We start from the raw sequence: 57,671 nt of genomic DNA, 5'->3' as shown, positions 1-57,671 counted from the left end.
GCTCCGTCAAAGATTGGCGTAGCAAACTTCAATCCTAATTTTCTACCTGCCCATCCAAGAACGGTTTCGTAGATCTGACCAATGTTCATACGAGAAGGTACCCCAAGTGGATTCAATACGATATCTACCGGTGTTCCGTCTTCTAGGAATGGCATATCTTCTTCACGAACGATTCTCGAAACGATACCTTTGTTACCGTGACGACCTGCCATTTTATCTCCAACGTTTAGTTTACGTTTTTTAGCGATATAAACTTTAGCCAACTTCATGATACCTGCCGGAAGCTCATCTCCGATAGAAATTGCGAATTTCTCACGGTTTTTAACTCCCTGAATATCGTTGAATTTGATTTTATAGTTGTGAATTAATTGTTTGATCAATTCATTCTTATCGTTGTCAACAGTCCAATCTGCACCGCTTACGTTAACGTAATCTTCAACTGATGTCAATAATTTATGAGTAAATTTCATACCCTTACCGATGATTTCTTCATCTAAGTCGTTGGTAACTCCCTGAGAAGTTTTACCGCTAACAAGAGTATTTAATTTTTCAATTAAACTATTTCTTAACTCGTCAAACTTAGCCTTGTAAGTGTTTTCAATCTCTTCAAGTTTAAGTTTTTCTTCAGTTCTTTTCTTTTTATCTTTAATGTTTCTAGAGAACAATTTTTTGTTGATAACAACACCTCTTAATGAAGAATCTGCTTTCAATGAAGCATCTTTTACATCACCAGCTTTATCACCAAAGATTGCTCTAAGAAGTTTTTCTTCAGGAGTTGGGTCAGATTCACCTTTTGGAGTAATCTTACCAATCATGATATCACCAGGCTTCACTTCAGCACCGATTCTGATCATTCCGTTCTCATCAAGATCTTTTGTAGCTTCTTCAGAAACGTTAGGAATATCTGCTGTCAATTCTTCCATACCTAATTTGGTATCACGAACTTCAAGAGAATACTCATCTACGTGGATTGAAGTAAACCAGTCTTCACGTACAACTTTTTCGTTGATTACGATCGCATCCTCAAAGTTGTAACCCTTCCAAGGCATGAACGCAACTACTAAGTTTCTACCAAGAGCCAATTCTCCTTTTTCAGTAGCATAACCGTCGCAAAGTACTTGTCCTTTTTCCACTACATCACCTACTCTTACGTTTGGTCTTAGGGTAATTGTTGTACTCTGGTTAGTTTTTCTAAACTTCGTAAGGTTATATGTTTTCGTAGCAGATTCGAATGATACTAAATCTTCGTCTTCGCTTCTTTCATATTTAATTGTAATCTTGTCTGCATCAACATACTCAACAGTACCTGTACCTTCAGCGTTGATCAAAATTCTAGAATCTTTTGCAACTTGCTGTTCCAGACCTGTACCTACGATTGGAGCTTGTGGCTTCAACAAAGGAACTGCCTGACGCATCATGTTTGATCCCATCAATGCACGGTTCGCATCATCATGCTCTAAGAATGGAATTAATGAGGCTGAAATACCAGAAATCTGGTTTGGTGCAACGTCGATCAAGTTAACTTCAGAAGGCTCAACTACAGGATAATCACCATCTAGACGAGCAATAATTCTGTCTGTGATAAATGTACCATTGTCATTCAACTCAACGTTTGCCTGAGCAATTACTTTATCTTCTTCGTCTTCCGCGTTTAAGTAGATAGGATCTGCATTTAAATCTACAGTACCTTCGCTTACTTTTCTATATGGAGTTTCGATGAAACCTAAAGTATTGATTTTAGCATAAATACCTAAAGATGAAATCAAACCAATGTTTGGTCCTTCAGGAGTTTCGATAGGACAAATTCTACCATAGTGAGTATGGTGAACGTCACGTACCTCGAAACCTGCTCTTTCTCTTGATAAACCACCAGGTCCTAGAGCAGAAAGTCTACGCTTGTGCGTGATTTCTGACAATGGGTTGGTTTGGTCCATGAACTGAGAAAGCTGGTTGGTACCAAAGAATGAGTTAATTACTGATGTTAAAGTTTTAGCATTAACAAGATCAAGAGGAGTAAAGATTTCGTTATCTCTAACGTTCATTCTTTCCTTGATTGTTCTTGCAATTCTAGAAAGACCTACACCGAACTGTCCTGCCAATTGCTCACCAACAGTTTTAATTCTTCTGTTTGATAAGTGGTCGATATCATCAACCTCAGCTTTAGAGTTTACCAATTCGATTAAGTGTCTTACAATCGCAATAATATCTTCTTTTGTAAGAACCTCAGTTGTAGTAGGGATATTAAGACCTAACTTTTTGTTTAGTCTGTAACGTCCTACTTCTCCTAATGAATATCTTTGCTCAGAGAAGAATAATTTTTCGATAATTCCTCTTGCAGTTTCCTCATCTGGTGGATCTGCATTTCTTAACTGACGATAAATATATTCTACCGCTTCTTTTTCAGAGTTGGTAGGGTCTTTTTGTAATGTATTCTGGATGATAGAGAATTCATTTGCATTTTCTTTGTGAATCAAGATAGATTTCACACCTGCATCCAAAATAAGATCTAAATGTTCTTTTTCAAGAATCGTTTCTCTATCTAAGATGATTTCGTTTCTTTCAATAGAAACAACCTCACCAGTGTCTTCGTCTACGAAATCTTCGAACCAAGTGTTCAATACTCTCGCAGCCAAAGTTCTACCTTCTACTTTTTTAAGGGCAGCTTTAGAAACTTTCACTTCTTCAGCAAGGTCAAAGATCTGAAGAATGTCTTTATCAGATTCAAAACCGATTGCTCTTAATAGAGTTGTTAAAGGTAATTTTTTCTTACGGTCGATATACGCGTACATTACGCTGTTGATATCGGTAGTAAATTCCATCCAAGATCCTTTGAAAGGGATAATTCTTGAATAATACAATTTTGTTCCGTTTGCGTGGTAAGTCTGTCCGAAGAATACACCCGGAGATCTGTGTAACTGAGTTACAATAACACGCTCTGCTCCATTGATAATGAAAGAACCACTATCTGTCATGTAAGGAACCGGACCTAAATATACATCTTGTACAACTGTTTGAAAATCTTCATGTTCAGGATCTGTACAATACAATTTAAGTCTCGCTTTTAGAGGAACTGAATACGTTAAACCTCTTTCCACACATTCATTGATTGAATAACGTGGAGAATCTACCAAATAATCTAAGAATTCCAATACAAATTGGTTTCTAGAATCGGTAATTGGAAAGTTTTCTTGGAAGGTTTTGTGCAAACCTTCTTTCTTTCTGTCCTCAGGAAGTGTGTCTAGCTGGAAAAAATCTTTAAATGACTCTAACTGGATATCTAAGAAATCCGGAGTAATGATTTTTCCTTTAGCCGAAGAGAAATTAATTCTCTCAACTCCCCTAGTTGTTGATGTTGTTTTACTCATAAAACTTTTAAGAAAGGGTTAAAAAATATTTTGTTTTTATTCAAAAATATCAGAAAAAAGAAAGGTAAAAGGCAAAAGTGAAAAGGAAGAAGTGTTTTTGGCGCTCACGAAAGACCTTGGCTCTTACTACTTTATACATATCTCTTTCTAACTGCAACACTGGTATATCTTTTCACAGTGTAATGCAAAATATTTTTATTTTTATCTAACGACGAAAAAACCGTAATTACAGCAAAAACACAGAAGACCCTTTCAAATTAACGAAAGAGCTGATTTTCAATATTTTACCGTAATATGTTTAATTTTTAGCGCCAAAAGAGACTGCAAATATACAAAATTTATTTTTTTTCACGCAACAAAAAACCACTTCTAAATGAAGTGGTTAAATATTCAAAAATTAATTTTCTTGATTTATGGCTTCCAAAAAGTCCAAACTTTTCCATTGAATACAGCCAGCTGTTTTTTGACAGTATCATAAACCATCAAACCCGGAGCAGGATTCACAATATTAAGATGTGGGCTAGCGGCCTTTGGCAGCACCATAGCTTTATCAGCATCCTCCAAAACCAAGATTCCAGAAACCTGAGAAGGAACTCCCGTTCCGATACTCACTCTCGCACCAGGATCTTCAGCAAAAGCATTCTGGATAACCATTCCATCCACGCTCGTTAAAGGATCTACCGTCGTTCCGGAGGTATCAACCGACAAATCTCTCCAACCTGCCACATACTTTACTTTTACTTTATGATCTGAAACATCATAAATCATTGTTCCCTCCACCGGGCTCAATACCCCTGTATAACTTGCATTAGGCGTTCCTACAACAGTCGACACCCAAGGAAGGAGTAATCCTTTATGTCCATTCGTTGGATCACTAATTCCAAATTCCAGAGAAATTTTTCCATTTGCAACACTGGGTTTACCAATTGCTACCTGCGAGAAAACTGGAATTGAAAAAACAAAAGCTATGATAAATGCTATATTTTTATTCATTCTATTAATATTTAGAGTTAATAGTCAGGGCAAGTCTGTGTAAGAAAACACTTCCAACCAGATGCTGTACCATCGATATTAATCTGCAAACAGTCTAAGTCTTTATTGTAAACCATCATTCCTTCAACAAGATCAGCAACAGGTATTTGCGCAACCTGAAGAGATGTCAACCTGTTCGGAACAAACCCTTTTGTTTTAGACTCCAAAGCTAGCCATGCTCCTTTTCTTACCGTAGGCCAGCCGTTCGCACTAGCTCTATTCAAAGAAGTAATACCAGTTGCAGTGCCCAGCTCTATTAGTGTTCCACCTGCTACCGCAGGTTTATAACATGCACAAGGACCTACAGCCACTATCACAGGGGAAGATACAGGACTGTAACAATTATTTAGCGTATCATGAAAAACCGCCCAATATATGCCGTTACCTACAGCATTGGGAGCAGCTACCAAATTAGCATTAGAAGGTGTACTACTTGTATGCCACTCTAATACACTACCCGAAGGGGCTGCTGAGCCTGCATATTGGGTAAGGTCGACAGTTAATACGGGGCAGGTATTGGTCACTACTTTTACTTTTATACTCGGGCTATAACAGTTGCTTACACTATCATAAAAAACGCCATAATAATTCCCAGGAATCACAGCACCAGCCTGTGCCGTTGTCAGCAGATTACTCCCCGAAACCGGCAGTCCACTATGCCATTCAAATACAGTTCCGGAAGGCGGAGTACCTGAATAGTGAGTATTTAAATTTACTACAGTCTGTGACCAGCCACTACTGTAGAGCACTAATGTAAAAAGCGCAGTCAACAGATTCTTATATGAAAATATCTTAATCATTTGATTTCACTTTTTAGTTAATTACTGGAGCCACGGTACCCGCCAAACAGCAGGCCGTTTTTGTAAATGTAACCGCTACAGATGCAGGACTATAACAAGCTCCGGCTGTATTATTCAGAAACGCATAATACGTTCCGGCAGCAGCAACTGCCGTAGGGGTAGCAACGGGTGATCCTGCATGAGTATTATTGGTATACCATTCTAAAGTAACCCCTGCAGGCAGTGTTCCGGAATATAAACTGTTCAGATTAACGGTTTGTGACGGGCAGACATTTGTAATAGTAGTTGCCGTTAAAGTAGGCGCTGTTGCACAGCAGTTTGCAGCCGTTACCGTCAACGTTGTAGCAGGCGAAGTACATCCTGCATTATTAGCATCAGAATAATAAGCAACATATGTACCCGGAGTGGAAACTGCTGTAGGGTTTGTAATTTTATTACCCAGAGAGTCATAGAAATCTAGTGTTACGCCGGCAGGAAGAGAAGCTTCAGCCGTTCCTGTATAATTGCTTTTTAAATTGATAGTGGAACCACATGCTATAACAGCGCTAGCAGAACTAAATGCCGGAGCTACCACTGGAGCATTACATCTGAATATAACATCATTAGTCGTAGAAAAAGCACCAGAAGCAGAGCCATAGTTTATTGAAATACCAATACCATTATCAGTATTAGCATTGGTATCTATTGTTTTATTGAATATATAAGAATTACTACTCAAATTGGAATTCAAATTTGATTAGCTCGCCGAATAATAACCATCCCAGGCTTTCCCGCTTTTATATTTAAACGCCTCATAAACAACCTGCCCGCTTACTGTTTTTTGTGTCCCCATTGTAAGGTTAGCACCCATTCCGCTGACAAAACCAGGACCTCTATCTCCGCCATCGAGATAAGTATCCCAACCTTGTGATAATTTTACAAGTTCAGAATTTCCGGCAGGAATAATAACATCATATTTCACTGTAAAAAATGCATTAGGATAGGTATATGAGTAAGTAAGTCTAAGACCATACACCAAACCGCTTTTAGTAATGGAAAAATTAATTACATGCTCATAGTTATTTCCCGTATTATTACATGTGCTTGATATCGGTGTTAAACTAGTTCCTGAGCCTAATGACCCTGTTGTATACACGGTAGTTCCAATTACAAAGATTAATCCATTTGTAGTACTAGTTGTAGTATTCGGAGTAGAAAAGAATGTTGAAAGAGCACTATTATAAATCTGAAATTTTCCTTCTCTGGAAATCTGCAAATTCCCAGCACCTGAAATTTCTATCTTAAGTCCATCGGTTGTATTCGTCCCCCCAGTTGTATTCATGATTGTAATATCATTATAATTGGTGGGTGTACACGTCATTTGGGCATTCGTTTTAATAACACTAAAAAATGTTAATAAAAACACTATTTTTAAAAGTAATTTTATTTTCATAATACTGAATTTGGTTATTTTAATTGGGTAATATTTTATTATTATAGCCTAATTGTACCATATTATTGTAATTTAGTACAAATACCTACTTGCTCTTTGTGTTTTTCAAAAATACTAAAAAAAACAAACATCAATTATATTTATTTAACATTTTCACATAAAAAAACCGTTCAAAATGAACGGTTTTTTATTATGTTAATAAAGCTGTTTAAAAAAGAATTACTTTACAATAACTTTATAAGATTTAACAGCGGAGCCAGTCTCTATTTTAATAATATAAATTCCTGCAGGCAGTGAAGAAGTATTCACCTAAGTATTCCCTTTGAACTTATCTGTTTTAATCAGTTGCCCCTGTAAAGAGAATAACGTGTAAGTACCTTCTTCTTTAGTCTGAATATTGAGATTTTCGCCAGATTTTACAGGATTAGGATAAATTTTGGCATCAACAGCAACATTTTCAATTTCTGAAATACCTGATCCTTTTGCAGCATTTTTCAATGATGAAGCATATGGAGAAAGTGGAGAGCCAGGAGCTCCTCTTTTTAAAAGAGCCGTATCTACAAGAGCCTGAATACCGTCTTTATCTGCATCATTAATTCTAGAAATAAATCCAAAACCTAGATTATCTAGATCTTCTTTTCCAATAGCATATAAATCAAAATCAACACCATTAGAAGTCAAATCAACAAAATCAAGTCTACCATCTCCGTCTGTATCTTTGGCTCTGTATTCAGGTTTTAAAATCCCAGAATCTATTGAAGTTTCTAAAATATCTGCAATACCATTTTTTCCTACAGGAACAGTGCTGTCAATTATTCCGTTATGATCTGCATCAATCTGATTAATTATAGATATTGGAATACCTGATTCAAATAAATCTAAAATCCCATCATTATCTGAATCTAAATCTAGGTAGTTAGAAATCCCATCTCCTAAATTAGGCGTAACAAGAATATTGCCTTCTGCATCATCATCAGTAAACTCACCATTACCATTAATATCTTCAGTATTATCAGGTATACCGTCATTATCAGCATCTAAATCACATGCATCCATAATACCATCTCCGTCTGTATCTATAGTATTTGATTTATCATTTACTGCTGTACATCCTTCTGCACAATCCGGAATACCATTTCCGTTATTATCGATATTATCATTACCATTCGCACATTTATCATTACAATTAGGCACACCATCACCATCATCATCTAGCTGCACGAAAGCATTGTATATCATATATGATTGAAGAAGGCCTGCGCCAAGGGGATTACTTATTTCAATCTTCATTCTATCGAATGGCTTAGTAGAGTTAAATCCAACATAGAATCTATTAGAAGAGCTCACAAGAAGATCTCCGCTCAGAAGCTGTCCTCCTGATTTTCTTTCAGTTTCAGTTGTTCCGTTATAGAAAATTACATTAATAGTCTTTAAAATATCTACAGAAATAAAACTTGCTGTTTTTTCTAATGTAAATCCTCCAAATGTATTAGCCGGATATAGTCCAGTATTGCTTTTTACAGTCAATCTCGCTCCAGTCAAAATAGATACTAAAGGCATACCAATTGTAGCAAAATTTGTCTGATTAGCATCCGTAACATTGTATGGATTAGAAAGGGTAGCTTTAAGCAGGCCTCCGAAAATAAGTCCTCCATAAGCACCTGTCCAAGAGGTACCAGATACAATCTCTCCTACTCTTGAAGAACCAGAAGTCTGAATATATTCATTACAGTCACAACTTTGAAGTTCCTCGAAAGCATAATACACTTTTAGGCTTCCTAAATTAAAACCTAAAGTCTGAGTTATTTTAAGTCTTATTTCGTTAAAAGGCTTAGTAGATGTTAAGGTAACTTTTTGTTTCCCTGACCCATAGCTAAGAACTTTAATATTTATTAAACCTCCGCCATCAGATAAACTCTTCGAATCCTGAAGCTGTCCAAATAAATAAGTTTCTATTGTAATATTTTTTAAAAATTCAGCACTTAATATTTTGCCCTGATCATCAGGCTCAATAACAAACCCTGCTCTGTTACCAGCCGGATAAACCTGATTTTTATCTAATAAGCCTACAGAGTAAGACCCTAACAGACCTACAGGTAAAACAATAGATCCATAAGAAGACTTATCTCCATCGCCAATCTTCTCTCTATTCTGAACATAAGAAAGCGGGGCTAAAAAGCTGCTGCTACCTGATATATTTCCGTCTACACCGCTTCCTGCAATAATATCATCACAGACAGCATTGTTATCAACTGGTATTTTAGCAGCATCAAATGCAAATGCATAATATATATTCATTGCACTGAATACAGACAACACATTAGTCTGATACAATCTTACTTCATTAAATTCTTTTGTAGTCTTAAAGTGAAGGAAAACTCTGTTTTTATTTCCGCCAAATGCGGGTACTGATAATAATGTACTGCTTGTAGTAGACTCCTGCAATATTCCATTTTTATAAGTACTGATTCTTAATGAGCTTAATAAATCTATAGTAATAAAACTTGCTCCAAGATCAACATTAAATCCTGTAATATATCCTGCCGGATATGTAGTGTTTGTATTTTTAACAGATATACCGTTTCCACTTAACAGTGAAGCAAAGTTCCCCATGCTTACACTATTGCTTAAACTGGCATCTATTACCGGGTTCATACTTCCGTTATAGCATGCCAAGCAGATCCCTGAATTATTTACAGGTTTTGCCTCTACACCCATCCCTCGGATAGGTTCATAGCCCTGTTGGGCAAATGTCATTATTGACATTATGAATACCAGAAGCATAGACGACATTTTCTCGAATAATTTTTTTGCCATTTTTTTATTTGTTTTTTATTTTTAAGGATTGTGTTTATTTTTAAGGATTAGTATAAAAAGCTTTCCAAATTGTTCCATTACACCCTTCATGCACTTTTGCTGTAGAATTATAACGAATTGCGCCTTCATCAGCTGGAGTACATGAATCACCTAAAGTTGCCCCAAAACCTTTTATCTGAATAGCTGCCCCTTTGGTTGCATCTGCTGTAGGCGCCATATTAATACCCACAATCGTAGTTGTGGCATTTGCTTGCCCATAAAAAGCATGTGATTTGTTTGCATAAACTGATTGATCTCCAGCCGCAGTACCATTAACACCAAACACCATAAATTTGGAACCTACAATTGCTGTGTTAGAAATACCAAAAGCAAAATTATTAGGACCTACGGTGTTAGCAGTACCTAAGGCAAATCCATCTGTAGAATTCTGATTACCTATCGCAATACCACTACCGTAGTTATCATTACCAAATGCTAAAGCACTCGACCCACTCAAATTTAGTATGGCACCATCGCTAATCCTTATTCCATTATTATTCCCGATAGCTTTAGCTCCATTGATTGCATAATTGTTATAACCTACAGCTGCTCCAGGAAAAGCTCCTCCTTGAGCCGAAACACTATTATTTCTTCCTAATGCAACATTAGAGGATGTATTATTTACCAGATTATTATTAGATCCCCATGCAAAAGAAGCATAAGGGGCTGATGTATTGGAATTTCCTCCTTTCATGTTTCCATTGGTATCTAAAATAGCTTTCACTTTGTTAAAAGTGGCAAAAACCAAACTTTGGTCTTCTATTGTTCCTAAAAAATTCCCAGATGAAATTGTAGCACCTAACAGAGCACCCGTTGCCGTAATTCCTGTATTTCCTGTTGTCGCCCAAGCGCTAGACAGTGCAGGCAATGCTGCAGGTGCCCATGTGGTTCCGTTATACGTTAAAACCTGTGTAGTTGTTGGAGCCGTGTTACTTAAAGGAATCCCCTGCAATTGATTTGCATTCCAAAGTGGGGCTGTATTATTAATTGTTAAATTAACATTACTCCCTCCCACTATAGAATTAGCAATTCCTCCTGATAAAACGAAAGCATCACCTGTATTAGCTACACTTGTTCCCTCTGTAATGCTATTTCTATTTATTCCAACAGTGGTTACACCAGAAGCTGTAGAAGCAGTTATTGGCTCAGTCCCTGTAATACTTGCAGCTCCAGAAGAAACTGTCTTCCATGTACCGACACCATTATCATCAGAGGTCAGAACTTTATTGGCAGCCTGCGAACCGTCGACTAATTGAAAACCTGCTCCAGCCGTCGACACGATATGAAGTTTAACTGCAGGATTAGGAACATTAATTCCTACATTTCCGTTATTAAGTACAGTAACCATCTCAATATCAGAAGAGTTATTAATTTCTAAAGCTTTAGTTGCAGATGTATTTCCTTTGGAAACCACATCTAACATAGCAGTTGGAGATGTTGTATTAATACTAACCTGTGCATGCGCAAAGTATCCTGTAAAAGATAAAACCGTAAGTGTTAATAATTTGTTTTTCATTAATGATATATTTGTTGTTTTTTGTGTGTTTTAAAGTGCAGAAGAATTCATCTTTTACTTACGAATAAGCAAAAGGATTATCTTTTTTTGTATAAAAATTTGATTATATAAAAGTATTTATTATAGTAAAATTCACTAAAATTCAGTCGATCACATTAGTTCAAATCCCAACTTGTGCTTTGTAATATGTATTGAAAGTAGTAAATCATAAGTAATAGATAATTTATTTTTCATTTATAGCGATATTTGTGTATTTTATTAAAATAATTAATCTTCTATCATCCTCCTACTTCATAAACAAGCAGAATAGTAGCTATCCTTTATTATAAAACTTGATTTTTAACATCTATCCGTAATATCTCACACAACCATAATTGTTGAAGGATTATGTTATTCTTCCTGTAATTAGTTAATCAAAAGACTGCTTAATAAAGAGCTAAAATAACTATGGAAAAGAAGGTAGTTTTATTTTCATAATTTTCGTGTTTTTTTCGTATGCAAATATAACAATTTTTCAAATTAAATAAGTTTTTTTCACAAATAAAACTAAAATAAATCAAAAAAACACAATTATTATTCAATGAATACATTTTAATTTTAGATATTTATCAATCATACACATATATGATCATAAAAAATACAATTATATTTAATTACTGTTATACAATACATTAATTATTTATGAATGATAAAAACAAAAAAAGGCCTGAGCAAATGCTCAGGCCTTTCTATTTTATAGAATAAGATGAATTACTTCAATTCTACTTCAGCACCAGCTTCTTCTAATTGCTTCTTAAGAGCTTCAGCTTCGTCTTTAGAGATACCTTCTTTAATAGCAGAAGGAGCTCCGTCTACGATGTCTTTAGCTTCTTTAAGACCTGCACCAGTTAAATCTTTTACCAATTTAACGATAGCTAATTTAGAAGCACCTGCAGACTTAAGAATTACGTCGAATTCAGTCTTTTCTTCAGCAGCTTCAGCACCACCTGCAGCAACTACTACAGCAGCAGCAGCTGGCTCGATTCCGTACTCATCCTTAAGGATAGTAGCTAATTCATTTACGTCTTTTACTGTTAAGTTTACTAGCGTTTCAGCTAAATTTTTTAAATCTGACATTGTTGTAATGTTTTTGTTGATTATTGATTGATTTTTTTGAGAGTCTAATTATTCTGCAGCTGGAGCTTCTCCTTCTGCAGCAGCTTCTGGAGTTTCAGTAGCTGGAGTTTCTTCCACAGCAGGTGCAGCAACTTCTTCAGTTGCAGCTTCTACAGCTTCAGATTTGTTTTGAAGAGCAGAAACAACTCTTTGAATTGGAGACTGAAGTAATCCGATGATTTCACCGATCATTTCTTCTCTAGACTTAATGCTTACTAAAGCATCAAGGTTGTTGTCACCAACATAGAAAGTTTCTTGAACGAAAGCTGATTTTAAAGCCGGCTTCTCTTCTTTTTTTCTAAAGTCTTTGATTAATTTTGCTGGAGCGTTAGCTGTTTCAGCAATCATTAATGCAGAGTTACCTTTGAAAGTTTGGAACATTTCAGAGAAATCTACTCCGTCAATTTGTTCCATTGCTTTTTGCAAAAGTGTATTTTTTACAACTTTTACTTTGATGTTTTGCTTGAAAGCCTGTCTTCTGAAATCAGAAGATTTAGCAGCATTCAAACCGTCTAGATCTGCTACATAAACTACTTTAGCATCCTGAAGCAAATCTTTGATCTCTTGTATCGCTACAACTTTTTGGTCTTTTGTCATTGTCTTAAGGATTATATTTAGTTAACAGATTTAGTATCGATTGCAATACCAGGGCTCATTGTAGAAGACAAATAAATGCTTTTTACATAAACTCCTTTTGCAGCAGTTGGCTTCATTTTGATCAAAGTAGAGATCAATTCCTGAGCATTTTCCTTGATTTTAGCAGCATCAAAAGATACTTTACCAATACCAGCGTGGATAATACCGTATTTGTCTACTTTAAAGTCAATTTTACCAGCTTTTACTTCAGTTACTGCTTTACCAATTTCCATAGTTACAGTACCTGATTTAGGGTTAGGCATCAAACCTCTTGGTCCTAATACTCTACCCAAAGGTCCTAATTTACCCATAACAGCTGGCATAGTAACGATAACATCAACGTCAGTCCAACCTTCTTTTATTTTTTGTAAATATTCGTCAAGACCTACATAGTCAGCACCCGCTTCTTTAGCTTCAGCTTCTTTATCTGGAGTTACTAAAGCCAAAACTTTAACATCTTTACCAGTACCGTGAGGAAGAGATACAACACCTCTTACCATTTGGTTTGCTTTTCTTGGATCTACACCCAATCTAACAGCGATATCTACAGAAGCATCAAATTTTGCAGTGTTCACCTCTTTTACAAGAGCAGAACCTTCTTCAAGGTTATAGATTCTTCCTTTTTCTACTTTGCTTAAAGCTTCCTTTTGCTTTTTAGTCAATTTTGCCATTTCTCTAAGTATTAAGCGTTAAAAGTTGGTTTAGTTCCTGTTACTCTTAATCCCATAGATCTAGCAGTACCTGCAACCATAGAAACTGCAGAATCCATTGTAAAGCAGTTAAGGTCAGTCATCTTGTCTTCAGCGATCTTTTGAACCTGAGCCCAAGATACAGCACCTACTTTGTTTCTGTTTGGTTCTCCGGAACCACCTTTGATTTTAGCCGCATCCATCAACTGGATTGCTGCAGGAGGAGTTTTGATTACGAATTCAAAAGATTTGTCTTCGTACACTGTAATTACTACAGGTAAAACTTGCCCTGGCTTATCTTGGGTTCTTCCGTTAAATTGCTTACAAAACTCCATGATGTTCACACCTGCAGAACCCAAAGCTGGACCTACTGGTGGAGATGGGTTTGCTGCTCCTCCTTTTACTTGGAGCTTAACCATTTTAAAGACTTTTTTAGCCATTTTTTGTTTTTTAAATTTGAATAATTAATGAGTTTGGAAGCATTTATTATTCAGCAGGTTACCGCACTCACATAAAGTAAACCTACTTTTCGGACTGCAAAATTATGAAATATTTTTTAATTAGCAAATTAATTGTTTGAGTTTTAATCAGATAATTAAAATATTTACATTATTTTTTTAAGCACTCGAAAATATCATAACCAAAATGGGCAAGACATTGTGATGAAGTTTATAAAAACTTAGAGAAATAATATTCCTTTACATTTTGTAATGAAAAACCTCTTCCATCGTATTGTATATGAATGAAAAAAAAGATAAAAAAAAGTATATTAAATATAAAAAATCTCTTTAAAAAAGGATTTTGATTAAACGAAATTTTATTACCCTCATTATCAGGTAACATAGATACAACAATGATAAATAAAAGCATAGAATATATATGATCCCAACGATACCAATCAATTCCCAAAAAATACAAAGGAATTACCCAAATTAAACTTATTAGAACAAACTTCACCAGTGTATAAAATTTATTTCTATAAAATAAAAATACATAATATAAAAACATTAAGGTTTCGATAACAAGCTCAAATATGAATATGATATAGGAAATAATTTCATTTTTAACAATCTCTATGCTATCCCAAAATTTAAAAAAGAAAATATTATTCTCACCAAAAACAACGCCTCTTTCTTTAATAATTTCCAAGCTGTGACCGCAATTAAGATCTTTCCCGAAAAAATATAGTATCCCCATAACAAGAGTAGGCCAAATGAAGACCATTATCCAAAATGAATATTTCTTTTTTTCTGTTTTAAGAATATGTATAAAAATAAAAAAAGGCAAAAAGAAATAAAACATTTCATGGATGAGCAATCCTATGCAGAACAAAACTAAAAAGGCTCTTTCTTTGAGAATAGTCATTCTACCTAATGCAAAATATGCTGCAAGCGCAAAAAGAATAATTTCTCTTTTCCCTGAATAAGACAAATTAATTGGAAAATACATAAAACATAATGGCGAGCATAGCAATACTAAAATGTTCCAATCAATTTTTTTCGAGATTAACAGCTTAAAATAGGAGAAAAAAACAAGAATATAAAAAACAACCTGAACAATAAAAATCTGAATAGGCAATGATATTCCAAATAGATCCTGTATTGCAAAAAAAATAGTCCCGCTAATTCCTCTACGTTTAAAACCACCGTCTTGGTAGTTAACAAGCCAGTCAGACATGGTCCATTCATGAACAGGCAATATTGCCTTTCCGTATAATTTTAGGATTATATATAAGAAGATTGCAGTTAAAAAAAAACAATACAATAAAAAAATGTTATTCTTCTTCGCAAATGAAATCATACCATGTATTATAATGAACAAAAAAAGGTTACCTTTTAAAGTAACCTTCACATATTTTAGAATAATATTTTAAACTTTTTCTACCTGCATATAGCTCAACTCCATTGGAGTTTTTCTTCCGAAGATCAAAACAGATACTTCTACTTTCTTCTTATCTTCAAGAATTTTTTCTACTGTACCATTGAATCCGTTGAAAGGACCATCGATTACTTTTACATTCTCTCCAACAATGAAAGGAACTTCTGCATCAGTAGCAAATTCTGAAAGTTCATCCATTCTACCAAGCATTCTGTTAACCTCAGATTTTCTCATCGGTACAGGATCTCCTCCTTTTGTTAAACTTAAGAAAGAAATTACCCCCGGAATATTTTTGATAACGTGAGGAATTTCCCCCATCAGATCTGCTTCTACCATTAGGTAACCTGGATAGTAAGGTCTTTCTTTAGGAACTTTTTTTCCGTTTCTAAGCTGAATCACCTTTTCCATAGGAATAACCACCTGAGTAACATACTGCTCAAACCCTAAACGTTTGATTTCTGTCTCAATATAGTTTTTCACTTTATTTTCCTGTCCGCTAATTGCTTTCAGTACATACCATTTTAATTCGCTCATTATTTAGAAAATAGTTTTTATTAGTTGAAGCTGTTAATTAGTATTCCTAAGATGTTGCTGATTGATTTTGAAAACAATTCATCAACACCGAAAGTAAATAATGCTAAAATGACAGTAGCAACAGTAACTACAATTGTAGAAGACTGTAAGTCTGACCATTTTGGCCATTCAACTTTATGTCTGAATTCGTTATAAGAACCTTTTAAAAAATCGACAAATGAACTCATAATTTATATTTGCACGGGCACAAGGATTCGAACCCTGATCAACGGTGTTGGAGACCGGTATCCTACCATTGGACGATGCCCGTAGATAAAAAGGCTTCCGAGAGTTTCCTTTCGGAAGCCTTTTTTGTATTATTTAGATAATTATTCTAAGATTTCAGTAACCTGACCAGAACCTACTGTTCTACCTCCTTCTCTGATCGCAAATCTAAGACCTACGTTAAGAGCGATTGGCTGTAACAATTCTACAGTGATCTCTAAGTTATCACCAGGCATTACCATTTCTACACCTTCTGGTAAGAAGATCTCACCTGTAACGTCAGTAGTTCTTACGTAGAACTGAGGACGGTACTTGTTGTGGAATGGAGTGTGACGTCCACCTTCTTCCTTAGAAAGGATATAAACAGAAGCTTTGAATTTTTTATGTGGCTTAACAGAATCTTTCTTAGCGATTACCATACCTCTCTTGATGTCAGTTTTTTCAATACCTCTCAACAATAGACCTACGTTATCACCAGCTTCACCTCTGTCTAGGATTTTTCTGAACATCTCAACTCCTGTAATAGTAGAAGTTAATTTCTCATCACCCATACCTACGATATCAACTGGATCTCCAGTGTTGATAACACCAGCCTCGATTCTACCAGTTGCTACAGTACCTCTACCTGTAATAGAGAATACGTCTTCGATTGGCATCAAGAATGGCTTTTCAGTATCTCTTGGTGGTTGCTCGATCCAAGTATCAACAGCGTCCATCAATTCTTCAACTGATTTGAACCATTTATCTTCAGTATCAGGAGTAGCAGCAGTAGCAGCAGTAAGAGCTCCTAATGCAGAACCTTGAATTACTGGAGAGTTATCTCCGTCAAATTCGTAAGTAGACAATAAGTCTCTAAGTTCCATTTCAACTAGCTCTAATAATTCAGCATCGTCTACCATGTCAACTTTGTTCATGAAAACAACAATTCTAGGTACGTTTACCTGACGACAAAGCAAGATGTGCTCTCTAGTCTGAGGCATTGGTCCGTCAGTTGCAGCACATACTACGATAGCTCCATCCATCTGAGCAGCACCAGTTACCATGTTCTTTACGTAATCCGCGTGACCTGGACAGTCAACGTGAGCATAGTGTCTTTTTTCAGTTTCGTACTCGATGTGAGCAGTATTGATAGTAATCCCTCTTTCTTTTTCTTCTGGAGCAGAGTCAATAGCAGAGAAATCTTTTTTCTCAGCAAGACCTTTGCTCGCTAATACAGCAGAAATAGCTGCAGTAAGTGTAGTTTTACCATGGTCAACGTGACCAATAGTACCAATGTTCAAGTGTGGTTTGTTACGATTAAACGTTTCCTTTGCCATGATTTAAATTATTTATTTTATTGTTATTCAAATTTTCGGTGTGCAAATATAATGAATTTTTATATACCAAAATCTTTTTATCAAAAAAAGTTTCATACTAAACCCAGAAAGTCACAAACCAGATTGTTTTTTCTAAACAGAATGCAAATTTAAGCAAAAAAAATCAAAAAAAAAAAGGGTTTGCAAAAATCCATGGCTAATTTTCTTTCGTAAATGATCTTAGAAACCCACTTAAAATAAATTATTATGAAAAAACTATTCAATTTTTGCATGGCAACATTTGCTTTTGTCACGGTAATTTCTTGTGATGATGACGAAAATATGATGCCTGAAGAACCTGTTGCAACTACTTTACCCAATGCGATGGTTTATGGTTTAACAGAAAACAATCAACTGGTCTATTTTAACACCAACAATTCCTCAACATTTACTTCTACAAAACCCATTATGGGAATTCCATCCGGAGAAAAATTGATGAGCATTGATTTCAGACCGGCTACCGGAGAATTGTATGCTGTGTCTAATGCAAGCAAGTTTTATATTATTAATACTTCTACCGCTTCTACGAGAGCTGTAAGTACAACAGCTTTTTCACCTGTAATTTCCGGAACTGTAGCATCCATTGATTTTAATCCAACCGTAGACAGAATAAGATTGGTGACCAATACCGGGCAAAACCTACGTTTACATCCTGAAACTGGTGCTATTGCAGCAACTGACACGAATATTGCAACCACGTCTTCCATTATGGGAATTGCTTACACCAACAGTTTTTCGGGAGCAACTTCTACCATTTTATATGACCTTGATGCTACTGCAGGAAAACTTTTTAAACAAGATCCGCCCAATAACGGAACTTTAGTAGAAGTAGGAAGTTTAGGAATTACTTTTACTGGACAAGCTGCCTTCGATATCAATACTGATAATACTTTAGCCATAATGGCGGCAACAACTGGTACACAAAATACTTTGTACACCGTAAATTTAACGAACGGAAAAGCTACAAACATCGGAAATCTTTCACAGAAAGTAATCGATCTGGCAATTCCTACAAATCCTGTTGCGTATGCAGTTGACAATACTAATTCATTACAAATCTTTAATCCTAATAATCCTCAACCTGTAACGAAAGCAATCACAGGTCTTCAATCTGGAGAAAACATTTTGGGTATTGATTTCAGGCCTTTAAACGGACAATTATATGCATTAGGAAGCTCGAGCAGAATTTATACCATCAATTTAGGAAATGGAGCTGCAACAGCAGTCGGTGCACAACTTCCGACTTTATTGGCAGGAACTGAGTTTGGCTTTGATTTTAACCCAACCGTTGATAAAATAAGAGTGGTAAGCAATACCGGACAAAATTTAAGATTAGATCCTGTTACGGGAGGAATTACCGCAACTGATGGCACTATTAATCCGGGAACACCAACTTTAAGCGCTGCAGCTTACACCAGCAATTTTGCAGGTGCAACGAGTACTTCCCTATTTGTAATTGATCATTCTACCGACAAAATTTACCTGCAAAATCCTCCTAATAACGGAACTTTAGTAGAAAGAGGATCTTTAGGGATCAACATTGATGGAGCCAATGGTTTTGACATCGGAAGTACAAGCGACAAAGCGTATTTAATAGCTACTGTTGCAGGAGCTACAAAAATTTACACCGTAAATACAACCAATGGTTCTGCCACATCATTAGCTAATTATCCCAATTCTGTAAGAGGTTTTACAATTGGTTTAGGATTTTAATGACACAAATTTTACATAGTTTTAATATTTACAAGAAGCGCTGAAAAATTAATTTTTCAGCGCTTCAAACTATATAATGTAAATGAAAGATAATTCTAAATAATTTCTTCGGTTTTCTTTGTTCTGTTAAAAATCCAGAAGATAATTGGGAAGATTAATAAAGTAAGAATCGTTGCCGTAATTAAACCACCAATAATTACGATCGCCAAAGGTTTTTGAGATTCAGAACCTATTCCAGTGGATAATGCAGCAGGTAATAATCCAATGGATGCCATTAAAGCCGTCATAATTACAGGTCTTGTTCTGGATTTTACTCCGTTAAATACAGCTTCATCCAACGGCAATCCGTCTTTTACATTCTGATGAAATTCCGTAATCAAAATCACTCCATTCTGAATACAAATTCCCAATAAAGCAATCATCCCAACTCCGGCAGAAATTCCGAAATTCATTCGGGTTAAATGAAGAGCGATAATTCCACCTATCAAAGCAAAAGGTACATTCGCCAAAACCAAAAGGGAATCTTTCATGTTTCCAAAAAGGATAAACAACAGGAAGAATATTCCTAAAATACTTATCGGCACCACTTCTGTAAGTCTTGATGTTGCTCTTTGCTGGTTTTCAAATTGACCAGTCCACCCCACTTTATATCCTTCGGGAAGATCAATTTTTGCCACTTCTTTCTGTGCATCTGCAATCGTTCCTCCTAAATCACGGTCACGAATTGAGAATTTAATTCCGATATAACGTTTAATGTCATCACGGTAAATAAACGCAGCTCCGTTATTTTTTTCAATATTTCCGACCTCTTTCAGCGGAATCATTGTTCCATCCTGCGTAGGAATCATCAGTGAAGCAATATCATTTTCATCTTTTCTGTATTCGTGAGAATATCTTAAACGAATCGGGAATTTCCTTTCACCATCATACATTTCAGAAGCCGTTTTTCCACCAAAAGCCATTTCCAGAACTGTTTGTGCATCTTCCGGCATTACACCATAAGCTGCCATTTTATTTCTGTCCCAAACCACATTTACTTCCGGCTGACCGATATTTTTAATAATTCCTGCATCACGAACTCCATCGACATCTTTTATTGATTTTAAAACTTTATCCGCCAATTCATCCAAAGTCTGAAGATTATCCCCGTAGATTTTAATTCCATTTTCAGCTTTAAATCCGGCAACCGCTTCAGCAACGTTATCAGAAATAGGTTGAGAATAATTAAATGTTATTCCTTGATAATTCCTTAGTTTTTTGTCAATTTCTTCTGTTAATTCTTCATAGCTGATCTTTCTTTTCCATTCATCTTTAGGTTTAAGATTGACCGCAAACTGCACAAATCCAAATCCATTCGGATCAGTTCCGTCGTTGCTTCGTCCGGTTTGCGCCAAAACATCGGTTACTTCAGGAACACTCATTATGTCTTTCTTTAAAATATCAGCTGTCTTCAAAGATTCTTTTAAAGAGGAGCTCATCGGCATTTCTGCAGTGATCCAAAGTGAACCTTCATTTAATTGAGGTAAAAATTCTGTTCCTAAAAATTTCCCAGAAAATAAAGCAACCGCCATAAACGAAATCGCTGTAATTAAACTTAATTTTTTATGTTTAAATGTAAAGCTGAAACCTTTCAGTACAATTCTGTCCCAAAAATTCACAAACGGATTGTTTTTCTCTTTTACATTTTTATTTAACAATAAATGCGTTAAAACAGGAACTAAAGTCAAGGTAAAAATCAAAGCACCTAACAATGCAAAACCAAGGGTAAATGCCAAAGGCGAGAACATTTTACCTTCCACTTTCTGGAATGAGAAAATTGGAATTAATGAAGTGATGATAATTAATTTTGAAAAGAAAATGGCTTTTCCTAAACCGGTTCCGGTTTGTTTGATCCAACCTGCTTTTGCGAGTTTATTAAATCTTTCATTACCATATTTTTTGGCTTTATGGTCGAGCATTACAAAAATCCCTTCGACCATGACGACGGCTCCGTCAATGATAATTCCGAAATCTACGGCTCCCAATGATAATAAATTGGCACTCATTCCTGCCATTTTTAAACATAAAAACGCAAAAAGCAACGACAAAGGAATGATGATGGAAACAATTAAAGTCGTTCGCCAATCTGCCATAAAGATCAAAACAATCACCGTAACAAGGATGATTCCTTCCATCAGATTGTGCATCACCGTTTCTGTCGTAAAATCCATCAGATTATCACGGTCGTAGAAAGTGACCATTTTTACATCTTTGGGAAGAATTTTTTCGTTAAGCTCTTTAATTTTAGCTTTTACGCCTACCAAAACTTCACGCGGATTTTCACCTTTTCGCATCACCACAATTCCTTCTACCGTATCATCCTGATTGTTTAATCCAGCCTGCCCTACTCTCGGTCGCGAACTTTCATGAACCTCAGCAACATATTTTACCAAAATTGGGTTTCCGCTATCATTATGAATAGTAATATTGCCGATATCGTCTATCGACTGTACCAAACCAATTCCTCGTACAACATAGGCTTGTCCGTTTTTTTCGATAACGTCTCCACCGACATTTAAATTACTTTTCGTCACCGCTTCATAAACCTGTAACGGCGTTAAATTATATTTATCTAAAGCTCTCGGATCAATACTCAACTCAAAAACTTTATCCTGACCTCCAAAAACATTGATATCTGCAACTCCTGGAACACCACGAAGCGCTCTGTCGATCACCCAATTCTGTAAAGTAAGAAGCTCACGGGAATCTTTTTTCTTACTTTCTAAAGTATATCTGAAAATTTCTCCGGTCGGTCCGTAAGGAGGCTGTACTTCGGGATCAATACCTTCAGGAAGACTTACATTTCGAAGCTGATTGTTGACCATATTTCGGGCAAACATATCATCAACTCCGTCATCAAACAGAATTTTAACAATAGAAAGACCAAACATGGTGGTACTTCGAACACTAGTTTTTTTCTGAACCGGGCTCATCGCTAGTTCAATCGGCGTCGTGACAAAACGCTCGACTTCTTCGGCACTTCTACCATCCCATTGCGTAATGATCACAATTTGAGTATTGGTAACATCGGGAAAAGCTTCGATCGGCATGTTTTTGAAACTTATAAACCCTGCAACCGCCAAAATCGCCACCCAAATAAAGGTAAAAGCCTTATTTTTAAGTGAAAACGATATTATATTTTTTATGAATTTATTCATGATAGAAATTAGATGTTAGACTTTAGATATTAGACTAATAACTAAGTGTTTAATTTTATCTAATGATTTAAAAACCATCAAGAAAATGAATGGTAAAGCTGACTTAAGGCATATCAAAAGATTCCTTAGTTTGGTTAAATAATAGGTTAATGATAATCGCTTACTATTTCAAAATATCTTAATGGTTTAGATCAATTAATTTTTTAGAGAACGATAGATCAACAACTGATTATTGGTAATTACATTTTCACCTTCTTTAAGACCTTCTGAAATGTATGTGACGTCACCCAGCTGTTTTAAAACCTGAATTTCTTTAATCTTCACATCAGTTCTCGATTTAAAAACGACAACATAACTTCTGTCATCATCAAATATCACAGCTTTTGAAGGAATAGAAAGCGCCATTTTATTTTCAGATTTTGAAACTTTAATTGTTGCTTTACTATCGGGAATCAACAATCCATTGGCGTTATCCAGAACAACTCTTGCCTGCATTGCATTGGTTTCAGGATCGATAATTTTGAATATTTTATCAATTTTTCCGTCAAAAACTTTATCCGGATAAGATAATGTGGAAACCTGAGCGGGCATTCCAAGACTTATTTTATCGATATCTGCTTCATTGATGTTCATAATTGCCCAAACATTTGTGGTATTCGCAACATCAAAAATATTTTCACTTCTGTCACTTCTCAGCTGCATATCTTTATTAATGTCCTTATGAACGATGTATCCGCTGATTGGTGCTAAAACACTATAAATATTTCCGTTTTTCACATTGTAAACCGTACTTACTGCAGATGCTCTCTGCATTTGGTCTTCGGCTTTCTGAAGCTGGCTTTTTGCTTCCAAAACATCTCTTTCCGTATTCAGTTTTCCTTCGTACATTTCTCTTGCAACCCGAAGATTATTTTTAGCAACCTGCAGATCTGTTCTTGCATCGCTTACATCTTTTTGTACTTCTGCCAGTTCGGTACTTCTTATCGTCGCTAAAACCTGACCTTTTCTTACATAATCTCCCAGTTCCACATTCACACTCATTACATTTCCTCCGACCAACGGAAATACGTCGATATAAGAATTTCTGTCGGCAGAGATTTTACCGTAAAAACTATATGAATCTTCTATATTTCTATTCTCAACTTTCGCTGTGGAAATTGATTCGAGCATTGTATTGCTCAGTTCAAAACCTTTTGGCTCGGGAGTTTTTGCAATTTCAGGTTTTGAGCATGACCATAAAAGCAAAGCTGAAAACAAGGGTATAATTATTTTTTTCATTGTAGATTATTATTAAAACGCAAAGGGCGCAAAGATTTTTTTAAATAACATGCCGTTTTTAAGTTCGCAAAGGCGTTTGACTTACGTCGAATCTTCGATTTCACTTAGCAAAGACTGTAGAAATTTTATATTTAATAGAAAATTTTGGTTTGTACTAATTGATTAAGCTTAATGGCAGACTCCATCAAATCGTTTTTCATATCATAGATCTGCAGTGCGGTTTGACGATAGCTTTCCATGAAATCTGTAAATTCAATTAAACTGATGTTTCCGTTTCTGAAATTTTTAAGCATTCCGTCATAGACAAGATCAAGATTACTTAAGTCGGTAGATTTTATTTCGGCTAACTGATCGTATTGGGTTTTCCAGATTTGAAAGGCAGACTGCACTTTTGTTTCTAAATTGAGTTTCTGAAATTCTGCGTTTTTCTGATTCTGCTTAATGGCGTAATTGGCTTTTTCTACATTTCCTTTATTGCTTTTCCATAATGGAATAGGAATTCCGACCTTCAAATTAATTTCATTATTAAAAGTTCCGGAAGCCTGATCATATTCTGCACCAACATTCAAATCAGGAACATTCAATGATTTTTGCCATTGCGCGTATAATTTAGAATTATCAATCAGTTTTAAAATGAATAAATAATCGGCGTTGTTTTCTAGTGCTTTTCTTTTCAACTCATCATCATCACCGAAAGGCTGTGCCGTTAAGACCAACTTCGCTTCTTCATCAGAAATCTTAGGCTCTATATTTTCAGTAATTCCGGTAAGAACTTTAAGGCTCTGCTCAAACTCTAAAAGATTTTTATTGATATTTACTTTATCATTATTCAACTGAATAACGATGCTTTGAAGCCTAACCTCATCTTTCAGCGAAACATTTCCTTTTGCAGACTGCACTTTGTACGCTTTCAAAAGATCGTTCATATACCCTAATTGCTTATTGGTATTTTCAAGCTTGAGTTTTTCGTAGTAAAGATTGTAATAATTGGTGTGAAGCTGAGTTCTCAACTCTACCAAAAGCTGTGAAAACTGTAATTGAGCCAGTTCTTTATTAGATTTTGCAAAAGCGATTTCGTTTTTCTTTTTTCCGCCCATATAAATCAGTTGGGTTACTTCGAAACCTTTTGCTCTTCCTGCATCCAAAACTCTTTTGTCTTGGGGATTGTAAGCATTGATATAGCCACTCATCTGCGGAAGCTCCCAGATTTTCGCCTGCAAAATATCTGCATCTGCCATATTGATGCTGTATTGCTCGGCAAGAAGCTGAAGATTGTTTTGCTGAAAGGCATTTTCGCACTCCAAAAGCGACATTTGCTGCTGCGCCGATATCACTGAAGAAATCACCACGAACAGTCCTGCAATTTTGTTCATTCTCTCAATTTTGATGACAAAAGTGCGGTTGCTCGATTAAAACGAACTTAAAGGAGGCTTAAAAAAAAATTAAATTTGGTTTTGGGAGGGAATGAAAATATTTTCTGAACTATTAATTTGGAACCATTAAGGGAATTTAAGAAGTTAAGTTTTATTAAGAAAAATCAAATAGATTTTAAAATGATAAGTACTTAAAGCAAGCTCAGCTTAATATTCTTAACTCCTTAATAAATCTTAATGGTTTATAATTTTTTCCACAGATCTCACAGAATTTATTTTAAAATTGAATGATAAAATACTCTCGCAGATTGACCAAATTAAGCAGATTTTTTTTTAACATCTCTTATCTGCGAAATCTGTTTAATCTGCGAGAAAATAAAAATAAAAAGATTTAAACCTTAAAAGATACTTTCAATACTTCTAAAATCTTATTTATTAAAAATCACACTAAACTTGTTCATATTTTCAGAAGGAGAATTGTATTGAATATTTGCATTATGATATTCTAAAATTCTTTTTGCAATTCGCAGTCCAAGACCGGAACCGGAAATATTCTGAGAATTGTTTCCGCGCATGAAAGCTTCAAAAAGTTTTGGTTGCTCTTCTTCAGAAATGGTATTACCTTCTGAAAAAACATCTACAGAAAGATGAGTTTCATTTTCGGTTATCAGAATTTTCACATCAGCATTGTCAGAGTAGACTGCTGCATTTTTCAGTAAATTAATAAATACAATATCTAAAAGCGACTGAACTCCATTGATGGTTAAGAAAGCATTCTCCTGCGTTTCTTCAGAAATAAGGAAATCCATTTTTAGATTGGGATAGCTTTTCTGCACTCGGTCGAAAGATTCAAAGATCACTTCATCTATTCTTACTTCTTCATAAATACTCTGAATATTCTCCTTATCGAATTTTGTGAGAAGTAAAAGTGAATTTGTAAGATCAGATAATTGATAAACATCTTTCAACATCTGTTTCAAAGCGGAAAGAGTTTCTGGAGAATGCTGCTCTAATTTAATTAAATTTTCCAGCTGAAAAGCCATTCTTGTAATCGGAGTCCTGATTTCGTGGGATGCACTTGCCGTAAAGTCTTTTTGGGACTGAAAAACATCATTCAATCGTACAATCATTGTATTAAATGAATTTGCTAAAATGCTGATTTCGTCATTAGACTGCTCCACCGGAATTTGCGTTGTCAGTTTATGAGCCGTAACTTCTGAAATTTCTTTATTCAAATCTTCCAAAGGCTGAAGAAATTTTCCCATAAAATAATAACTGAAAAATCCGATCAGCAAAGTACAGGTAATAAAAGCGGTAATTAAAAGATATTTCAAGTACTCAAGCTTCGATTTTCCGTTGGTGTCGTAAGCACTGGTGAGAATGTAATAATTTTCTCCGTTGATATTTTTTAAAGCGGCATATACTTCAGGAACGGTTTCTTCGTTGTAAATGTCTTTTTTCTTGTCGAGTTCAATAAGAAGTTCTTTGCTCCAGGTTACTTTTTGATCTTTTATTGTGCTATAAATAAGCTCTTTTTGACCGTTGAAAATTAAAATTGTTTCATTTAAGAGGAAATTATCTGAATTTTCATTAAAAAAGATAGGCGCTTCGTTCTCAAAATTTTTAGATTTTGAAATAAAATTGGTGGTAAATCCTAATCGCCTTACAAATCGGTCTTTAAATTCTTCCCTGCGGAAATCATTAAAAGAAATATAAATAATGATTAAAACAACCCCAAAAAGCAGCGAAAACGAAACACTTAACGTAAGCGCAATCTTCCTTTTTAAAGACATTCAGATGGTTTTTAGTTGCGTTGTTAGTTACATTATAAAGGATTTAGGTAATAACCAAAACCAGATCTGGTGTGAATCAACTTTACTTTATATTCTTTGTCGATCTTTTTTCTTAAAAAATTGATGTAAACTTCTACCGTATTGGTATTGGTGTTAAAATTATGTTCCCAGACATTTTCGGTGATCTGTTGTTTAGAAACCGTTCTTCCCTGCGCTTCTGCAAGATAAACAAGAAGCTGGAATTCTTTTAAAGTCAACGCAATTTCGTTTCCTGCACGGAAAACTTTTTGTTCGGTTTTATTTATAATTAAATCATCAATCCTTATAATATCTAAATCTATATTGTCAGAAGGAACTTTTCTTCTCAAAAGTGAGTTCATTCTAAGCAATAATTCTTCAAACTGAAAAGGCTTTACCAAATAATCATCTGCCAATCTCGTAAACGCATCTTTCTTATCTGAAATATCTCCATAAGCCGAAATAATAATGATCGGGGTATTTTTATCAAAAGAGCGAATGGTCTGACAAACATCCAAACCATTAACTTTTGGAACATTAATGTCTAAAAGATATAAATCGTACACATTATTCTTTATCTGGCGGAGAAAAGTTTCGCCGTCATAAATTTTATCACATGTAAATTGATTTGATTCTAAAAATTTACTCAACTCAGCTGAGAGAATAAGGTCGTCTTCTAATAAGAGAATGTTCATCAAGAAATATTTATAACGAATTTAATGAAAATTTCAGGATTATTTGGTGGAATTGATTTGATAGAACCTTTAAGTTTAATTTTCAGATTTCCTAAAGACTTCTTTCTAAAGTCTTTTAAACCTTATATTATGATTGATTAAAATAATATTAAACTTTAATTTGAAAAAGGTTTTGCTTATTTTAAAAGAATATTAGAAATTGGAATGCTTTTATATCTAAAGTTTAAGGCAAAAAAAATCCCGAAGAAATCGGGATAAAAAGTGAGCCAACTACGGGACTTGAACCCGTGACCTCTTCCTTACCAAGGAAGCACTCTACCGCTGAGCTAAGTCGGCCTAAACAAAAAAATCACACTATAGAGTATGATTTTTGTTGAGCGGAAGACGAGGGTCGAACTCGCGACATTCAGCTTGGAAGGCTGACGCTCTACCAACTGAGCTACTTCCGCAATTTTGTTTCCAAAACTATTGGTAAACGCTGTGCAAACTTAAGGAAAACCCTTTAAATATGCAAGTTTTTTTGTAATATAAAATGTGGGGAGAGCAGGATTCGAACCTACGAAGCCGAAGCAACTGAGTTACAGTCAGTCCCATTTAGCCACTCTGGAATCTCCCCAGATATTTTATATTAAATTGAGCCTCCAGAGGGACTCGAACCCACGACCTGCTGATTACAAATCAGCTGCTCTAGCCAACTGAGCTATGGAGGCAATTTAATAAAAACTGAAAGCTTTCAGAGAAACTCTACTCTGTGCTGCATCAGCAGTTAAAAAAAATCACGCCTAATGCGGTGTGAAATTGAGCGGAAGACGAGGGTCGAACTCGCGACATTCAGCTTGGAAGGCTGACGCTCTACCAACTGAGCTACTTCCGCAATTTTGTTTCCAAAATCATTGGTACCGGTTTGCAAATCTAGAAAATTTATTTCGAACCTGCAAGACTTTTTTCTAATTATTTTTTAACATAAAATGTGGGGAGAGCAGGATTCGAACCTACGAAGCCGAAGCAACTGAGTTACAGTCAGTCCCATTTAGCCACTCTGGAATCTCCCCAGATATTTTATATTAAATTGAGCCTCCAGAGGGACTCGAACCCACGACCTGCTGATTACAAATCAGCTGCTCTAGCCAACTGAGCTATGGAGGCAAAATTAAAAAGATTTCAAAAGATCGATGTTCCTTTTTGCGAGTGCAAATATAGAACAGATTTTTTGAAATCTCAAACTTTTTATCAAAGTTTTTTTACTTTTTTTATTACGCTAATTCTTTTTTCTTGATTAACAGTTTCTTAGCCGCATCAACACAAAGATCTAAACTTTCTTCAAAGCTGGAAGATGTCTTTTTTACTACAATATCATCACCCGGAACGACCAAAATCAATTCGGTAGTTTTATTTGCTCTGTCTGAATTATTTTCTACTTTCAAGAACACTTTACATTCCTGAATCTTGTCATAAAACGTTCCTAGTTTACTTACTTTTTTGTCTACATGTGACTCTAGCGGTTCGTGTGGAGTTAAGCCGATTGCTTGTACTGAAATCTTCATAATTCTTCTTTTTTAATTGCTCTTGGATGAGACTGATTAAACACTTTTTTCAACTGTTCAATATTGGCATTAGTGTACACTTGTGTGCTTGCAAGACTAGAATGACCCAATATTTTTTTAACTTTTGATATCTCTGCCCCATTGTCTAAAACATGCGTCGCGAAGCTATGTCTTAAAATATGAGGACTTCTTTTTTGTTTAGAAGTTATAAGACTAAGGTACTTATTAACTACTACATAGACAAATTTTTCGGTCAGTTTTTTTCCCTTTTTATTGATAAAAAAATAAGACTTAAATTCCTCTAGCGGTTTTCGTATTTTACGATAGTCTTTAAGCAATGAACTCAAATTTTCAGAAATAGGAATATATCTTTCTTTATTACCTTTTCCTAAGATTTTAAGTTCGTTTTCTTCTAAGTTTACACTTTCAAATATTAAGCCACAAAGTTCAGATTTACGAATTCCTGTTTGATATAAAACTTCGATAATAGATTTCACAAGTAAATCTTCCACTTCAGAAAATATTTTATTTTGTAAAACGCCCATCTCATCCTGTGAGAGAGGAATCTGCGGTTCAGGATAAAATTTCAATGATGATACGCTTTCGACCGGAGAAACTTCAATTTCACCCAATTTTAGAAGAAATAAATAAAAACTGCGAAGCGTAGAAAGCTTCCTGTTCACTGTTCTTTTTGAAATACCATTTTCACTAAGTTCAACAACAAAATTTCTGATTATTTTTTTGTCTACCTTCAGAAGGTCTTCTGAGGATTCGGTTTTGAGATAAAAAGAATAAAAATCGTCAAGATCACGACGATAACTTGTAATGGTATGAGGAGAATACCTCTTTTCGAACTGCAGATAATCTAAAAATCTATCTTGAATCATGGTCATTATAAAAAAAAAAAAATCACTTCTCAAATATAACTATTTAAGAAGTGATTTAGTATGTGTTTAAGAAAATTTCTTAAGCTTGCTCTTCCTTGCTTAATCCTCTTTGCTTATAAGCTGCTTTCAGCCTAGATTGTCTAAGAGTTACAGAAGGCTTGATAAAAGCTTGTCTAGATCTTAATTGACGAACTGTACCCGTTTTATCAAATTTTCTTTTATATTTTTTTAACGCTCTGTCGATAGACTCTCCGTCTTTTACTGGAATTATTAACATATATTACATCTCATTTTGGATTGCAAAACTAAAGGTTTTTTATGAAACTACAAAATTATCAACATTTAAATTTCAATAATTTACCAAAGAACCGCTAATATGAATTAATTTCAACAAAAAATCGTATATTTGCCATACTAATCTATGGGGTTGACTGGTTTCGACAGCAAGACCAATGGGTAAGTAAGCATGCAGAGAACCGTAGCGCGATCTCTTTAATCCCTTGCTACAAAATTTTAACTGGCAACGAAGAGTTCGCTCTTGCAGCTTAATATCGAAGTATAGTAGATCAAGCGTTTTCCCGAAGATTTCAGTAGGGAAGCAAGATATTCCACAAATGCTCTGTTCTGCGGCGTTTGATTCTGGGATATAGTAATGCGGAAATAAGGTTTTAGAAGCTTCAGCTAAAACTCGAAAATTTTAGAAGATAAGCTGGAAGTTGGGTGTCTGCTCTCTGCCTCCAGTCGAAAACCAATAGCAGAATAAGCATGTAGAAATCTTATGTATTGCTTGTTTGGACGAGGGTTCGAATCCCTCCAACTCCACAACCCACTTTACACAGCCACTTATCGCAAGTGGCTTTTTTATTGCCTTTACATTTCTAAAATAACGCTAAACACCTTTAAATAAAGGCTTCAATAGTTAAATACTGTAAACTAATGTAAGTTAATGTAAATCTATTTTACTACAAATGATACTACAAATAAGATAAAAGTTTATTTTTGTAGTAAATAATTGTAGTATGGCATATTCATTTTTTCTACGAGGCACAAAAGATGTAAAGAAGATTTATATTTCGATTACTCACGGAAAAGATTTAAAACTTATCAAACCGACTGAATTTAAAATATCGGAAACCAGATGGAATAAGGATAATAAAAGAATGAAATTATCTGAAGAGGAAAACAAATTGAAAAATTCAAATCCTTTGAAAATCCAGAAACAAAATGAGGTTGCAAATTTTAATCAGCGGTTTAGTGCCTTTGAAGCTTCATTCAATGAATATTTCTCGATGCTTATTGATACTGATTCTTTGACCGAAACTAAATTAGGGGAATTCTTTAATACCTCAGCTTCAAAGAATACGGTTCCGACTGATTTTGCCGACTTTGTTGATTATTACTGCCTGATGAATATCGGAATCGCTGACAGCACAAAAAAGGTTTATAAAAGAACTCGGAATTTAGTATCTGGCTTTAATCCTAAATTAAGGATTCAGGATATTGATGATCGATTTAAAAATGATTTTGGTATTTATCTCGACAAGAAACAATATCAAAGATCATACATTCGTAAAAGCCTGGGGAATATCAAAGACTTTTGGAAATATGCGAAAAGGAAAAAGATCAAAGTTTCAGATGATCCTGATTATTGGGAATTGACAAAAGATTTTCCAAACCTCAACACTACTGATCCGGATGATCCGTATTTGACATGGGAGGAACTCGAAGAAATCAGGAAAGTACAGTTTGATACAGATTATTTAGATAATGCCAGAGATTGGCTGCTTATAAGTTGCTGGACAGCTCAGAGAGTTTCTGATTTAATGGAATTTACTTTCGAGAAGATTATCACAGACGAAAATAATAATAAGTTTCTGCCAATTACCCAAGAGAAAACAGGCTCCAAAATCACGATACCACTTTTTAAAGAGGTTGAGCAAATTTTAAATAAAAGAGGTGGAAATTTCCCCAGAAAGATAAGCCACCAGAAATACAATGATTACATAAAGTTAGTATGTGAAAAAGCTAAAATAACGGAAATGGTTTATGCTCCGAAATACAGACAGCCGGTGCAAGTGAATAATAAAACCGTTTACCGAAAAATAGTAGGCTATTTCCCAAAACATGATGTGATTACAAGCCACGTTGGAAGAAGAACGTTTGTATCTCTTTTTATAAATAATGTTGATTTGGACTCAATCCGAAAGATAACCGGACATACTCGCGAAAAGATGGTTGAGGTTTATAATAAGTTAAATTCCCTTGAAATGGCAGAAATGACAAAAGCAAAATTTAAAAGCTCAGGATTTGAGTAAAATAAAGTTGTTTTTGAGCGTGCATTTGCTACATTATCTACATTTTCATCTTTATTTATAGGTATTGCTTTACATAGTTACGTTAAAAGTAGAGGTTTTTTGAATGCTCAATTAAACACGTTTAGGTAAGAACTTGTAATAAAAACGGTTTTTAAACCACATTATTATTATAGATTGAATAAAGTATTAACATTCTCTATTGCAAAATCAATTCAAGTAAATTAACTTTGCTATCAACAAATTAGACAACCCCACTTAAAGTAAAGCTTTAAGTAAAAAAAAAGCCCGACCGAAGCCGAGCAGATCAATTTTAAATTGCGTTCCAAAATATTGACTTGTAAAATCTCACCCTCACAAGCCAATACAAAAGCAAAATTACAAATTTTTCTCAAAGACGAGGCGGATTAGTTTTAACAAATTAAAAACGTTCACAATGAGTAAAGTTTCATTTGATGAAGTCCCAACTATGACCTTAGAGATCAGAGAGGATTTGCAAATTATCAAAAAACAGTTTCTTGATTTCCAAAAATCATTTTCTCAAAATGCATCCCAACTACCTAAACAGATTCTTACAAGCGCAGAAGCTTGCGAACTATTAGGCATAACCCGCCAGACATTATGGAAATGGGAAAAGGAGGATATTATTACGGCCTACGGCATTGAGAAAAGACGATATTACAAGTACGATGACATCGTAAAACAACTTGTCCCTTTAAAAAAATAAAAAACCCGCAGCAAAACGGAGCAGGCGGGAGTATGTGAGTGAATAAGAGATTACCGCAAATATAACGCTTATTTCCCTGAGTTGCAAAAGATTATTGCAATGGAAGATAAATATTTTAAAGATCAGAGACAAATATTTTATGAGTATCTGAAAAAAAATACTGTGACATGTTCGATGGCATCTAAAATACTGAACATACCACAAAAAAACCTTACACGTTACAAAAGAACACTTCAAAAAGCAGGAAAATTAAAAGTCTGTTTTCATGGTGAGTGCAAAATAACAAATCGCAAAGCCGATTATCTGACGACAAACCCAGAACTTATAAAAACCTTATTACAATGAATTTAGCCGTTTTAGAAAGTATAAAGCCGGCGGTTCAGGCTACGAGGGAACTCGAACAAATCGAGGTTTTAGATAATATTAAAAAAGCTCTACAACCCGCAGATTTTATCGCTGAAGTTTATCCCGGAGTAATCGAACTGCGTAAACAATTCGATGATGCTGATAGTCAGGAAGAAAAAAGCAAGATTACAGAAAAGCTTTCCAAATTCAAACTTCAGCAGAAAAATTATATTGTTATCGCTACTGAAAAAATATTGCAGTTAGCGGAAAACTTAAAGATGGATTTCTGTCTACATAATAACATTGTCTACACCTATAATAGTGTGTATTGGCAAAGTCTGGAAGATAACGAACTCGAAAGGTTTTTAGGCGATTGCGCAAAGGTTCTCGGAGTTCCGAAATATGATGCTTCATACTTTGATTTCCGTAAAAAAATGCTTCAGCAATTCTTTTCGGTTGCTCATTTGCCAAAACCAGAAACAAAAACGGAATCTGTTTTAATCAATCTTCAAAACGGTACACTGGAAATTTCAGAGAAAGGCGTAAATCTCAGAGAACATCAACCAAAAGATTTCCTTACTTATGTTTTGCCTTTCTGCTATGATCCGGCAGCAGTTGCACCGATTTTCAATAGTTTTCTCGATGAGGTTTTAAGCAAGCAGAAACAAACCGTTATCAGTGAGTATTTAGGCTATATTTTCATGAGACATGGAAACGGCTTAAAATTAGAAAAAGTATTGCTTTGCTATGGAACCGGAGCGAATGGGAAATCTGTATTTTTTGATATTGTTACAGCTTTGCTCGGAGATCACAATGTGAGTAATTTTTCTCTTTCGTCTCTGACAAATGAAAACGGATATTATAGAGCTAAAATAGCAAATAAGCTTCTGAATTATTCGAGTGAAATCAATAACAATATTGAGGCAGCAATTTTCAAACAACTTGCAAGCGGTGAGCCAATTGAGGCACGTCTACCCTATGGGGACCCCATCACGGTTAAAAACTATGCAAAATTAATGTTTAATACCAATGGCTTTTTAGTTGGTGAACAGACAAATGCATTCTTTAGAAGGTTTCTTATCATTCATTTTGACAAAACTATTTCAGAAGAAAATCAAGATCCTGAATTGTCTAAAAAGATTATCAAAACCGAACTTTCAGGAGTTTTGAATTGGGCTTTAAAAGGATTGACAGCACTTTTAGTAAATAAAGAGTTCACACCATCGGAAGAAATAAAACAGACTTTAAACGAATATCGTCAACAATCTGATCCGGTTCAAATGTTCATCCTTGAGAATTTCTTGAAACCTGGCACACGTCCGGAACCTTTGAAAGATTTGTATAATGCATTCAAGACATTTTCAGAAGAAAACGGAAATCGTCCATTATCTGCGAAAACATTTGCTGATCGTTTGAGAATGGTAGGATTTGAAACCGAAAGGAGGGCAATGGGAAACGTTGTTTATGTAAGTGATGTAGAAAATGTAGCTAAATAAAAACCTTTTTTATTATGGAAACTAAATTTGCACCATCAACCCAAAGAGCCAAACTAACACCGATGTGTTATTGCGGCCAACATAACAACAAAGACGGAAAATGCGCACCGCTTGCAGGTGATCCAGATAAAGGATATTGCCATTCATGTGATAAGTTCTTCGACAATGCAGAGAAAAAGCCGTACACCCCAAATCTTCAACCGCCGAAACCAATTGATTACCATCCACCGGAAATACTTCAAAAGACTTTCAAGAATGATAAAAATAAATTTGTCTTGTTCCTGAAATCAATATTTGAAAGTACAGTTGTGGACCAAATAACCCAAATGTACAATGTTGGGAGTTCAAAACATTGGGAAGGAGCAACAATATTCTGGCAGGTGGATGATATGAAAAGAATCCGTTACGGAAAAGTAATGCTTTACGATCAGGAATCAGGAAAACGTGTAAAAGAGCCTTTCAACCATTTTACAAACATCCACAGTATTTTAAAGCAAAAAGACTTCAATCACAAACAATGCCTTTTCGGACTTCATTTGTTACCCAACAACAAAAAGCCTATTGCGATTGTTGAGAGCGAAAAAACAGCCATTATAATGAGTTTGGTCGATTCTAATTACTTATGGCTTGCAACCGGAGGAAAAGGGAATTTTAAATATGAAGTTTTACAGCCATTATCAGGGAAAAATATTATTGCTTTTCCAGATGTGGGAGAAACATTTTGGCAGGAAGTAGCAAGCCGACTGAATGAGACCGGTTTTAATATCACAATTTCCGACAAATTAGAAAATCAGGATTTCCCGAAAGGTTATGATATTGCCGATGTTGTTCTGCAGCAAATAGACGAACAGAAGAACCCGCCAAAAACCAACGAGCGCAAAAGTTCGCCGGTTGAGGTTCCGGAATTAGACAGAATCAAATCATCACTTTCAACCGATACGGAAGCGTTAGAAAAATTAGCAAGAAAGCTTATCCCTGAATATGAGCAAAGAACAGAACGAGAATTATTATTTTCTCTAAAGGAAATTAAAGGTTTAGGAGATCAGGAAGGCAAAGATTTGATTTTAACGATGCAAATTAAACAGATGATCGATTATTCAAAAGCAGGATATTATTTCCTTTCACATTCAACACCATTTTAAAAAATCAAAATTATGACCAATACAGTAGCTATCACAGACGTATTTGAAAATGCTTTGAATTCACTTCATACATTGAACCCATACGAGCAAACAATAATTGCGGGAAATATTGCGCAACTTGAATACATTGATGATTTAATCAAGCGTAAAAACAGCAAAAAGAATTTTGAATCTTTAGCGAATCATCTTGCAGCAGAGATTTACAGAAAAACCGCCGTAGTGGATATTATGCAATTATCAGCAATTTATTACAAAGGAAAAAAAGCGGGTTTTGATGTTTCCAGATTGAGAAATGCAATGCACAACAATGGAGATTGGCTTATGGAGGAACAAAGTAAAATCATGAAAACTAATAAATTTTAAAATTACCACAATATCAAAATATTTAGAAACAAAAGAGATCGCCAATTTAGTAGACCTGATGGATAAATCAGTTGAAATGCTAAACGATTATGTGAAGAAAAACGATCCTATTCCGAAAGATGAGGTTTTTATTTCTTCTTTAGAGTCTGCGAAATATGAGGTTAAAATTACAATCACTAAAAAAGTAAAAAGACCAAATGCAAAAACATAAATTATTACAGAAATATGTGTGATAAAGTTACGTACACCACCCAGAGAGAAGTAAGCGGAATTATCACCAAATGTAAATCTGCAAGTAGTAGAAGCAGAACGCCGAAACGTTATTATTACTGCGGAAATTGTAACGGTTGGCACGTAACAAGTCAAAAAAATAAATCAAAACGCACAAACAATGAATCAAGAAATAAACCCAAATAACCCGCTCAATTTCCCTGAAGTAAGAGAAGAAATTCTTAAACAACTTTCTCTAAAGGAATTAGACGAAATATCCGCAATGCTTAATTTCAGTATTGAACCAAGCCGAGAGACGTGGTTTAAATGGAATAAAGTAAAAAATGAAGTATTAAGTAAAAAGTTTCCTAAATACTATTTTGACCCATCGGACTTAAACGAAATGAATTAATAAAACCGGACGGTATTCTGTCCGGTTACTTTAGCAATATACTAACATCTAAAATCAAAATTACATGTATAGAAACGCATAAGGAGAAATCTTTATGATAAACCCGAAACAATGAACACAAGCCAAGGCGCCCTGCATTTTAGTGCAGGAATAGACCTTACACAATGGCGTAGAGACATGGATACGATGCGCCGTGATATTTTTGGACTTTCCAGAGATACTCAAAATCAAACCCGAAACATGGATTCTGCCTTTAAGAATCTATCAATGGGTATCGCAGGATATTTTTCAGTAGGTGCAATTAAAAATTTTGTAACTGAACTTATCAACGTCAGAGGTGAATTCCAAAAAACGGAAATAGCTTTTTCTACAATGCTCAAGAGCGAAGGGAAAGCAGCCGCGCTTATGGGCGAAATGGTTGATCTCGCAGCAAACACTCCATTTTCTTTGCAGGAAGTTTCAGCAGGAGCAAAACAATTACTCGCATTTCAAATTCCCGCAAATCAGGTCGTTGACACTTTAACCCGAATGGGAAATATTGCTGCAGGTCTGGGAGTACCTCTTTCCAGAATTAACCTCGTTTACGGTCAAGTAAAAGCTAAAGGAAAATTAATGGGTGACGATCTCCGACAATTTACGGAGGCAGGAATCCCGATGGTTGCCGAACTTGCTAAAAAATTCAACACAACTACCGGAGCGATCACAGAAATGGTTTCCGCTGGTAAGATCGGATTTAAAGATGTTCAAGATGTTCTTTTCAACATGACCAATGAGGGAGGAATGTTCTTTAACCTGATGGAAAAGCAATCTAAATCATTATCCGGACAAGTCTCGAATTTGGGTGACACATGGGATCAGATGCTAAACAAAATCGGTGAAGGCCAACAAGGTATTTTGACTGATGGAATTCAGGGATTAACCTATTTGGTAGAACATTATGAAGATGTAGGAAAAGCAATCTTAACTCTTATTGAAATTTATGGAGCTTATCGCGCAGCCTTAATTTTCACGTCCGCACTACAAACACGAATTGCGGCACCTGCAATTATTCAAGGTTTCGCAAATCTTATCAAAATGATCAGAGGCGCAACGGTGGCGCAAACCGCTTTAAATACCGCTTCATTAGCAAACCCTTACGTTTTATTGGGAACTGCAATTGTAGCCCTGATTGCGGTCGTCTACAACTACAAAACTGAATTAGGGGAACTAATCGGAATTATTGAAGAACACAGCGTTGCTCAAAAGGCACAGCAGGCCGTAACAGAATCTTATAATAATTCTTTTGGAAAAGGAGTTGCCGCGACAAAGGCAAACATATCTCAGTTAATTGCAATTATCCGAAATGAAAGTTCATCATTAGAGCAGAGAAAGCAGGCTTACGAAAGACTTATTGCAATAGATCCGGAATTTAGAGGAACTCTTGACGCTCAGTATAAATCAACTTTCAGGCTCGGAAATGCTTTAGAATTTGTAATTGGTAAAATTGATGCTTTCGCAATGGCTCAGGCAAAGGCGGCTGCTTCCAGAAAAGTTTTAGAAGAATCTTTCGAAGAATCTTTCAAAGCAGGAGGTTTAAAAACTCAGGTCATGGATGCTGACGAAGAGGCGAAAAAATGGCGAAAATTAGATGAAGAAGCGAGAAAGGCAGGAAAGGCCTCATTAGACTATAATAGAAAAGCTTTCGCAGCCGAACAGAAACGTGATGCTCTCGCTGAAAAATGGAGAGAACAACAGAATACGGCCAACAGTAAAACCGCGCTTTCAAATGCTATTATTAGAAATAATAATAAGGAAATTTCCCAAAAAGAAAAACAATTGCAATTACTTGAAAAGGAAATCAAGTTAGGGAAAATGAATGGTGAGGCGTTGCAACTCAAAAAGAAACAAGCTGATAAACTGAGATATGAATTATCTGGTTTTAAACCTGAAGTTATTACCGAGGAAGAAACAGCACCTGCAGCCGGCTCAAAAAAAGGAACTCAAAGATGGTATGAGGAAGAAGTCCAGAGGCTTGAGGAAGCTAATAAAAATCTTGTTCCACAAACTAAACAATGGATTGCGAATCATGCACTTATTGAAAAATACAATAAGATAATCAATTACAACAAAGCAAAGCCGGATAACCGACAACTTGCGGAAATATTTCCTGATGGTAGCGTCAAAAAATTAGAGCAGGATGCCCAGTTAATTACTGATGCACTTCAAAGGGTTGAAAATGGCGTTGTAAAGCTTAGAAAACTTGATAAGTACGGGAATGATAAGGATGACAAAGGCAATACTTTGTACACTGGCGAAAAAGTGACTAAAGAAGAAGCTATGCGCCGACTTGCCGAGATCAATGCTCGATTAGCTGCTAAAAGAAGGGAGATCGACGTAAAAACCTTTGAAGAAGATATAATTGAGACAAAAAGACAGATTGAAATAAGAGATAAGTTATTGAAATCCGGATACAGTAAAGAAACGACTGATGAAATGTTTCCTAAAGTAAAAGATCTAACTTTCATTCAGTATTTGAACAATCTCGGAAAATCATTGGAAACAGTAAAAGGGATTGATGCAGCCGAAAATTTAATAAAACTTAAAAGCGTTCTTTCCGAATATACTGGTGAAGCTACTTTCATTGAAAAAATTAATAAACAAATCGATGAGTTTAAAAGCAAATTCAAAGGTGATGAACTTGTTGACAAATTGGAGGCTTTTAAAAACGAAAACGATGAAGGAACCACCGGCGATGAGGTAAATACTAAGAACATCCTTGTTAGGAAGGCTCAGGATGATGAATTGGAAAGACAAAAAACAGCATACAGAAATTTACTTGAGGAAAACAGATCCTTTGCTCAAAGAAAGATTCAGATTGAGAAAGAAACTGCTGATGCGATCAAAAAAATAAATTCTGATGCTAATCTTACACCCGAACAAAAGAAGTTTTCCGCTGGATCAGTAGACAAAAAATCTAAAGAAGAAATTTCACAGCTTGCAGTTGATGAATTGACACAATCACAAGCATGGATGTCTTTATACGGCAATATTGATGAACTTACAGCATATCAAATGCAGGTTTTACTTGAGCAACTCGAAGCACAAAAAGGAAATCTCGTAAACGTTTTGACGCCGGTAGATTTTAAAGTTGTCCTCAAAAATTTAAAGGAGACAAAACAACAAATAAGCGATGAGAATCCATTTTTAGGACTTCTTTCATCTGTTAAAGATTTGTTTTCTGCATTCGGGAACGAATCGGAAGAAGCAGGAGAGAAAGCGTTCTCAAGTTTTGAAAGAGCATCAGACGGAATAAAAGGAACTTTAAAAGCTACGAAAGGAATTATTTCAGCCTTAGCACCTGCAAGAGAGTACATGAGCGATGCTGCTAATGATGCCATTGATACGATAGATCAGGTTGCAACAATGGGAATGATGATGATGCAGGCTATTGATTCAACCGTAACGGCTGTAAAGTCTGCATTAGATAATGCTTCATGGTCAAACTGGATCACAGCTATCATTTCCATCATTTATACTGTAATTCGTGCCGTTGTTTCTTTATTCACCTGGATAGCAGGAAATAAAAGAAAGAAACTTGAAAAGGAAATAAAGGGTTTACAAGGCACTTTGGATAGTTTAGAAGAAACTTATACAAATTTAGCTATTGCGGCGGAAAAAGCTTTCGGAGCCATGAAATACGAGGGACAACGTGAGTTAATTCGTAATCTTCAGGAACAGCAGAAAGTTTTGGAAGACATGAAAAATACTGAATCCAAAAAGAAAAAAGCAGATCAGGATAAAATCAACGATTACAATAAGCAACAGCAGGACAACCTTAGAAAGATTCAGGAAATCAAAGATGCAATTATCCGGGATGTTCTTCAGGTTGATGTTGTGGAAATGGCAGCTAATATCGGTGATGCTTTAATCGAGGCATTCGGAAAAGGTGTGGACGGGATTGACAACATTAATAAAGCTTTTGACGAAATGATTAAAAACATCATGCGAAATCAGCTTAATAAAGTTCTTGAGGCTCAGATGGCACCAATCTATGACAACATTTTGAAAGCTGCAGGTTTTGACAAGGACGGAAACGGAACATTTAACGGTCTCACTAAAGATGAAATTGATGATTTGAGAGCGCAAGTTCTTGCAGCATCGACCAAAGGAAAGGAATTTATAGATGCTTATTCTGAAATATTCAAGGATTTGGATATGTCAAGCCCAGAAGGTATTAAAGGCTCAATTAAAGGTATGACAGAAAAGACTGCCGGAGCATTGGAAGCGCAATTTAATGCTATGAGAATAAATTTTGCTGAGGCGGTTAAATATTCTAAAATAAATAATACGATTGCAGCTGCTCAAAATGCTATTTTATCTCAAATCGAAGTGAACACAAGAAGACTTCATACGATTGATAAAACTCTTACAGAAATGAACTCTAAAATGAAAAAATCCTTAGCAGGTGTACCATAATGAAAACAAAAGAAATAATTAAGATGGCGGCTGATAATAAAATTTGTCAGCCGTGGTACGAGGAAATGAAAAAAGATTCTTCGATTCAAAATCTTTGCAGAATGTACTTTGACGGGGACGACTGGGCAATGGAAAATGACTTTCCTAATTTGGAAACTTTGAGAGAATTTAAAGGACAAACTGAATTTTACAGCCTTTTCACCGACCACAAAGCGGTCTTTAAAACTGTTACAGTCAAAAAATTGAAAAGAGCTTTTTTCGGTGATTCAGATGTAAGTCTTTCTTATGCAGGATTTACGGTTGCTGAGGTTATTATTCGCCACAAATCAAAAGCAACAATAACCGTTTTCGATTATGTTAAATTAAAAATCACTCTTCTGGATGATGCTGAGGTTGAAATCGTCAGTACTCCGAATGCTTCGGTAAGTGTTTATAGTTACGGAAACAGTAAAATAAAACATTCCGGAAATGTTAAGATTTATAAAAAATAAAAAAAGTGCCTCTCAGAAATGGGAGGCTTTTTTGTAAATATTCCGACATTTATTTACATGCTTTTTTCGCTTCGGTTTTTGATGAAGCAAGATTTTGTAATAGTGGAATTTTACCACTTTTAAAAATGTACATAAAAATTTTACAATTGAAGAGATACGTTAATTTCCTGCATAAAAATTAAACTGTTAATTTGATTTAGCAAAGCATAAAAATGAATATTATCATTTTCACGGGTTACACGTATAGATTTTGACATTCTCCACAGTTGCAAATGAACCTTTTGAACTCAAATGAACTTTTATTGTTTACGCAAATCACTGTTAATAAAGGCTTTCGTTTTATAAAGGTTCAGAAGTTCAAAAAGACCAATATTTCGTAAGTAGGTATATCTTTTTATAATGTGAGTTCAAATCACATTTAGAATGTCGCCAAAAACGATATTATAATTTTCCCTGAATTGTTGAGTACCTCATCAAAAAAATAGTTAACATCCTATTTAAGGGAATCTTCTCCCATAGGAGAAGATCTGTCTTATAATCATTTTAAAGAATTTCAACGAAAATGTTTCGTTATGTTTCGGAAAAACTTGCAACAAAGTATCAAATTGATTTAAAAATTAATTCGCTCAATAATTTGCCCTAAATGTGTTTCAAATTGTCGCTTATGCTGAATATCTATAATCTCAACTAACATGCGCCTTGCGCCTTCATTATAACCTTCTTGAAGTAATAATACTTTGTGATTTCGAAGTTCACCAGCTTTATTTAAAAATCGTGATCTGTAATGTGCTGTATCGTCTCTGTATTCAATCTTTTTTTCGCCCGATTCTATTTGATTGAAGTATAATTTTTCAATTGGTAGATAAAGCGGTTTTTTCTCAATAACATCACTTTTGATGATTGTCTTTACTCTTGATACTTTTGTTCGATGGCGTTCTCTTGCATTTTTCATATTTTAGTTTTTAGTAAATTTAAAATAAAAATCCCTTCTCGATTGAAAAAGGATTCTAAATTTATTGTTGATAGCGATTCAAGTACGATTCTGGGTATTGGTATAAATCCAGATATAAATCTCTGAATTGCACACCTGCATAATTGCCTAAACCGTGATCTTTGAACATTAAAAGACCTGCAGCCTGATAGTCGATATCTGAACCTTCCCATGCCTCATGCATGCCGAATTCATGCTTAAAAGGGAATTCTTGATCTGAATTATAGAAACCTATTGGATAAAACGTCATGTAATTGTTTTTACCTTCATATTCCGGCTCCCAACCTTGATTTAATACTTTTGTAATTATTATCAATTTATACATTGCAACCATTCTTATTTGCATCGATTTAGGTAACATTGAATAATCAGGTAAGATGTCTGATATTTTCAATATTGAGCATGCATCTTTGAAAGTTCTCACTTTTTTGCATACCTCTGTACATCCACATGTTGAACAGTTCCAAATATCTAATACGTCTTTAGAAATTTGTCTGATAATTAAATTATGATTTTTAACCAATTGGTTAAACTTTACTTTCGATGTGGTGAAAATGTCGCCCAAATCACCTTTTAAGGATTCGATTAGTGCAGCACTTAATTTTTTATTGTAAGGGGTAGTAACTCTAATACCTTTACAATCTGGGCAATATCCTATTAAAAAATTCATTTCGGTTATTTTGTGGTTTTTTAATTTCTTGAAAGTCCGTGAGCATAGAGAAATGCTTTTTGCTTAAATGTAAGTTTGTAATTTGCTTTTGGCAATCCGTTACGTTTGAATAATTCTGTCCTTAGATTCAAAGTGAATGTTTTAAAATATGGTGGGTTTTTATCGTTGAATCTGGCTAATGACAAAAGGCGTTCATCTGAAAGTTTTTCAATCTCTTTTTTTGAATAATCCCGAATGCAACGCTGTAAATCTGCAAAATAAACTGAATCAAATTTCTGTTGTATTTTATAAATTGACTGCTCTAACTTCGTGAGGTCGCTTTCATTTAGAATTATATTTTTGTTCTTAAAGATGATCTCAATTTTATCGCTGTCAATCATCTTTAGAGCTACTTTTTCGCCTTGATGTGTTGTAAATCGAATATTCATATTATTTATTTTATTAGGATTAAAATTTGCCCTTTGTGACTGTGTTATTCTCAACGCCTGCAAGACTTATTAAAAATTACTATTATGAAATACAAAGGGCAAAAAGGTTATTATCAAACGATTACTCTATCTCTGTTTTATTGCTTGATAGAATTACTTTTTCTTTCTTTTTCAGGTATGTTTAATGTGAAAACGACTGCTAAATCAGCGATAAACTTTTTTATCATTGCTATATCGAACATATTATTTTGAATAGCTTTAGCAGACCAGTCTTCCAAATCCAAGCAATCCTCTACTGTTGAAATTAAATTATCTTCACCAGAACCAGGATCATTATTTTTATAACCGTTATAGGCTGATAAAAGCTCTCTTTTAAGGTTTTCATTATGATGATAGTAATTTGTGTAGCGGTCTAAAGTGCTGATTACTTCTGTAATATCATTACCGAAATATGACTCTAATTCGCCAACGACCTCAAGTAATTTTTTTTGTGCTGAATTTTCCATGTTATTATAATTGTGTTTGAATTGATTTTGCGTTATTTCTGAATCCATTTAATGCTGCCTGCCACTCTGAATAAATATTAGTTGCAATATCTAGCTGATCTATTGTAAGTATGTGAGAGAATGAACACAATTCTAAGTGCCTATTAAAAATGCCTTTCAATAACTCGCATATTTGATTTTCTCTACCATCATTCATTTCTTCAATAGTCACCATTTTATACAGAAGATGCTCGAAACCGATGCTATAAAGCTTTGATATTTTTTCTTGATTTGTGCCACCAATTAAATTTGAAACATCAACCAATTGTCTTTTAAATGCTGTGAAAAGAATATTATCATGTATAATATCAATAATTTCATCTTTAGAAACTGGGTATTTTATAATATGATTCATGATTTTATTTTTAAAGCTTTAATTAATTTAGCGAAGAAATTCTCTTTTTTATTTGTGGTTTGATTCTCAAATTCTAATCTTTGATTATCAATAAAACAGGTGATTTGATACAGTTTCTTACTGTCTTTACAATCGTTTATCTGATCGTATATTTCGGCTCTGGGGGCCTCTCTGATAGATTCATAAAATTTAAAATATGATAGATAAGCCTCATTCTGCATTTCAATAATAATACACTGGTGTTTTTCCATTTCTATGCGCTTTTAAGGTGGGTTCTTCTGATTCTAATTAATTTCGCAGGTGTTTTCTTGATAACTGCAACCGCTTTTATTTCTGGGGTTCTAGGTTGTTCGATCATCATAAAGTTTTCAATCTTAAAACTTCTGAAAGATTTTGCTTCAACATCGAAATAAGTAAATGTTGTTACTTTCGGTTGACTGTCAGTTTTAAACTCATAATCAATCTTATCCATTTTCAAAGTGCCAATTGCTTTTCTTAGGCTACCATCTTTTTTCTCAAAGAAGAAAGTAACTTCACCTGAATGCATTTCTTTGTTAAGGCGGTAAAGTTGCCAAGCCTTCTTTAGACAGATGGCCCATTCTTTACCAGTTGTTGCCATAATGTGGTAAGCTCTAAGCATTACTGTTTTTCTGAAAGATGAGGTTGAATTTTCCATATTGTTGATGTTTGATTGTTTTACTTGAATTGTTTTTTCTTCTTTTTTAAGACCGAAATATTTTGCCTGATCTACATCGCATAACTCAGCGATAATAATTTTGTCCTCATTTGATAGGGTAGAAAGAATCTTATTCAATTTTTTAGATAGGTTTGAAAAGAATCTTACATTTCTCATATCATCACTGTACTGATATGCAGTATCAAAAGCATTTATGTTTCTTGCAATGTTTGCTGCTCTTTGGTTTGATATTGTATTCATGATTTCTAATGTTTGAGTTATACTGTTTGTTTAATTCTCTATTGCAAATATACAGATAGTTTAATTAGAAACAATAGTTAAAACGTTAAATTTTTGTTAATATTTATACAGATAGTATATTTTTTAAATTAAATTATACAATTAGTAAAGAAAATTGTATATTTGCACTTATAGAAATAGTATAACTATGAAATTAAGAATTAAAGAAATCTGCGATGAAAAAGGAATCATGCAGAGGGAATTAGCAGAAATGATAAACATTACTGAAGTAGGATTATCGAAGTCATTAAATGGAAATCCTACACTACAAAGATTAATTGAAATTGCGGAAGCTTTGAAAGTTCCTTTTCTGGAATTATTTGAGAAGAATCCGAACCATGGAGAGCCAATTTACAAGAAAGATGCGGACGGAAACGAAATTGTTATAGGATATTTAAAAAATTGAGTATGACAGTTTCAAGTAAAAAAATATTAGATCAAATACCATTACCACACATCCGATTTTATACAAGCCATTACGAGAAAAAACCGTATTGCTGAAAATCAATTAGTTATAACGGAGAGAGGCGGATCGAACGCCGACAGCCGAAAGGCTAAAACAGATGCGATTATCGCAATGACAAGAGAATTAGCAAAATAATGTAGTTAGTGTAGGAAATGCAAGCTCAAAAACAAATCTTTTTTTACCATTTAGAAAAACCGTAATTCTCAGTAAATGAAAAGTATTATTTTAGAGCAAAATTTATAACATGAGAAAATTGTTACTGCTTTCGCTATTTGCCTTTAATATGGCCACGGCTCAGGAATTTGTTTTAACTCCGAATAATTTTGTAAATAAAGATGATGAATCTAAAAATTACATTGTTTTGGAATATCCGGAACTTAATCAAAAGCAGCTTTATGATAAGGCTAAAGTATTTATTCAATCAAAGTACGAGAATTTAAAAAGTGACGGAATTAACGAGGTTGAGTATTCATTCATTAAAATAAGAACCACTGCACCCGGCACCAGAATAGGAGGATCGCTTATGTCTTTGATGATGGTCACTTATGAATTTAGCTTCAAAGATGGCAAAATAATGATTAAACCTATTTTAGATCATTATGATCCTGCAAAGCCTGGCGGAAATACTACATACATCACAGGAGGAAATTCATTTTCTGGAAAATCAATATTCAACAAAGAGGGGAAAGTTTCTTTGAAAAATTACTATGAGGTATCAAACATCAATGTAAATAAATTTCTCAATGAACTCAAAGAATATTTGTCAAAAGATGATGAATGGTAAACGGTAACTTTTTACATTAAATCCAAAGTTCCTTAATAATTTAGGTTTTAAACGATGCCACGGATTAAACAGTATTTAGATTATGTTGAAGATTTAAGAAGTCTTTCAATAAAAGATATAAAGCGATATTTAAAACCTAATACCCACTCTGATAATGGGGTATTAACTTACTATAGAGGCGGTGAGCGTACCGGATCAATAGGTATAGAATCCCAAATATTTGATAATGAGGGAACAATTATTCTATCTTACAAATACCGGCAGGAATTAAATATCAGATATGAAATCCAGCTGATTTCTAAGCCTTCAAACCTTGGAAAAGGTATTGTTTGGTATTTTGTATGTCCAAAAACTAATAAAATCTGCAGAACATTGCATTTGAAAGATGGTTATTATTACCATAGATCTGCATTTCCTGAGCTGTATTATGAAAATCAGGTTTTATCTAAGAACTGGCGCAAAGTTCAAAAAGCCATGGAAATAGAATTGTCAGAAAAGGTCTGGGAGGAATATTTCAAAAAGCATCGTAAGAAATCCTATCGAGGAATACCAACAAAAAAAGAATCTAAACTAAGCCAAATAATACAAATCAAAGAGGAATACATACCTGATCTAAGTATTTTGAATTTCATAAAATAAACAACCAAAGCAAATTTACTTCTGTTACATTATAAAGGTTTTTTGGAAGTCATACACGCACGCAAGAAAATAGGTTTTAAGCCACTTGAACGGATTTTTTGGAAGTCACTACATGTACGGAATTAATCGGACGAAAATACGGCTTATCCGCTTTTTTGGAAGTCATTACGTATGTGTGAGGAATGCCGTTTAAACGTATTGTAAAGATTTTTGGGAGGTCACAACGTGTGCGTGCGTAATAGAGTTTTAAATGAGCCTTGAAGATTTTATTGGGGTCATACACGCAGGCGCAAAGATCAGAAAAAGTTATATTTCCATAAAAGCGGAAATTCCCGTGTTTATCGTGCTTCTTTAGATTTTTTGGAAGTCACACGCACACGTGTAGTGATATGGAAAAAATCTTCCTGCACTTCCTAAGTTGAAATTAGGAACACCTCCCCAAAATTGGGGGAGCCTCGAAAGTATGATTTTGCCCTGATGTGCCAAATAAGCACATCAGCTTTAACCTGACGTAAGGATTGTTGACTTCAGATTTTCATTAGTAGAATCGAACGAAGTGAACGCCTTAAAAGGAAACGAAAGTAACCACTAAAAAGCATTGCGGAGATTCCCGTTTTGGCTGATAATGATTTTAGGATTTACTCAGGTCAAAATTGCGTTCAGCGAGGAATTAGTTAACATTAGTTAATATGGGTTCCGGCTTTCCAAAATGGTTTTAAACCACTTTGATAATATCATTTTGGCGACATTTCCAGTATTGGGATTTTAGCACTATTGAATTATTGAGGTTAATATTCTTTAAACTCCGCTTTATGAGGATTTTTATATTCAGATAACAGAAACTTTCAGATATGATTTTCTTCATAGCTTTTATAATATCATTTACTGTACCCCTGCCCAAAATTGAGCAGGGGTAACTGATGAGGTTATTAATAGAATTGTAGAAGGTTTTTGCCATTTTGGGCAGAAAGTTAGCCAACGCACTTTTGCGTTGGCTGAATACCCGAAATTCCGTGTGTTTTAATATCGGAATTTCCGATATTAAAATGCGAGTTTAAATCAAATTAAGTTTTAAAATGTACGAAATGTAGAATATGTAGGTCTAAAAACATCTTTTTTTTTCCTTAAATAGTATCTTTACAACTCTGAAATTAAAGGTTCTGTTTTGCTGCAAAAACAAGTAAAGCACTACAAAAACTACTACAAAAACAATGTAACTACCTGATTTTCAACACATACCAGTAGTCCCTCCAACTCCACAAACAACATTGAAAATCAAACATTTACAATGTTTACACCCAATAATACACCCAACTTTTAATAGTTGGATGTATTATTCTGTTAACTTTATATTTGATTACATGTTACGGATCAATAACACCTACCAATGCCAAATATTTCTTCTTCTAAAGTAACTTCATTCACAGTGATTTATGGTTGATTTTTAGTAGACCATTGTTCGTCTTGGGGACACAAAAGCCTTGGTAGGCGATTGATTGTCAATGTTTTCTTGTTTTTACATGCAATAAATGTGCAATGTTTATATGATACTAAAGATTAAATTAGTTAGCTCTTCTAATCTTTTATCAGCAATATAGAAATCGACAAACAAATTTTTAATGCTTTTTATCAGAGTCGATAAAGATAACTTATTGACTAATTTTGTTCAGGAAAATTTTTTTCCACTTCGCTACAGTGTTCCTACTTAATTTAAAATAATTCGCTAACTGGCTGTTGTTGAGGTTATGTTTTTTCTGATAATCTAAAATATGAAAAATATCAGATTTGCTGTAAGAGCGATGTTTTTGGTTGAAAGAATTGGTTTCTTTATCCGTCGTTCCAAATATTCTTTCGTTGATTTCTATGATATGAATTGCTGAAAGAGTATCTTTCTTTAGTAGTGGAAGACATTCTTCTTTTTTGTATGGAAATTTTTTATCCAGAATATCGCTAAGGATTTGTTTGTAGTTAATACCCAAGTTTTGCATACGTTTTCTTTATTTTGATTTGATGTACCTTTTCGTTTTTAAAAAGAATCAATAGGTATGTTTTTTTACCTAACCAGTTGGTTTTGATGTGATATGTCCATATTTCTGAGTGATAATAGTTGAACTCCGATCCCAATTCATCTATGATTCCTTTTTTGTCCATGCCAATAAGACGATTATAGTTTTGAGTCTGCATTTTTGTATTTGCTAATCCATTTGTACAATGTTGTTTTAGGAATACGATATTCTTCCATGATTTGGTTCTTGGATTTTTCGCCGGTTTGTACTAATTCAAGTATAAAATCTATCACTGAACTTGCAACTATTTTTGAGACAAAATTTATATACTCTTTATGCTACATTTTTAGATTGATTAGACATTAAATTTTGATACTCTTTTATGGTTAAATTTCCTAAAGCCGAATGCCTTCTGTGAGTGTTGTAAAATGTTTCTATATATTCAAACACAGAGTTTTTAGCATGATCTCTAGTTTCATATTTATTTTGATAGACAAGTTCGGTTTTCAGAGTTTTGAAAAAGCTCTCAGCTACAGCATTGTCATAACAATTTCCTTTTCCGCTCATGCTTCGAGTAATGTTTTTTCCGACTATTGATGTAAATTCTGTACACGCATATTGTATCCCTCTATCTGAATGGAAAATCAAGCTATCATGATCCTGTAAAGGACGATGGAGCCTTGCCATTTTCAAGGCAGCAATACTGGTGTCCTGAGCCTTCATCGTCTCACTTAATGACCAGCCGATAACCTTTCTGTCAAACAAATCAATGACTGTAGTAAGATACAACCAACCCTGACCTGTGCGGATATACGTAATATCAGACACCCAGACCTCTTTACTGCTTGTAACCTGAAAATTTTGATTCAAATAATTTTCAGCAACAGGGTATCGATGGGATGAGTTGGTAGTTTTCTTAAATTTTTTCTTTACAATACTTCTCAGGTTGCGTTCTCTCATTAGTCTGGCCACCAAAGGACGTGAAGCTCTCATTCCTTTTGCTTCCAGTTCTCGGGCAATACGAGGGCTTCCATATCTCCCACGGCTCCAATGATAAATACTAAAGATTTCTGCTGATAAAATGGCTCTTCTTTCTGATTGCTTACTCGGTTTTCTTTTCTTCCAATGATAAAAACTGCTCCTGCTTACCTTTAATACTTCGCACATCTTCCCGACAGGAAACACATCAGCGTGTTCTTTGATAAATTTATATCTTACCCGTCTCTCTTGGAGAAGATGCCTACCGCCTTTTTTAAGATATCACGTTCAAGCTTTGTTTCTTCTAGTTCTTTGCGAAGTCTCAATAACTCTTCCCTTATTGGATCAGAGGATATTTGTTTTTCCTTGCTAAGTTTACCTTCTTTGTGAAGTTTTCGCCAATTAACGAGACTTTCTTTACAGATCCCCAATTCTTCAGCTACCGAGGATACATTGCCTCGCTGCTCACTTAAAGATACTGCTTGGATCTTAAACTCTAGACTGTAATTTTTTCTGATCTTTTTCATACTCTTAAAGATAAAGAGTATAAGAATTGTGTCCTAACAAAGTTAGCAACTCCACTCTAAAGTGTCTTCCAGTTTTGAAACTGATTCCTGTAATTTTCCTTTTTCCCTGTCTTTAAGAGTTTTAAGATTATTCATTTCCTTTTTCATCTGCTCATTTTCCTGTTCCAGCTTTTTTGTTTTGGAACCGGTAAGAACATTAGTGAAGTTTTCAATTACTTTTTTTGAGGAAATACTTTTCTCAATTGCTTTCAGTTCTGATTGCTTACTATTCTTTTCCTGTTCCAACTGTTGGTTTTGTTCATGGAGATTTCGATAATATTCAGACGTAGAAATATGTTTGGCTTTCGAACCTTCAATCCCTCTTCTTAGTCCGTATTTTGCCATTGTTACTGCATAGGTATTTTGATAATGCTTCAGCTTATTTCTTGCCATTACATCATCAGCACACAGCCTATTAGCATTTGAATTCTTCTTTTTATAGGTCTGAGGATTATTGTCTTTTTTTGCTTTTCTTCTTTCTCCGGAAACAATAGGAACAATAGTAGCGTGGATATGGGGTGTCTTTTCATCCATATGCAATACTGCTGAAACTAGGTTTTCTTCTCCAAATGTTGCTTTCAGCCAATCCAAATTATCTGTACACCAATTGTCTAATTGTTTGTTTTTCTCAATTTCTTTCATCGTTTCATTAGTTCCGGACAACATAATGCGTATGGCTCTTACTTGATTGATTCCTATCTTTCTTTTCAAATTGGCATTGTCTAATCTGTATTGTATTGACGAAGTCCGGTTTGTGATTCCTTCAGGATAGGTAATCATTTCTTTATTCAGATGACTTCGTGTAGCATCTGCATTTTTTGGATGGACGGTTCTTTCGATATGAGCTGACATTCCGGAGTCATTGCCCTTGGCTTTTTCTAAATGTAAAACGGTATATGACATTTCTCTTAAATCTAATTGTTAAATAATTTGGGGTTTCCAAAGGGGGATTTTCCCCCTTGGCTTATTGGGGCTTTTTTAGTGGAGTGCAACGGAGCGTTAAGAAAAAGCCCTAATAAGCTATGGCTTTTTATCAAAAGCCGATCTTTCAACCGTCATCTTTTTCTTCTGTAGGTATTTGTCTGTTCAGGATTTCTACTCTCATCAATATCCTTAGACAAACTATTTTTCAGACCACTTTTGCTTTTGTGATAATCGTTCAGGTCTTTGTGGTCAGAGTAGGTCATTGAAAAATCCTCCGCTTCCGGAAATTCTTCTAACAATTTCGAAGTAGCTTTTTGTCCTGCTGTGTCATTATCTAATAGCAAACTTGGTGTTAGTTTGTTTTGTCTTATCCATTCCACAGCTTTATTGAGATTGGAAAGGGAATTCAGGATAACACAATCTACTTTAAACTCTTTTTTATTTTTTAAGGTAAGATGGGAGAGGAAATCAAACATTCCTTCGTAGACCATGCATATTTTACTTTGCCGATTTGAATCTGCACCTTTAATTACCGAAATATCCTGAGAAGTACAGCCTTTGAAAAATTCGGAACGAAGATGATAGCCATTGCTATTACTAAGCCATCCCACTGCTTTATATTTCCTGTCATCTACGGAATAATGAATCTCTTGTAGATATTTCCGAGTAGTATCAACATTGATTTTACGCTCCTGTAAATAGTGCAACAATTTTGAATTCTGAAGAGATCGTATTATTTCAATGTTGATACTGGATTGTCTTGTGGTCATTTGATTTCCTATTTTCTCTCTCTTGTCATTAAAAATAGAATCTGTTTTTAGATTCAAGTCTTTCAGGAAAGTGAGTGCATCAGAAACAGTTCTTGCTTTTTGCATGGCAATAACAAGGTCTATGATGGTTCCACCTTGGGCAGAGCCATGGTCGTACCATAGATTGAGTTTGTTATCAACTTTCATCGATGCCGTTTTTTCTGTTCTCAAGGGAGAGAGGTAAAAATGGTTGTCCCGAACAGTTCTTTGAGGCTGATATCCTAAAGCATTCAGGAAATCGATAATCCTTATATTTTTTGCTGTCTTTGTATTCATTTATTTTGGATTTATGGGGTATTCTTTTCTTTCAACAGCAAAATTGCTGTTGAAAGAAAAGAAAAAATCAGTATTGCGTTATGGGGGTTCGATGAATGGTTTAGTCTGGTTTACTAATATATATTAGTAAACCAGACTAAACCAATAGACCATTGAATAATTTTGGACTCAGTAGTAAAAGTTGGGGTTGAATTTATAAGACCTCCCTTCTTTGAATATCATCGTTTTGTTTTGACAAAAGACCTTCAATTTTTTAGCCTTATTGGTTCCGAAATCATATCCGAAATGAGAATAGGATTCTATGAGCTTTGAGATCAATTCTCCGTAGGAAAGTAATTTTTGGTCTTTGAAAACGAGCGATAGTGCTTCCCGATGTATCTGTTCCGAAATCTCGTGATAATCGAATCCTTTACTTTGACCTGTTTGTATATGATAGTCATCCACCGATTCAGGCAGACCGTCATTGTCAATCCTGAAGGCAAAAGGCTCAAACTCAACATCACGAATGCTCATCGGTTTTACAATAGAGATATTCGGGTCTTTTTCATCCCTTACCACTTGTAGTATGCTCTCGGCTTTATTCAGCAGTTCCGTTCCCAAATGTCCTCTCGCATTATCATCCGTTTTATTGACGTGTAAAACAGTGTGAATATGCAACTGATAGACTTCTGTCCAAATCATCAGTTTGGAAATAATCTCGGTAGATTCATTCGGGGAATTGATATCAAACACCAGATCCCTGATTCCATCGATAATGACCAACCCCAATGAAGCTGTACTTTTGATCGCTTCTTCGATAATCTGAATACGGGTTGGTGGATTGAATCTTCTCAGACAGACAAATTCAAGATTCTCGGGCTGAATCTCCTTGCTCATTCCCGAAAGTTCAATTATCCTTGACAATACCTTCTGACTGTGATACGGACTTTGTTCAGTGTCGAAGTAAATGATTTTCCTCTTATCATCCGGCATTGCTGCATTGTAATTGAGCATCAGACGACAGACCAGAGCAGCTGCGGTCATCGCCGTAACACTAAAGGTCTTTCTGCTTTTGGCTTTTCCAACGGTAGCGGAAAAATTACCAAGTGTTCCTACAACAGATTCATCAATACGGATGACCACAGGCGGATATTCAAATTTATCGGTAATCAAAAGCCTTGACGAATGCCAGAGACTCCTTATATCTTTATTGTTATCCATCATCATTTCCTTCCTCCTGTTTTACGTCCGGCTAGTTCTAATGCCAACTCTGCATCCACGATGATTTTACGACCTATCTGTGTGACGGCCTTATCTATCTTTCCATTTTGCTTTATACGGTTGGCTGTGGGAATACTGCACCCGAATAGGCGTGCGATTCCGGCGATTCCGTAAACGTGTTTTCTTGTAGAATTATTGAGAGGAACTGGTTGAGCATCTTTATGCCCGTCGGTCTTCTGAAGATAGAGAAATTCTTCGCCTGTCATTTGCCAGAGAGGTTTCTGCTTAAGTTCGTTTAGGTTCATATTTTTTTACAATGTTATTGTTAAACAAGCCTTGTACTTCGGCGTTATTGTTCGAACACATTGCAAATCTATGACGGGAAAAAGGTGGTAAGGAGGTGGATTCCTTAAATTTATATCATTGATAATCAATGAGTATTAAAATATTTTAAGTGGTAAAAGTGGTCGCTTATGGAATATCAAGAAATATTATTGAATATTGACCCAATAACATCTTTAAATTCTTTATTTTTCCTATTGCCTTCTTCAGAACTTACGGATACGGTTTTATATTTAGAATTGTAGATTTCCCATTTAATTCCTAATTGATCGAGTAAGACTGTTCTCCATTCTTTATTTTCATCAGATTGAATACAATCATAAAGTTTTGAAATTAAATGATACGTTCGCTCTTTTTCACGATTCCTAATTATCAGTTTAGCAATTGTTGGTTGCAAATTGAGAATATTATAAAAATCTATAACATTCAAATTCTCAAATTGTACCCCATTACATTCTTTATGTATTGATGATATTAATTGCATACCAAAATATTCTTTCTGTTTTGGTTCTGAATTTGAACTTATTTCATCGAAAAAATAATTATTTAAGACCAAAAGAAAAGAACTTTCCAATTCGCAAATCTTTCCAAAAACATTATCGGCAAACTTTAGGGATTCTTGACGCAATTTTTCTTTTTCCCGATAAAGTTCATCAAGTTTTTCTTGTTCGATTTTATATAAATTGGAAAATTTGTTTACTTTTTTTTCAAGTTCTCCAACTCTCTCTTCATCACCTTTCCAACTTGCTGATTCCAAAGAATTTTTTGTATCTCTTAATTCTATATACTGATTATTGGTATGTTTTTCTTGAACTTTTATTTTGGATTCAATGGAATTGGTTCTATCCCAGCAAATTTCAAATGTATCTATACTATCTAAAGAATTTCTATTGTTGTTATACTTTTCGATATTCTTTTTTATCACTTTTCGCAATATCGAAAAAAACTGTAGCTGCTTTTCCTTGTCTTTGGAAGTGATGAAATCTAGAACTGCCTTTTCAAAATTTTCAAGACTTCTGAATTGTTTAAAAAAAGTAACAATTTGCTGTTGTTCATCAAAATGCAATACTTTGTCTTCCAGTACATTTTGATATATTTCGTTTATTTTTGTGTATTTAGGCAATATATCCATAATTTGATATAGAGAACCTTGAGTTTTATTTTCTTCCATTTGTCAAATTATAATTGATTGAATTTGTCCATTGCACTGGCCTTGATTTCGTCGGCAATATCAATATAAGGTTTCATCGCCTTATAATCACTATGTCCCGTCCATTTCATTACCACCTGCGCAGGAATTCCTAATGAAAGAGCATTACAGATAAATGTCCTCCTTCCTGCGTGAGTTCCCAAAAGAGCATGCTTTGGAGTCACTTCATCGATTCGCTTGTTTCCTTTATAGTAGACCTCTCTCACAGGCTCTTCAATTTCTGCCAATTCTGCCAGCTCTTTTAGATAATCGTTCATCTTCTGATTGGTGATGACAGGAAGAACCTTATCATATTCAAAATGAACTTCTTTATATTTGTCCAGTATTGCCTTGCTGTGGTTGTTCAGCTCGATAATTAAGCTATCCGCAGTTTTGACAGTGGTAATTTCGATGTGGTTCTCTTTTACGTCACTACGCCTCAAATTGAATACATCGGAATACCTAAGCCCCGTAAAACATTGGAATAAAAAAACATCACGAACTCTCTCCATGTATTTTTTTGTTTCGGGAATTTTGTACTCCCTCAATTTTGTAAGCTCTGCCCAGGTCAAAAATATAACCTTCTTTTGAGTGGTCTTCAATTTTGGTTTAAATAATTCAAAGGCAAAATTAGACGTGTATCCTTTCTTTTTGCTCCAGCGAAGAAACCATTTTAGAAATCCTATCTGCTTACCGATTGTACTATTTCGAAAACCTTTCTTATCACGGAGATAGTGTACATATTGTGTCAACTTACCTTCATCTAAAGCTTCAAATGAAAGATTTTTGTCAAAGGCTGCTAAATGTTTTTTAGTTGCAGCTAATTTCTCATAAGTAGCCTCTGTCCAATTGTTGTGTATTCCACATTCCCGTACGAATTCGTCAAATTTATCCATTAACGAAAGTATCTGGGATTCTAAATCAAGACTATTAGGTAAATCCTTATTCTGTCGATTATTGAATGCTGCTTTAAGTTGTTCGGGATTAGGAATGATGTCATTTACTTCAAATTCTTTGAAGATATCCTGAATATCCGAATAGTATTTTAAAAGGTCTGAATTGATTTCGGCTGCGCTTTGCTTAATTTTGTTTGTACAACCATTTTTAACACGTTGCTTACTTTCATCCCATTTGGAAACATCGATACGGTGACCTGTTGTAAACTCTATCCTTTTATTATGGTAAATAACACGCATACGGATGGGGACATTCTCAACCACAGAGACACCGTCTTTTTTTCTTTTTTCAAGTGCAAAAACTATATTTCGTTTGATATTCATGAGTGTAAAACTTATAAATCGACACCCAAATTTACACCCAATTAATGATATACACAAAGATTATCTGTGATAGTTTATCATAACAACAAAATACATTAATAGCTAATTATCAATACTTTGACACTTTATGATTATCTAAAAGAGTTCAGGAGAAAGAGCCTCCAACTCCACTAAAAATAAAAAAACAGAAACATTTAAAATGCTTCTGTTTTTTATTTATTTCAATAATTTAAATTTAAGTCTTTAAACCTATCTTTTTTAACGCTGTTTTTGAAAGAAATACA

The 57,671-nt window shown here is 34.7% G+C and carries 57 protein-coding genes, 8 tRNA genes and 1 other RNA gene (2 of these 66 cut by a window edge); 16 read left to right on the top strand and 50 right to left on the bottom strand.

Annotated elements, in window-relative coordinates; all coding sequences use genetic code 11:
* The 17 genes from rpoB to tuf all read right to left on the bottom strand — a co-directional run.
* A protein-coding gene (gene rpoB, locus FDY99_RS13405; RefSeq protein ID WP_139422151.1) for a DNA-directed RNA polymerase subunit beta crosses the window boundary here: on the bottom strand, positions 1–3,365 show its 5' portion. 457 nt of this gene lie to the left of the window's left edge; 3,365 of the gene's 3,822 nt are visible here — the first part of the coding sequence; it begins with the start codon at positions 3,363–3,365; its stop codon lies beyond the left edge, outside the window.
* 411 nt (positions 3,366–3,776) lie between these two features.
* Positions 3,777–4,358, bottom strand: coding sequence for a hypothetical protein (locus FDY99_RS13400; protein ID WP_139422149.1), 582 nt, complete (start codon positions 4,356–4,358; stop codon positions 3,777–3,779).
* A 17-nt stretch (positions 4,359–4,375) separates the two neighbouring features.
* The gene (locus tag FDY99_RS13395; RefSeq protein ID WP_139422146.1) at positions 4,376–4,807 is read right to left on the bottom strand and encodes a hypothetical protein; all 432 of its coding nucleotides are present in this window, start codon (positions 4,805–4,807) and stop codon (positions 4,376–4,378) included.
* Positions 4,808–5,210: 403 nt separating this feature from the next.
* On the bottom strand, positions 5,211–5,915 hold the full coding sequence (locus FDY99_RS13390; RefSeq protein WP_139422145.1) for a hypothetical protein: 705 nt from the start codon (positions 5,913–5,915) through the stop codon (positions 5,211–5,213).
* An 18-nt stretch (positions 5,916–5,933) separates the two neighbouring features.
* Entirely contained in the window at positions 5,934–6,629 is a 696-nt protein-coding gene (locus FDY99_RS13385) for a hypothetical protein (protein ID WP_139422143.1), read from the bottom strand.
* A 219-nt stretch (positions 6,630–6,848) separates the two neighbouring features.
* The gene (locus tag FDY99_RS23705; RefSeq protein ID WP_139422141.1) at positions 6,849–6,938 is read right to left on the bottom strand and encodes a T9SS type A sorting domain-containing protein; all 90 of its coding nucleotides are present in this window, start codon (positions 6,936–6,938) and stop codon (positions 6,849–6,851) included.
* On the bottom strand, positions 6,939–9,446 hold the full coding sequence (locus FDY99_RS13375) for a thrombospondin type 3 repeat-containing protein (protein ID WP_139422139.1): 2,508 nt from the start codon (positions 9,444–9,446) through the stop codon (positions 6,939–6,941).
* 40 nt (positions 9,447–9,486) lie between these two features.
* A complete protein-coding gene (locus FDY99_RS13370) occupies positions 9,487–11,001 on the bottom strand; it encodes a hypothetical protein (protein WP_139422137.1) in 1,515 nt (504 codons plus the stop codon).
* 750 nt (positions 11,002–11,751) lie between these two features.
* Positions 11,752–12,117 (bottom strand): 50S ribosomal protein L7/L12, encoded by a 366-nt coding sequence (gene rplL, locus FDY99_RS13365; protein WP_074231997.1) that lies wholly within the window; start codon positions 12,115–12,117, stop codon positions 11,752–11,754.
* A 48-nt stretch (positions 12,118–12,165) separates the two neighbouring features.
* Positions 12,166–12,753 (bottom strand): 50S ribosomal protein L10, encoded by a 588-nt coding sequence (rplJ, locus tag FDY99_RS13360; RefSeq protein WP_074231998.1) that lies wholly within the window; start codon positions 12,751–12,753, stop codon positions 12,166–12,168.
* A gap of 17 nt (positions 12,754–12,770) precedes the next feature.
* Complete coding sequence (gene rplA, locus FDY99_RS13355) at positions 12,771–13,463, bottom strand: 50S ribosomal protein L1 (protein WP_074231999.1); 693 nt, start codon at positions 13,461–13,463, stop codon at positions 12,771–12,773.
* A gap of 11 nt (positions 13,464–13,474) precedes the next feature.
* Positions 13,475–13,921: a 50S ribosomal protein L11 gene (gene rplK / locus FDY99_RS13350; RefSeq protein ID WP_034679146.1), complete on the bottom strand. Its 447-nt coding sequence runs from the start codon at positions 13,919–13,921 to the stop codon at positions 13,475–13,477.
* A gap of 229 nt (positions 13,922–14,150) precedes the next feature.
* Positions 14,151–15,158: a hypothetical protein gene (locus FDY99_RS13345; protein WP_162304172.1), complete on the bottom strand. Its 1,008-nt coding sequence runs from the start codon at positions 15,156–15,158 to the stop codon at positions 14,151–14,153.
* Between the two features lie 192 nt (positions 15,159–15,350).
* A complete protein-coding gene (nusG, locus tag FDY99_RS13335; protein WP_074232001.1) occupies positions 15,351–15,893 on the bottom strand; it encodes a transcription termination/antitermination protein NusG in 543 nt (180 codons plus the stop codon).
* A gap of 20 nt (positions 15,894–15,913) precedes the next feature.
* On the bottom strand, positions 15,914–16,120 hold the full coding sequence (gene secE / locus FDY99_RS13330) for a preprotein translocase subunit SecE (RefSeq protein WP_066678600.1): 207 nt from the start codon (positions 16,118–16,120) through the stop codon (positions 15,914–15,916).
* Between the two features lie 12 nt (positions 16,121–16,132).
* Positions 16,133–16,203 (bottom strand) — tRNA-Trp (locus FDY99_RS13325).
* Between the two features lie 58 nt (positions 16,204–16,261).
* Complete coding sequence (gene tuf, locus FDY99_RS13320) at positions 16,262–17,473, bottom strand: elongation factor Tu (protein WP_102980872.1); 1,212 nt, start codon at positions 17,471–17,473, stop codon at positions 16,262–16,264.
* Between the two features lie 246 nt (positions 17,474–17,719).
* On the opposite strand from tuf, the gene FDY99_RS13315 reads away from it, so the two are divergent.
* Complete coding sequence (locus FDY99_RS13315; protein ID WP_139422131.1) at positions 17,720–19,225, top strand: DUF4394 domain-containing protein; 1,506 nt, start codon at positions 17,720–17,722, stop codon at positions 19,223–19,225.
* Positions 19,226–19,320: 95 nt separating this feature from the next.
* Here the strand turns inward: FDY99_RS13315 and FDY99_RS13310 are convergent, their stop codons facing one another.
* The 15 genes from FDY99_RS13310 to rpsU form a co-directional block, all read right to left on the bottom strand.
* Positions 19,321–22,422: an efflux RND transporter permease subunit gene (locus FDY99_RS13310; protein ID WP_139422129.1), complete on the bottom strand. Its 3,102-nt coding sequence runs from the start codon at positions 22,420–22,422 to the stop codon at positions 19,321–19,323.
* A 195-nt stretch (positions 22,423–22,617) separates the two neighbouring features.
* A complete protein-coding gene (locus FDY99_RS13305) occupies positions 22,618–23,700 on the bottom strand; it encodes an efflux RND transporter periplasmic adaptor subunit (protein ID WP_139422127.1) in 1,083 nt (360 codons plus the stop codon).
* Positions 23,701–23,831: 131 nt separating this feature from the next.
* On the bottom strand, positions 23,832–25,073 hold the full coding sequence (locus tag FDY99_RS13300) for a TolC family protein (RefSeq protein WP_139422125.1): 1,242 nt from the start codon (positions 25,071–25,073) through the stop codon (positions 23,832–23,834).
* 428 nt (positions 25,074–25,501) lie between these two features.
* Positions 25,502–26,866: a HAMP domain-containing sensor histidine kinase gene (locus tag FDY99_RS13295; RefSeq protein WP_139422124.1), complete on the bottom strand. Its 1,365-nt coding sequence runs from the start codon at positions 26,864–26,866 to the stop codon at positions 25,502–25,504.
* Positions 26,867–26,898: 32 nt separating this feature from the next.
* Positions 26,899–27,579, bottom strand: a complete 681-nt coding sequence (locus FDY99_RS13290; protein ID WP_074232007.1) for a response regulator transcription factor — start codon at positions 27,577–27,579, stop codon at positions 26,899–26,901.
* A gap of 264 nt (positions 27,580–27,843) precedes the next feature.
* A tRNA-Thr gene (locus FDY99_RS13285) sits at positions 27,844–27,915 on the bottom strand.
* Positions 27,916–27,955: 40 nt separating this feature from the next.
* Positions 27,956–28,028: transfer RNA gene (locus FDY99_RS13280), tRNA-Gly, on the bottom strand.
* A gap of 86 nt (positions 28,029–28,114) precedes the next feature.
* Positions 28,115–28,195: transfer RNA gene (locus tag FDY99_RS13275), tRNA-Tyr, on the bottom strand.
* Positions 28,196–28,215: 20 nt separating this feature from the next.
* Positions 28,216–28,289, bottom strand: a tRNA-Thr gene (locus FDY99_RS13270).
* 91 nt (positions 28,290–28,380) lie between these two features.
* Positions 28,381–28,453: transfer RNA gene (locus FDY99_RS13265), tRNA-Gly, on the bottom strand.
* Positions 28,454–28,550: 97 nt separating this feature from the next.
* Positions 28,551–28,631: transfer RNA gene (locus FDY99_RS13260), tRNA-Tyr, on the bottom strand.
* Positions 28,632–28,651: 20 nt separating this feature from the next.
* A tRNA-Thr gene (locus FDY99_RS13255) sits at positions 28,652–28,725 on the bottom strand.
* 107 nt (positions 28,726–28,832) lie between these two features.
* A complete protein-coding gene (locus tag FDY99_RS13250; protein WP_139422122.1) occupies positions 28,833–29,123 on the bottom strand; it encodes an HPF/RaiA family ribosome-associated protein in 291 nt (96 codons plus the stop codon).
* Positions 29,120–30,007 (bottom strand): tyrosine-type recombinase/integrase, encoded by an 888-nt coding sequence (locus FDY99_RS13245; protein ID WP_139423817.1) that lies wholly within the window; start codon positions 30,005–30,007, stop codon positions 29,120–29,122. Before FDY99_RS13245 ends, FDY99_RS13250 begins: the two co-directional genes overlap by 4 nt.
* An 82-nt stretch (positions 30,008–30,089) precedes the next feature.
* Positions 30,090–30,287 carry a 30S ribosomal protein S21 gene (gene rpsU, locus FDY99_RS13240; RefSeq protein WP_034723363.1) on the bottom strand — a complete coding sequence of 66 codons (198 nt, stop codon included), beginning with the start codon at positions 30,285–30,287 and terminating at the stop codon, positions 30,090–30,092.
* A 146-nt stretch (positions 30,288–30,433) separates the two neighbouring features.
* Between rpsU and ssrA the strand changes: the two genes are divergently transcribed.
* From ssrA to FDY99_RS13190, 12 genes are all read left to right on the top strand, one after another.
* Positions 30,434–30,835, top strand: a transfer-messenger RNA (tmRNA) gene (gene ssrA, locus FDY99_RS13235).
* 194 nt (positions 30,836–31,029) lie between these two features.
* Positions 31,030–32,325 (top strand): site-specific integrase, encoded by a 1,296-nt coding sequence (locus FDY99_RS13230; RefSeq protein ID WP_139422120.1) that lies wholly within the window; start codon positions 31,030–31,032, stop codon positions 32,323–32,325.
* Between the two features lie 433 nt (positions 32,326–32,758).
* Positions 32,759–33,049 carry a helix-turn-helix domain-containing protein gene (locus tag FDY99_RS13225; RefSeq protein ID WP_139422118.1) on the top strand — a complete coding sequence of 97 codons (291 nt, stop codon included), beginning with the start codon at positions 32,759–32,761 and terminating at the stop codon, positions 33,047–33,049.
* 99 nt (positions 33,050–33,148) lie between these two features.
* Positions 33,149–33,394, top strand: coding sequence for a hypothetical protein (locus FDY99_RS13220; protein WP_139422116.1), 246 nt, complete (start codon positions 33,149–33,151; stop codon positions 33,392–33,394).
* A complete protein-coding gene (locus tag FDY99_RS13215) occupies positions 33,391–34,890 on the top strand; it encodes a DNA primase family protein (protein ID WP_139422114.1) in 1,500 nt (499 codons plus the stop codon). Before FDY99_RS13220 ends, FDY99_RS13215 begins: the two co-directional genes overlap by 4 nt.
* A gap of 14 nt (positions 34,891–34,904) precedes the next feature.
* Positions 34,905–36,032, top strand: a complete 1,128-nt coding sequence (locus tag FDY99_RS13210; protein ID WP_139422112.1) for a DUF6371 domain-containing protein — start codon at positions 34,905–34,907, stop codon at positions 36,030–36,032.
* Between the two features lie 12 nt (positions 36,033–36,044).
* Entirely contained in the window at positions 36,045–36,395 is a 351-nt protein-coding gene (locus FDY99_RS13205) for a hypothetical protein (protein WP_139422110.1), read from the top strand.
* Positions 36,396–36,453: 58 nt separating this feature from the next.
* Complete coding sequence (locus FDY99_RS23010; RefSeq protein WP_162304171.1) at positions 36,454–36,606, top strand: hypothetical protein; 153 nt, start codon at positions 36,454–36,456, stop codon at positions 36,604–36,606.
* Between the two features lie 14 nt (positions 36,607–36,620).
* On the top strand, positions 36,621–36,812 hold the full coding sequence (locus tag FDY99_RS23005) for a hypothetical protein (RefSeq protein ID WP_162304170.1): 192 nt from the start codon (positions 36,621–36,623) through the stop codon (positions 36,810–36,812).
* Positions 36,787–37,017 carry a hypothetical protein gene (locus FDY99_RS13200; RefSeq protein WP_139422108.1) on the top strand — a complete coding sequence of 77 codons (231 nt, stop codon included), beginning with the start codon at positions 36,787–36,789 and terminating at the stop codon, positions 37,015–37,017. The genes FDY99_RS23005 and FDY99_RS13200 overlap by 26 nt, the downstream gene beginning before the upstream one ends.
* Before the next feature lie 111 nt (positions 37,018–37,128).
* The gene (locus tag FDY99_RS13195) at positions 37,129–41,472 is read left to right on the top strand and encodes a tape measure protein (protein WP_139422106.1); all 4,344 of its coding nucleotides are present in this window, start codon (positions 37,129–37,131) and stop codon (positions 41,470–41,472) included.
* Positions 41,472–41,963 carry a hypothetical protein gene (locus FDY99_RS13190; RefSeq protein ID WP_139422105.1) on the top strand — a complete coding sequence of 164 codons (492 nt, stop codon included), beginning with the start codon at positions 41,472–41,474 and terminating at the stop codon, positions 41,961–41,963. The genes FDY99_RS13195 and FDY99_RS13190 overlap by 1 nt, the downstream gene beginning before the upstream one ends.
* 610 nt (positions 41,964–42,573) lie before the next feature.
* Here the strand turns inward: FDY99_RS13190 and FDY99_RS13185 are convergent.
* The 7 genes from FDY99_RS13185 to FDY99_RS23345 all read right to left on the bottom strand — a co-directional run bounded on the left by FDY99_RS13185 (position 42,574) and on the right by FDY99_RS23345 (position 45,889).
* On the bottom strand, positions 42,574–42,915 hold the full coding sequence (locus FDY99_RS13185) for a hypothetical protein (RefSeq protein WP_139422103.1): 342 nt from the start codon (positions 42,913–42,915) through the stop codon (positions 42,574–42,576).
* Between the two features lie 61 nt (positions 42,916–42,976).
* Entirely contained in the window at positions 42,977–43,624 is a 648-nt protein-coding gene (locus FDY99_RS13180) for a hypothetical protein (RefSeq protein ID WP_139422101.1), read from the bottom strand.
* Positions 43,625–43,644: 20 nt separating this feature from the next.
* Positions 43,645–44,052 carry a hypothetical protein gene (locus FDY99_RS13175; protein WP_139422099.1) on the bottom strand — a complete coding sequence of 136 codons (408 nt, stop codon included), beginning with the start codon at positions 44,050–44,052 and terminating at the stop codon, positions 43,645–43,647.
* 137 nt (positions 44,053–44,189) lie between these two features.
* Positions 44,190–44,558, bottom strand: coding sequence for a hypothetical protein (locus FDY99_RS13170; RefSeq protein WP_139422097.1), 369 nt, complete (start codon positions 44,556–44,558; stop codon positions 44,190–44,192).
* Between the two features lie 4 nt (positions 44,559–44,562).
* Positions 44,563–44,952, bottom strand: a complete 390-nt coding sequence (locus FDY99_RS13165; protein ID WP_139422095.1) for a hypothetical protein — start codon at positions 44,950–44,952, stop codon at positions 44,563–44,565.
* Positions 44,949–45,203, bottom strand: a complete 255-nt coding sequence (locus FDY99_RS23350; protein WP_139422093.1) for a hypothetical protein — start codon at positions 45,201–45,203, stop codon at positions 44,949–44,951. The genes FDY99_RS13165 and FDY99_RS23350 overlap by 4 nt, the downstream gene beginning before the upstream one ends.
* A 2-nt stretch (positions 45,204–45,205) precedes the next feature.
* Entirely contained in the window at positions 45,206–45,889 is a 684-nt protein-coding gene (locus FDY99_RS23345) for an SH3 beta-barrel fold-containing protein (RefSeq protein WP_228448793.1), read from the bottom strand.
* Between the two features lie 187 nt (positions 45,890–46,076).
* Between FDY99_RS23345 and FDY99_RS13145 the strand changes: the two genes are divergently transcribed.
* The 3 genes from FDY99_RS13145 to FDY99_RS13130 all read left to right on the top strand — a co-directional run bounded on the left by FDY99_RS13145 (position 46,077) and on the right by FDY99_RS13130 (position 47,817).
* Positions 46,077–46,334, top strand: a complete 258-nt coding sequence (locus FDY99_RS13145; RefSeq protein ID WP_139422091.1) for a helix-turn-helix domain-containing protein — start codon at positions 46,077–46,079, stop codon at positions 46,332–46,334.
* A 304-nt stretch (positions 46,335–46,638) separates the two neighbouring features.
* On the top strand, positions 46,639–47,178 hold the full coding sequence (locus tag FDY99_RS13135) for a hypothetical protein (protein WP_139422089.1): 540 nt from the start codon (positions 46,639–46,641) through the stop codon (positions 47,176–47,178).
* A gap of 54 nt (positions 47,179–47,232) precedes the next feature.
* On the top strand, positions 47,233–47,817 hold the full coding sequence (locus FDY99_RS13130; protein ID WP_139422087.1) for a hypothetical protein: 585 nt from the start codon (positions 47,233–47,235) through the stop codon (positions 47,815–47,817).
* Positions 47,818–49,466: 1,649 nt separating this feature from the next.
* On the opposite strand, the gene FDY99_RS13125 is transcribed toward FDY99_RS13130, so the two are convergent.
* The 11 genes from FDY99_RS13125 to FDY99_RS13075 form a co-directional block, all read right to left on the bottom strand.
* Positions 49,467–49,805, bottom strand: coding sequence for a helix-turn-helix domain-containing protein (locus FDY99_RS13125; RefSeq protein ID WP_139422086.1), 339 nt, complete (start codon positions 49,803–49,805; stop codon positions 49,467–49,469).
* Entirely contained in the window at positions 49,786–50,001 is a 216-nt protein-coding gene (locus tag FDY99_RS13120) for a hypothetical protein (protein ID WP_139422084.1), read from the bottom strand. The genes FDY99_RS13125 and FDY99_RS13120 overlap by 20 nt, the downstream gene beginning before the upstream one ends.
* Complete coding sequence (locus FDY99_RS13115; protein ID WP_317129827.1) at positions 49,982–50,116, bottom strand: helix-turn-helix domain-containing protein; 135 nt, start codon at positions 50,114–50,116, stop codon at positions 49,982–49,984. The genes FDY99_RS13120 and FDY99_RS13115 overlap by 20 nt, the downstream gene beginning before the upstream one ends.
* Before the next feature lie 40 nt (positions 50,117–50,156).
* A protein-coding gene (locus FDY99_RS13110) for an IS3 family transposase (RefSeq protein ID WP_139418594.1) occupies positions 50,157–51,328 on the bottom strand; the annotation gives its coding sequence in 2 pieces (ribosomal slippage) (positions 50,157–51,082 and positions 51,082–51,328; 1,173 coding nt in all).
* A 42-nt stretch (positions 51,329–51,370) separates the two neighbouring features.
* Positions 51,371–52,270, bottom strand: coding sequence for a MobV family relaxase (gene mobV, locus FDY99_RS13105; protein WP_139422082.1), 900 nt, complete (start codon positions 52,268–52,270; stop codon positions 51,371–51,373).
* A 152-nt stretch (positions 52,271–52,422) separates the two neighbouring features.
* The gene (locus FDY99_RS13100; protein ID WP_139422080.1) at positions 52,423–53,376 is read right to left on the bottom strand and encodes a toprim domain-containing protein; all 954 of its coding nucleotides are present in this window, start codon (positions 53,374–53,376) and stop codon (positions 52,423–52,425) included.
* Between the two features lie 168 nt (positions 53,377–53,544).
* A complete protein-coding gene (locus tag FDY99_RS13095) occupies positions 53,545–54,582 on the bottom strand; it encodes an AAA family ATPase (protein ID WP_228448792.1) in 1,038 nt (345 codons plus the stop codon).
* The gene (locus tag FDY99_RS13090; RefSeq protein WP_139422078.1) at positions 54,579–54,881 is read right to left on the bottom strand and encodes a DUF3853 family protein; all 303 of its coding nucleotides are present in this window, start codon (positions 54,879–54,881) and stop codon (positions 54,579–54,581) included. The genes FDY99_RS13095 and FDY99_RS13090 overlap by 4 nt, the downstream gene beginning before the upstream one ends.
* 176 nt (positions 54,882–55,057) lie before the next feature.
* Complete coding sequence (locus tag FDY99_RS13085; protein WP_139422075.1) at positions 55,058–56,089, bottom strand: hypothetical protein; 1,032 nt, start codon at positions 56,087–56,089, stop codon at positions 55,058–55,060.
* A gap of 8 nt (positions 56,090–56,097) precedes the next feature.
* Positions 56,098–57,387, bottom strand: coding sequence for a site-specific integrase (locus tag FDY99_RS13080; protein ID WP_139422074.1), 1,290 nt, complete (start codon positions 57,385–57,387; stop codon positions 56,098–56,100).
* A 235-nt stretch (positions 57,388–57,622) separates the two neighbouring features.
* A protein-coding gene (locus tag FDY99_RS13075; RefSeq protein WP_139422072.1) for a hypothetical protein crosses the window boundary here: on the bottom strand, positions 57,623–57,671 show its end. The gene runs 446 nt beyond the window's last position; the window shows 49 of its 495 coding nt (coding positions 447–495); its start codon lies off the right edge, out of view — the gene reads right to left on this strand; the stop codon is at positions 57,623–57,625.

The sequence above is a fragment of the Chryseobacterium mulctrae genome (genome assembly GCF_006175945.1).
Classification (GTDB): Bacteria; Bacteroidota; Bacteroidia; order Flavobacteriales; family Weeksellaceae; genus Chryseobacterium; species Chryseobacterium mulctrae.
The sequence above is the reverse complement of the archived record's forward strand: the minus strand, read 5'-3'. Positions and strand labels throughout refer to the sequence as shown.

What these genes read in the sequence shown, in the direction of transcription:
- FDY99_RS13215 (WP_139422114.1), top strand. Translation starts at nt 33,391, where the DNA reads ATGAATTTAGCCGTTTTAGAAAGTATAAAGCCGGCGGTTCAGGCTACG.
- FDY99_RS13400 (WP_139422149.1), bottom strand. Translation starts at nt 4,358, where the DNA reads ATGAATAAAAATATAGCATTTATCATAGCTTTTGTTTTTTCAATTCCA.
- rplL (WP_074231997.1), bottom strand. Translation starts at nt 12,117, where the DNA reads ATGTCAGATTTAAAAAATTTAGCTGAAACGCTAGTAAACTTAACAGTA.
- FDY99_RS13170 (WP_139422097.1), bottom strand. Translation starts at nt 44,558, where the DNA reads ATGGAAAATTCAGCACAAAAAAAATTACTTGAGGTCGTTGGCGAATTA.
- FDY99_RS13080 (WP_139422074.1), bottom strand. Translation starts at nt 57,387, where the DNA reads ATGAATATCAAACGAAATATAGTTTTTGCACTTGAAAAAAGAAAAAAA.
- rplA (WP_074231999.1), bottom strand. Translation starts at nt 13,463, where the DNA reads ATGGCAAAATTGACTAAAAAGCAAAAGGAAGCTTTAAGCAAAGTAGAA.
- FDY99_RS13195 (WP_139422106.1), top strand. Translation starts at nt 37,129, where the DNA reads ATGAACACAAGCCAAGGCGCCCTGCATTTTAGTGCAGGAATAGACCTT.
- FDY99_RS13085 (WP_139422075.1), bottom strand. Translation starts at nt 56,089, where the DNA reads ATGGAAGAAAATAAAACTCAAGGTTCTCTATATCAAATTATGGATATA.
- FDY99_RS13370 (WP_139422137.1), bottom strand. Translation starts at nt 11,001, where the DNA reads ATGAAAAACAAATTATTAACACTTACGGTTTTATCTTTTACAGGATAC.
- rplK (WP_034679146.1), bottom strand. Translation starts at nt 13,921, where the DNA reads ATGGCTAAAAAAGTCTTTAAAATGGTTAAGCTCCAAGTAAAAGGAGGA.
- FDY99_RS13145 (WP_139422091.1), top strand. Translation starts at nt 46,077, where the DNA reads ATGAAATTAAGAATTAAAGAAATCTGCGATGAAAAAGGAATCATGCAG.
- FDY99_RS13305 (WP_139422127.1), bottom strand. Translation starts at nt 23,700, where the DNA reads ATGAAAAAAATAATTATACCCTTGTTTTCAGCTTTGCTTTTATGGTCA.
- FDY99_RS13385 (WP_139422143.1), bottom strand. Translation starts at nt 6,629, where the DNA reads ATGAAAATAAAATTACTTTTAAAAATAGTGTTTTTATTAACATTTTTT.
- FDY99_RS13165 (WP_139422095.1), bottom strand. Translation starts at nt 44,952, where the DNA reads ATGAATCATATTATAAAATACCCAGTTTCTAAAGATGAAATTATTGAT.
- FDY99_RS13290 (WP_074232007.1), bottom strand. Translation starts at nt 27,579, where the DNA reads ATGAACATTCTCTTATTAGAAGACGACCTTATTCTCTCAGCTGAGTTG.
- FDY99_RS13135 (WP_139422089.1), top strand. Translation starts at nt 46,639, where the DNA reads ATGAGAAAATTGTTACTGCTTTCGCTATTTGCCTTTAATATGGCCACG.
- FDY99_RS13375 (WP_139422139.1), bottom strand. Translation starts at nt 9,446, where the DNA reads ATGGCAAAAAAATTATTCGAGAAAATGTCGTCTATGCTTCTGGTATTC.
- FDY99_RS13205 (WP_139422110.1), top strand. Translation starts at nt 36,045, where the DNA reads ATGACCAATACAGTAGCTATCACAGACGTATTTGAAAATGCTTTGAAT.
- FDY99_RS13185 (WP_139422103.1), bottom strand. Translation starts at nt 42,915, where the DNA reads ATGAAAAATGCAAGAGAACGCCATCGAACAAAAGTATCAAGAGTAAAG.
- nusG (WP_074232001.1), bottom strand. Translation starts at nt 15,893, where the DNA reads ATGAGCGAATTAAAATGGTATGTACTGAAAGCAATTAGCGGACAGGAA.
- FDY99_RS13120 (WP_139422084.1), bottom strand. Translation starts at nt 50,001, where the DNA reads ATGCAGACTCAAAACTATAATCGTCTTATTGGCATGGACAAAAAAGGA.
- FDY99_RS13100 (WP_139422080.1), bottom strand. Translation starts at nt 53,376, where the DNA reads ATGAATACAAAGACAGCAAAAAATATAAGGATTATCGATTTCCTGAAT.
- tuf (WP_102980872.1), bottom strand. Translation starts at nt 17,473, where the DNA reads ATGGCAAAGGAAACGTTTAATCGTAACAAACCACACTTGAACATTGGT.
- FDY99_RS23350 (WP_139422093.1), bottom strand. Translation starts at nt 45,203, where the DNA reads ATGGAAAAACACCAGTGTATTATTATTGAAATGCAGAATGAGGCTTAT.
- FDY99_RS13220 (WP_139422116.1), top strand. Translation starts at nt 33,149, where the DNA reads ATGGAAGATAAATATTTTAAAGATCAGAGACAAATATTTTATGAGTAT.
- FDY99_RS23005 (WP_162304170.1), top strand. Translation starts at nt 36,621, where the DNA reads ATGTGTGATAAAGTTACGTACACCACCCAGAGAGAAGTAAGCGGAATT.
- FDY99_RS13225 (WP_139422118.1), top strand. Translation starts at nt 32,759, where the DNA reads ATGAGTAAAGTTTCATTTGATGAAGTCCCAACTATGACCTTAGAGATC.
- FDY99_RS13295 (WP_139422124.1), bottom strand. Translation starts at nt 26,866, where the DNA reads ATGTCTTTAAAAAGGAAGATTGCGCTTACGTTAAGTGTTTCGTTTTCG.
- FDY99_RS13250 (WP_139422122.1), bottom strand. Translation starts at nt 29,123, where the DNA reads ATGAAGATTTCAGTACAAGCAATCGGCTTAACTCCACACGAACCGCTA.
- rpsU (WP_034723363.1), bottom strand. Translation starts at nt 30,287, where the DNA reads ATGTTAATAATTCCAGTAAAAGACGGAGAGTCTATCGACAGAGCGTTA.
- rplJ (WP_074231998.1), bottom strand. Translation starts at nt 12,753, where the DNA reads ATGACAAAAGACCAAAAAGTTGTAGCGATACAAGAGATCAAAGATTTG.
- FDY99_RS13125 (WP_139422086.1), bottom strand. Translation starts at nt 49,805, where the DNA reads ATGCAAAACTTGGGTATTAACTACAAACAAATCCTTAGCGATATTCTG.
- FDY99_RS13130 (WP_139422087.1), top strand. Translation starts at nt 47,233, where the DNA reads ATGCCACGGATTAAACAGTATTTAGATTATGTTGAAGATTTAAGAAGT.
- FDY99_RS13190 (WP_139422105.1), top strand. Translation starts at nt 41,472, where the DNA reads ATGAAAACAAAAGAAATAATTAAGATGGCGGCTGATAATAAAATTTGT.
- FDY99_RS13300 (WP_139422125.1), bottom strand. Translation starts at nt 25,073, where the DNA reads ATGAACAAAATTGCAGGACTGTTCGTGGTGATTTCTTCAGTGATATCG.
- FDY99_RS13210 (WP_139422112.1), top strand. Translation starts at nt 34,905, where the DNA reads ATGGAAACTAAATTTGCACCATCAACCCAAAGAGCCAAACTAACACCG.
- mobV (WP_139422082.1), bottom strand. Translation starts at nt 52,270, where the DNA reads ATGTCATATACCGTTTTACATTTAGAAAAAGCCAAGGGCAATGACTCC.
- secE (WP_066678600.1), bottom strand. Translation starts at nt 16,120, where the DNA reads ATGAGTTCATTTGTCGATTTTTTAAAAGGTTCTTATAACGAATTCAGA.
- FDY99_RS13090 (WP_139422078.1), bottom strand. Translation starts at nt 54,881, where the DNA reads ATGAACCTAAACGAACTTAAGCAGAAACCTCTCTGGCAAATGACAGGC.
- FDY99_RS13345 (WP_162304172.1), bottom strand. Translation starts at nt 15,158, where the DNA reads ATGTCTGACTGGCTTGTTAACTACCAAGACGGTGGTTTTAAACGTAGA.
- FDY99_RS13310 (WP_139422129.1), bottom strand. Translation starts at nt 22,422, where the DNA reads ATGAATAAATTCATAAAAAATATAATATCGTTTTCACTTAAAAATAAG.
- FDY99_RS13180 (WP_139422101.1), bottom strand. Translation starts at nt 43,624, where the DNA reads ATGAATTTTTTAATAGGATATTGCCCAGATTGTAAAGGTATTAGAGTT.
- FDY99_RS13315 (WP_139422131.1), top strand. Translation starts at nt 17,720, where the DNA reads ATGAAAAAACTATTCAATTTTTGCATGGCAACATTTGCTTTTGTCACG.
- FDY99_RS13230 (WP_139422120.1), top strand. Translation starts at nt 31,030, where the DNA reads ATGGCATATTCATTTTTTCTACGAGGCACAAAAGATGTAAAGAAGATT.
- FDY99_RS13175 (WP_139422099.1), bottom strand. Translation starts at nt 44,052, where the DNA reads ATGAATATTCGATTTACAACACATCAAGGCGAAAAAGTAGCTCTAAAG.
- FDY99_RS13200 (WP_139422108.1), top strand. Translation starts at nt 36,787, where the DNA reads ATGAATCAAGAAATAAACCCAAATAACCCGCTCAATTTCCCTGAAGTA.
- FDY99_RS13095 (WP_228448792.1), bottom strand. Translation starts at nt 54,582, where the DNA reads ATGATGATGGATAACAATAAAGATATAAGGAGTCTCTGGCATTCGTCA.
- FDY99_RS23010 (WP_162304171.1), top strand. Translation starts at nt 36,454, where the DNA reads ATGGATAAATCAGTTGAAATGCTAAACGATTATGTGAAGAAAAACGAT.
- FDY99_RS23345 (WP_228448793.1), bottom strand. Translation starts at nt 45,889, where the DNA reads ATGAATACAATATCAAACCAAAGAGCAGCAAACATTGCAAGAAACATA.